The organism is Candidatus Dormiibacter sp. (assembly GCF_050999135.1).
GTDB lineage: Bacteria > Chloroflexota > Dormibacteria > Dormibacterales > Dormibacteraceae > Dormiibacter > Dormiibacter spiritus.
The window spans coordinates 1-54,660 of the sequence record NZ_JBPCPN010000011.1 but is presented as its reverse complement, the minus strand read 5'-3'; the positions used below and the strand labels follow the sequence as shown (position 1 = coordinate 54,660).

Genomic DNA, 54,660 nt, shown 5'->3' with positions numbered 1-54,660 from the left:
GGCGATCTTTCTGAGCCTGGCGGTCCTGCTGCTGGCCTTCACCGTGTGGTGGGTTCGCGCTCGAAGCGCCGGCTGAAGCGCCGCCCAGTCTCCTGGCCTTCGGCGGAACATCTCTACATGAGGTCCAATCTTTAGGCATCTTTTTGCCACAGCCAGCGCGTGCTTATTGGACTTCAGGTCCGTAGCCTGAAGTCCAATGAGTACAAGCAATGGTCGCCGGGTGGCCGTCACCGGCCTCGGCTTCATCACCCCCATCGGGAATGACCTGGAAACCGTCTGGTCGAACCTGGTGGAGGGCGTTTCAGGCGTTGGCCGCATCACACGCTTCGACACAGCCGCCTACTCCACCAAGATCGCTGCTGAGGTCAAGCACTTCGAGCCTGAGCAGTACATGGACAAGAAGACAGCCCACCACCTGGGCCGCTACTGCCAGTTCGGTCTGGCGGCTGCCAAGGACGCCCTTCAGGACGCCGGCCTCAACCCGCGAGAGATGGATCCTGACGATGTTGGAGTAATCCTCTCCAGCGCCATCGGCGGCATGCAGGAGATCGAGAAGAACCACACTGCGCTGCTGGAGCGCGGTGTGCGCCGAATCTCGCCGTTCACGACGCCGATGATGATCGCCGACATGGCGGCTGGGGTGGTCGCCATGCAAACCGGCGCGGGTGGCCCTAACTACGCCATCGTCAGCGCCTGCGCCTCCTCCGGTCACGCGCTAGGCGAAGCGGCTGAGATCATCAAGCGCGGCGACGCCAAGGCGATGCTCGCCGGCGGCGCGGAAGCGACCATCACCCCGCTCACGATGGGCGCCTTTTGCCAGATCAAGGCGGTAAGCGAGCGCAACGACGATCCTGAGCGGGCCTGCCGACCCTGGGATTTGGGTCGCGACGGCTTCGTCATGGGCGAGGGAGCTGTCGTATTCGTGCTGGAGGACCTTGAGTTTGCGCAAAAGCGTGGGGCTCACGTCCATGCCGAGATAACCGGGTACGGTGCCAGCGCCGACTGCTACCACTACACTGCGCCCCATCCCGAGGGCGCGGGCGCCAAGCGCGCGATGCGCAAGGCGCTCCAGAAGGCGGGCGTCGCGCCTGAGCAGGTCCAGTACGTCAACGCTCACGGGACCTCGACCAAGCTGGGCGACATCGCTGAGACGAAGGCGATCAAGGAAGTTTTCGGCGACCACGCCGAGAAACTGCTGGTGAGTTCGACCAAGTCGGTCCACGCGCACCTGCTGGGCGCGGCCGGCGCGATCGAGGCAGCTGCCTGCGTGCTGGCGATTGAGCGGGGCGTGGTGCCGCCCACGATCAACCTGGATCAGCAGGACCCGGAGTGTGACCTCGACTACGTGGCCAACGAAGCGCGCCGGGCCAAAGTCGATGTCGCCATCTCCAACTCCTTCGGATTCGGCGGTCACAACGCCACGCTGGTCCTGAGCCGGCCCGGCCTGAACTAGGAGACATCCCGCATGACCGAAGCAATGGACTTCAAGGAGTTGCAGGAACTGGCCGCCGAGATCCTCGGCGTTCAGCCCGAGCAGGTGCAGATGAACGTCAGCTTCCAGCGCGACCTGGCGGCGGACTCCCTGGATCTGGTCGAGCTGATCTCAGCCGTCGAGGACAAGTACGACGTGGAGCTGCCCGAGGAGCAGCTGGAGGCGATGAAGAACGTCGGCGATCTCTGGAAGTTCCTGGAAGCCCGCCACGCCGAGCGGGCTGGGGCCTGAGCGATGGCTCTCAGGACCGCTCCGCGGGTGCGCTCTGACGCCGTGCCGCTGCGCGCCTTTCGCTCCCAGGGCCGGCCCTCTGCGATCGCCGGCGTCGGCACTTATTCGCCGGACAGAGTGATGACCAATGCGGATCTGGCCAAGATCGTCGAAACCTCCGACGAGTGGATAGTCGAACGCACAGGCATCCGTCGCCGGCACATCGCCGAGCCGGGCACCACCACTTTCGAGCTGGCCACTCACGCCGCTCGCGAGGCCCTGCAGAACGCGGAGGTCTCAGCCGAAGAGCTGGACCTCATAGTGGTCGCCACGTCCTCGCCTGACGGGCCGTTCCCGAGCGTCGCCTGCCGGGTGCAGAACGAGTTGGGCGTCCCCGGCGCTTGCGCTTTCGACGTGCTGGCCGCCTGCACGGGCTTTGTCTACGGCCTCTCCTTGGCGGACGCCTACATCGCCAGCGGCAGGGCCGACACGGTGCTGGTGATCGGGGCTGAGGTGCTCTCGCGCATGCTCGACTGGCAGGACCGAGCCACCTCCATCATCTTCGGCGACGGCGCCGGCGCGGCAGTCGTGCGGGCAGCCCGGCGGGGCGCCGGGTTCCGCGCCTGGTGCCTCGGATCCGACGGGCGTGGCTATGACAAGGTGACCGCCGGCGACATCCCACGCGGGGCCTATGCCGCCCAGCAGAGCCAACCTCTGATTGCTCAGAAGGGACCTGATGTGTTCAAGTTTGCCACGGACATCTTCATCCGCCAGGCCTACGCGGTGGCGGACGCCGCCGGGGCGGCGATCGAGGACATCGACCTCTTCGTACCGCATCAAGCCAATCGGCGCATCATCGAGGCGGCGGCAAGGCGCGTGGGATTGCCCATGGAGAAGGTCCAGGTCAACCTTGACGAGTACGGCAACACCTCTACGGCCAGCATCCCGCTGGCGCTGGGTGACGCGCTGAAGACCAACCGGATCAAGAGTGGTGACCAGGTGCTTCTCGCCGGCTTCGGTTCGGGCCTCACCTGGGGCGCGTGCCTGCTCGAGTGGGAGTGAAGCTGGCGGGGCCGGTGGCCCTGCTCTTCCCCGGCCAGGGCGTGCAGCGTCCGGGCATGGGGCGAAAGCTGTACGACCGCTACCCTGCGGCACGCCGTGTCTTCGCGCAAGCCGAGCAGGTGCTCGACATGCCCATTCGCCGGCTCTGCTTCGAAGGGCCGGCCGACGAGTTGAACCGCACCGACGTGCTCCAGCCCTGCGTTATGACCGTGTGCTGGGCCGCCTACGAGATCTGGCGTGAGAGCTACGGCATGGAAGAGGTACAGGTGATGGCCGGCCACTCTCTGGGTGAGTTCACGGCGCTTGCCGCCGGCGGAGCCATCTCCTGGGAGACCGCCCTGGTGCTGGTGAAAGAGCGCGGCCGAATCATGGCCGACGCCACAGCTCACAGCACCGGGGGCATGCTCGCGATTGTCGGGCTGACGGAGGAGCGGGTGGAGGCGATCCGGCAGGAGGCCTCTCGACTGGGGTCTCTCTACATGGCCAACCGCAATGCCGATGTGCAGTTTGTGCTCTCCGGTGAGATGGCCGCGGTGGAGCGCGCCGAACAGCTGGCTCTCGCGGCCGGCGCCCGGCGGGCGCTCATCTTGACGATTCCGCTCCCCGCCCACTCGCCCCTGATGGAGCAGGCGGGAGCGGCCTTCAAAGCTGTGCTTGACCGGCTGCCTGTGCAGATGCCAACCTTCCCGATCCTCGCCAACGCGACAGGCCAGGCGATCGCATCGCTGCAGGAGCTCAAGTTCGAGCTGGCCAACCACCTCCTGCGGCCGGTGGACTGGGCGCGGACAATGGTGTCGATGCACCAGATGAGGGTGAAGACGGTGGTCGAGCTGGGGCCCGGTCGGGTGCTGGCGAGCCTGGCTGCCAAGCACATCGCCGGCGTCGAGACATGGAACGCCGATGAGCTGTTCGTCGACTTCGTTGACGGCGTTCCCGCCTAAGTGTTCCGCGAACCCCTCCCGTGAGCGAACCGGAGCGAGGCCGGAAGGCAGATCTGGAAGGAAGGACCGCGCTCGTCACGGGCGGGGGTAAGGGAATCGGAGCCGCAGTTTCGCGCGAGCTGGCGGCCATGGGCGCCCGCGTCGTCGTCAACTACCGCTCCGACAAGGCCGCCGCGGAAGAGACGGCACACGAGATCGGCGGCGTCGCAGTGCAGTGCGACGTGTCCGATCCAGCGGCCGTCCAAGCGATGGTGAACGGCCTGGGCCAGGTTGACGTCCTGGTCAACAACGCTGGCGCCGTGCGGGACAACCTGCTGCTGCGGATGAAGCAGGAGGACTGGGACCACATCCTTCAGACCGACCTGACCAGCGCGTTTCACACCACCAAAGCCGTGATGTCCAGGATGCTTCGGGCCCGGTGGGGCCGCATGGTCAATATGACCAGCATTGTGGGCATCACCGGGAACGCCGGCCAGGCCAACTATGCGGCGGCTAAAGCGGGCCTGATCGGCTTCACGAAGTCCATCGCCAAGGAGATCGGCTCTCGCGGGATCACAGTCAACGCGGTGGCGCCTGGTTTCGTGAGCACCGAGCTGACGCGGGCCTCAGTCACCGCCGAGATGCTGAAAGCCCTGGTCGAGCAGACGCCTCTGAAGCGGGAGGGAACGGCTGAGGACGTCGCAGCCGCCGTAGCCTTCCTCTGCTCGGCCAAAGCGGCGTTCATCACCGGCCACGTGCTGGTGGTGGACGGAGGGTTGTCGCTCTAGTGCCGGCACCGGCCCCAAGAGTCTTGCGCGAAGTGCCGGCGGCGGGCGGCAAGCTGCCCTCGATCGCCATCGGCACCAACTGCCCGAGCTGCGGCGTGGGGCTGATCGCAAGAGAGCTGCAAAAGCAGGTCTACGTCTGCCACTGCGGCCATCACTTCCGGCTCCATGCCGAGGCTTGGCTTGCGTTGCTGGCGGACGCCGGCACGTGGCAGGAGCGCTGGGCTGACATCCGAGGCCACGACCTGCTCGAGTGGCGGCTGCCGAAGTCCTATCAGCAGACCATCGACCAAGCCCTGCAGCAGGGCCTCAACGAATCTGTTAGGACGGGCACCGCCAAGCTGGCCGGGCACCCGCTCTGGCTCAGCGTCTTCGACTTCCGCTTCGTCGGGGGCACTCTCTCGATCGTGGCCGGGGAGCGCCTGGCCCGCGGGCTGGAGCAGGCCGCCCAGAGCGGGCTGCCGTACCTCCTCGTCACCGCCTCGGGCGGTGCCCGCATGCAGGAGGGTGTGCTGGCACTGATGCAGATGGCAAAGGTGAACGCGGCGGTGGGACGCCTGCACCAGGCAGGCGTGCCCTACTTCGTGCTGCTCACCGACCCCACGTTTGGCGGCGTGAGCGCTTCGCTCGCGCTGCTGGGCGATGTGAACCTGGCTGAACCTTCCGCTGCAATCGGGTTTACAGGGGCCCGGGTGATCAAGCAGGCGACGTACGCTGATCTTCCTGAGGGGTTTCAGAGCGCTGCCTTCCAGCTGCGCTCGGGCCAGGTCGACCAGGTCGTGCCGCGCACCGAGCTGCGAAGCCGCCTCGCCCGTTTGCTGGATTTGTACTCGCATGCAGGGAGAAGTTGAGCGTGGGGCAGCCGGACCGACACCAGGCAATTGAAGAGAAGAGCACTCGCTCGCTCCTCAGTGTCTGGGAGGTGGTGGAGCTGGCGCGCCACGCCAACCGCCCCTATTCTCTCGACTTCCTGCAGCGCTGGGCCCCTGACTTCGTCGAGCTGCACGGCGACCGGCTGACCGGCGACGATCCCGCCCTGGTGGCGGGGGTCGGCACCTGGCACGGCAGGACAGTGATGTTCATGGGCCATCAGAAGGGCCGGTCGCTGGCCGATCGGGTCAGCCGGAACTGGGGCATGATGCATCCAGAGGGCTACCGCAAGGCGCTGCGACTCGCCCGCCAAGCCGCGAAGTTCGGCTTTCCCATCGTGACTCTGATCGACACTCCGGGCGCCTACCCGGGCGCCAGCGCGGAGGAGCGCGGGATAGCATCGGCGATCGGAACGGCGATCCAGGAGTGGTTCCAGATCCCCGTCCCGGTCGTGTGCGCGGTCATCGGCGAGGGTGGCTCCGGTGGAGCCCTGGGCTTGGCGGTCGCCGACCGTGTGCTGATGCTGGAGAACGCCATCTACTCGGTCGCCTCGCCGGAATCAGCGGCCTCGATCGTCTGGCGGGATAACTCGCTCAAGGTGGAGGCGGCCGAGCAGCTCCAGATCACCTCCCGGGACCTGATCGCCATGGGTGTCGTGGAGGAGATAGTGCCCGAGCCGGGCGGCGCGGCGCACAGCAACCACGATGCCACGGCCCAGGTTTTGGGCGAAGCGATCTGGCGCAACTTGGAGCCGCTGCTGAAGCAGCGGCCGGGGGATCTTCTGCAGCACCGCTACGAGCGGTTCCGCTACATCGACTCGCTCGTCACCGCCCACCCCCAGTTCGGCCCCAAGGTCGAGCCACGGCTGGTTTCGTAGCAGCTGATGGCGCCGGCCGTCGCCGCTCGCGCCGCACTGGTCTTGTCGCCGCCGCTGGGCATCCTCGGCTGGATGGTGATCGGGCTCTTGGCCGGCGCCATCGCGGGCCGGCTGGTCAGGGGCCGCGGCTTTGGCTGCCTGCTTGACGTGATAGTCGGTGTCGCCGGCGCCGCCATCGGCGGCTTCCTGGTCAACCTCTTTTTGCCGGGGGACCAGACCTACGGCTTTGTGGCCAGTCTGGTGGTGGCGCTGCTCGGCGCAGTGGTGCTGCTGGCCCTCCTGCGGCTGGTGTTCGGCAGGAACCCTTCCCGCCGTACATAGCCTCCGAGTGAGGACCGGGGCTGTACCTACGCGGCGTTGAGCCGCTCGTCAGACACCACCACGCCGTCCTGCAGGCGCACCATGCGGTCGGTGCGGTGGGCGAGATCCAGGTCGTGGGTGACTATCACGAAAGTGACCCCCTCCTCGCGGTTCAGCCGCCGCATGAGCCCAAGCAGCTCGTCGGCAGTCTGGGTGTCGACGGCGCCGGTGGGCTCATCGGCCAGCACCAGAGCGGGCCGGTTCACCAGCGCCCGGGCGATGGCCACCCGCTGCTGCTGGCCTCCCGACAGCTGGTCAGGCCCGTGGCCCAAGCGCTCCTCCAGTCCGACCAACTCCAGCAGCTGCCGCGCCCGCTGCCGGCCCTCCCGGCGGTCGAGGCCGGCATACCTGCAGGCAAGCGTCACGTTCTCCAGCACATTCAGCGCCGGCAGCAGGTTGTACTCCTGGAAGATGAAACCGAGTCGCCGCCCGCGGAGGTCGGCACGCCGGCCATCGCTCAGCCGGGCGGTTTCGGTACCGTCCAGCAGGACGGTGCCGAAGCTCGGCCGCAGCAGCAGCCCAGTGAGGTCCAGCAGCGTGGTCTTGCCACTCCCCGAGCGGCCAATGATGGAGACGAAGTCACCGCTCTCGATCCGGAGATCGACGCCGTCCAGCGCGGAAATGATATGCGGTCCCTGCCGGTAGCGCTTAGTCAGGTTGACGAGCTCGATGGTGGCCATTTCAGTGCTCTCCTTTGGTCTGAATTTTCTGAATGCGGATGGTTAGAGGCTGCGCAGAGCGGTGACCGGATCGAGCCGGGCCGCCCGCAGCGCGGGCACGATGCCGGCCAGCGTCGCCATTCCGATTGCGAACCCGAGGGCGATAGCGGTGAGGCGAGGCGTGACCAGGAAGATGTCGAGGTTGCTGGACGCGCCCAGCACGTCGAGCAGTGTCGTCAGGCCCAGCCCGAGGGCGTAGCCGACCAGGCCGCCCAGGGCACCGATCACTGCCGCCTCCAGCATGTACTCGCGCATGATCTGGCCGGTGTGAGCGCCCACAGCCTTCTTGAGCCCGATCTCGCGGATCCGCTCGCTGACGGCCATGATCATCGTGTTCACCACCGAGAGTCCACCGATGATCAGCGCCAGGATGGCGGCGCCGGTGAAGACAGCTGTGAAAGTTGTGCTCGCGCTCTTGAAGCTCGCCACCAGCTCTGATGGCTTCTGCGCGTGGACGCCGGAAACCTGCGCGTTCACACGGTCAGCGATCGCATCCATCTGAGCCAGCGACGTGCCCTTGGCCGGGAAGACTGCGAAGCCCTGGGCCACTGTGTTCACGTCGATGGCCGAGCGGACCGTCGGCGAGAGAGTGTCGGCCAGCAGCAGCCGGGCGTCGGCGTCGCTGACGTAGCCGAAGGTGTCGGTCTGGCCGTTCTTGGTCAGGACGCCGACGACTTTGAAGGGATGGCTGACAAAGTCCTCCCGGGCCCCCGGGGGCTTGACCGGCAGCGCGACAGTATCGCCAGTCCGTGTGCCCAGGTCTCCGGCGATGGTTGGGCCCAGGACGATCTCCCCCTGCTGCCCGGGGGCGAGGTCTCGGCCGACGGCGAAGTTAGGTGCTGGCAGACCGTACTGCTCGGCGCCCGTCTGCTGGTTGGTGATCAGGTCGGGGGCGCCGAGCTGGATCGCCGAGCCGCCCGGCTTGGCAGGCACCTGATAAGTCGGGTGGACGGCGGCCACCCCCTGAACCCGGGCGATCTCCCCCTGCTTGGTGAGCGGCAGCAGGGCGCCCTGCTGCTCGGGGGGCGCCTGCACCGGGATGGTGGCGCCGGCGTAACGGACGCCGATGTCGAGCAGCGAGTTGAAGTGCTCGGCCAGAGAGCCCATGGTCGTCAGGGCGAAGATGCCGATGACTATCCCTGAGATCGTCAGCGTCGACCGCAGCTTGCGGCGGAGCAGGTTGCGAAAGATCTCTCTCACTGTGGTTCCTCCTGATGGTTTTGTCGGCATTTGGCGCCGCAACTCGAGCATCAGGGCTGACCGCTGTAACCGTCGTCCCCCCGCGGGATGGTTGTTCGTGTACTCCCTGGGTGGTAGTTGGATCAGACCCTGGGAGGACGACATCGATCGAGGGCGGCGGTACGATCGCGGCCGTGAACGCCTGGAGCACGGCGGCATCCCGCTGGCTGAGGCCGGCCGCCGCTGCGGCTGTCGCGCTGCTCGTCACGGTGCTGGGGACGGCGTTGGGCCCCACCCACCTCGGCCGGCCACTCGACGCCTTCGCGATCAGCCTGGCGGTGGTGGCCGCAGCCGTGGGCGCACTCGCCCGGCGCTGGCCGGTGGCGGCGCTGGCGACCTCGCTCTTGTGCACCCTGGCCTATTACTGGCTGGGCTACCCGACCGACAGCTCCTACTTCGTGGGCTTGTGGGTGACTGCCTACCTCTCAGGCACCGCCGGCGCCCGGCTGAGGTTTCTTGTCTTCGCCGTAGCCATCGTCATCCTGTTTCCGGCCGGCGCCTTGCTCCGCGGTCCTGTCGATCGCACCTCCGAGCTGTTCATCGCTCTCGGCGCTGTCGCCTGCCTGGCAGCGGGCCAGGCGGCGGCTGAGTGGCGGGCGCGAGCAGACAGCCGCGCTGATGAGACGCGCGAGGCGGAGGCGCTGCGCCGGATCGCCGAGGAGCGCCTGCGGATCGCCCGGGACCTCCACGACGTGGTCTCCCACAGCATCGCGATGATCAATGTCCAGGCGGGGGTGGCCGTGCACGTGATGGACCAGCGTCCGCAGGAGGCGCGCGCCGCTCTACTCGCGATCCGAGCCGCCAGCGGGGATGCGCTGCGCGACCTGAGGGGCATCCTGGGTTTGCTCCGGCAGACGGACGAGGCGGAACCGCTGGCGCCGGCGGTAGGTCTGGACCAGCTCTCCTCGCTTATCGAGTCGGTCCGGCGCGCCGGCGTGCAGGTCGAGCTGAGCCTCGACCAAGAGGCCGGCGCGCTGCCGGCTTCAGTGGATCTGACTGCCTACCGCATCATCCAGGAGGCGCTCACCAACGTGGTCCGCCACGCCCCCGGGGCCGGGGCCAGCGTAACAGTCAGGCGACACCCGGAGGCGGTCACCGTCGAGGTCAAGGACGACGGCGGCAGTGCACGAGACTCGGGCGCCGACGGCCGCCAGGGAGCCGGCCGGGGGCTGGCCGGCATGCGCGAGAGGGTGCGCGCAGCGGGCGGTTCACTGAAGACCGGCAGTTTGGCCGGCGGAGGCTTCGAGGTCAGCGCCTGGCTGCCGATCGGAGCCGCTGAGTGATACGCGTCCTGCTGGCGGACGACCAGGCTCTCGTTCGCGCCGGCTTTCGGGTCCTCCTCGAGAGCTCAGCTGGGATCGAGGTCGCGGCTGAGGCGGCCAACGGTGAGGAGGCGGTGGCTCTCGCCGCCCAGACAAGGCCTGACGTGGTCCTCATGGACATCCGCATGCCTTTGCTGGACGGGATCGAGGCGACTCGGCGGATTGTCGCCGACGCCGAGCTAGCGTCGGTCCGAGTGCTAATCCTGACTACGTTTGAAGCCGACGAGTACATCTTCGAGTCTCTCCGCGCAGGTGCCAGCGGCTTCGTGCTGAAGGACATCGAACCCCCCGATCTCTTGCAGGCCATCCATGTGGTCGCCTCGGGTGAGGCTCTCCTCTCTCCCACCGTCACCCGCCGTCTGATCTCCCAGTTCGCCGGCAGACCCGCCAGACCACGGGTGTCAGGCGGCGATTTGTCAAGCCTGACGGAGAGGGAGCGGGAGGTCCTGGCCCTGGTCGGCGGCGGCAAGAGCAACGACGAGATCGCCGCCCAGCTCTTCGTCAGCCCGGCCACCGTGAAGACGCACATCGGACGCGTGTTGTCGAAGCTATACGCGCGCGATCGGGCCCAGCTGGTGGTGGCCGCATACGAGAGCGGTCTGGTGGTGCCTGGCGATGGTCAATAGGTTTCAGCCATGACCTGCGCATTCGCGCGGGTCAGGCAGCCGGGGGCGGGCCGCGCTAATCTCGGGATCATGGCGGTCAGCCAACGAGCGGAATCCGGCCTTCAGGCGGGCGCAGCCAGGAGGGACGACCGCATCCAATCCCCTGCGGATTTGCGGGGGCAGATTCGCGCGGGCGATTTCCGGCGCACCACGGCCGGGCACTGCCCCGTGTACCACCAGGCCAACCTGGTCGTGCTGCCGGCGGCGGGCGCTGCCGAGTTTGCGGCGTTCTGCTCACGCAATCCGAAGCCGTGTCCGGTGCTGGAGATCCTGCCGCCGGGGGAATACGCTCCGGGCCGCTGCGCTACGGGTGCCGATTTGCGGACTGACGTTCCGGGCTACCGCGTCTACCGGGAGGGCCGGCTGGCCGAGAAGCGCCACGACTTGCGCCAAATCTGGCGGGACGACTTCGTCAGCTTCCTCCTCGGCTGCAGCTTCACGTTCGAGCACGCGCTGGCCGAGGCGGGTCTGCCGCTGCGTCATGTGGAACAAGGCACCACGGTCCCGATGTTCAGGTCCTCAATCCAGTGCCTTCCGGCAGGGTCTTATCAGGGCCCGATGGTGGTCACTTTCCGGCCGATGCCGGCCGAGCGGCTGAGCGACGTGCTGACGCTCTCGGCGCGCTATCCGCTCGCCCATGGCAGCCCGGTGCATGTCGGCGATCCGGCCGAGATCGGCATTCGCGACCTGGGGCGTCCGGACTATGGCGACCCGGTTCAGCTGCGGCCTGGCGAAGTGCCTGTCTTCTGGGCCTGCGGCGTGACCCCGCAGGCCGCGGCCCTGAAGAGTGCGCCCGAGCTGATGATCACGCACGAGCCGGGCTTCATGTTCGTCACCGACCTGCCTCGCGAGCTGAGCTGAGCCGGCGCAGGCGCCAGACATGAAGGTCAGCGGCGACCACAGCTTCAGCGCTGAGCGGAACAGGGTTTGGGCAGCTCTGCAGGATCCTCAAACCCTGGCCTCAACGCTGCCCGGCGTGAAGAGCCTGGAGGTCACGGCGCCCGACCGCTATGCCATCACAGCGGCGGTTGGCGTGGGTGCCGTGAAGGGCACGTACAGAGGCACTTTCGCAGCGGAGGACAAGGTGGAGCCGGAAGCCTGCGTGCTCCGCGGCTCGGGCCGAGGCTCCGGCGGGAATGTGGAAGTGGTTGCCTCGGTGCGGCTGGGCGAGCGCGATGGCGGCGGTACGTTCTTGAGGTACGACGCGGACGCGACGGTGACCGGTGCGCTGGCCGGGGTTGGCCAGCGGATGATCGTGGCCGCGTCGAGGCGCACCAGCGAGCAGTTCTTCGCGGCCCTCGATCGAGTGCTGACCGAGGGTCCGGCACAACAGCCGACGCACGTCCCCGCGGCGAGCACTTCTGGCGTTCCAGCCCCAGCCGGAGCGGTCTTCCGCCCCGCGGCGGCAGCAGCCGGCACCGACAACACGCGGTCTCTTCTGATCGGGCTGGGTGCCGGCTTCCTCCTAGCGCTCGTAGGCGTCGCGGTGGGGCGCCGCCTCGAACGCGGCTAGCTCGTGAACTACATCGATACGTTCATCGTTGTCGCGGAGGACTGCCCTGTTAGCCACAGCGTGGTACCCGAGTCCAAAGCAGACAGGAAAAAGTCGGTTGCCGTCATCCAGTACGAGCTGCTGGCTGAAAAGCCATACGAATTGACGCAGGAGGACGTGCTGTTCCAGACTCACGTCCTTCACAAGCAGGTGCCGGCCGACGAGCTGAAAGCTAGCGGGGCCCCGATGCGCGAGGAATTCTTCGCCCAGCCACAGCCCTGCCTTCGCACGTCGCCGCTCGCCCGGAAGTACGGCTGGGGTTTCCACTTCGACAGCGCGGGCAAGGTCGCGCTCTACCCGGTCGAATCATCCGAGTACCAGCAGTTCAGCTGCGAAGCGTCCCCCAGCCTCGGCCAACGTCTCAAGGCCTTCCGCTCCAGTCGCGGCTAGGCGATCGACCGTTATGGCTGGGCGTGGACCTGTGTCCCGCGCACTGGCTCACCGCAGAGACTCCTCGGCTGGACGCTGCAAGGGCGTGCCACCTCGGGGCGACCGGCCACGGCGGCAGCGACCAGCCCCCGAACTCGGACGGACGCCGGCTGGTCGCGGTGCCGGAGTCCGCTCGCGATTACAGCGGGAAGCCGGCTTCAAGCTGCGCCAGCGCCGCGTCCGTAGCCTCGACGAGATCCGCCTCTGGGTCGAGCAGCACTGCCATGATGACGCCGATCACCGCGCCGGCGAGAGCGCGAACCCCGATGTCTCGGGAGCTGCGGCCGGCTCGCTCGGCGACCAGCTCGCCGACCTGCAGGATCCCATCGAAGAGCTGCTCGAGAGCAGCGGACCGAAGCTCTGGTGCCGACTGGATCAAGAGCCAACGCTCCAGCTGTTCCGATTGCTCAGCCGCCGTGAGGCCGCCGAACACCGATCGGATGGCTGCGCGAAACGCTGCCACCGGCTGCGCGTCCGGGGGCTGCCCACGGAAGGCCTCCAACAGGAGCGGGTCGAGGTCGTCCCACAGGACCGCCGCCTCCTTGCTCGGAAAGTATCGAAAGAACGTGCTCTCGGAGATCTCAGCCGCCTCCGCGATCTGATTCACAGTGGTGGCCTCGTAGCCTTGGTCTCGAAAGAGGCGCAGCGCATGCCGCTGGATGGTGGCGCGCGTCTTCGCCTTCTTGCGCTCTCGCAGGCCCAGCGCCTGCGCGTCAGCCGGCGGCAAGCGGCTCCTCAGCAGGCGCTTCGGCTTGACTGGCGGTGGACGCGCGTTGCCCAGGCAGGAAGACGAGCGTGAGCGCCATACCGCTGGCTGCGATAGCTGCCGCGACCAGGAGAGCGGCGTCCATGCCGGCGACAAACGCACTGCGGACCGACTCGAGCAGGGCGCCGGAGCCGAGCCGGTCAGCCACCGCAATTCCACCGAAGACGCTTTCCCGGACCGCCGCCGCGGCGGCGGGGGGCAGGCCCTCGGCCGGGACTCGTGCTCGATAGGCAGAGCTGAGGACACTGCCCAGCACAGCCGAGCCGAAGGGACCGCCGGTCTTCTGGAGCGCCTGCATAACTGCGGAGCCGACCCCGCTTCGCTCCTGGGGAAGCTGGGACAGCGCTCCAGACGCGGCTGTGGCCAGGGCCAGACCTGTGCCGGCCCCCACCAGCGCCAGCCAGAGCCCTACGAATCCGGTGCCAGAGGACAGCCCGGTGGTCGCTCCCAACAGCAGCCCAGCCGCCAGGACGGCGAACCCGATTGCCACCGCCACCTTGGCGCCCACCAGCCGGGCCGCCCGGTCGGCCGGCACGGCGCCGATCAACATCCCGCCGATGAGCGGCAGCAGCCGCAGCCCTGAGCCCATGGCGTCGGCTCCCACCACACCCTGGAAATATTGGGGCATCGTGAAGAGCACGCCTATCAAGCCCAGAGCCCCGATGGCGTTGAGCACCACACCCCAAGTGAACGACGCGGACCGAAAGAGAGAGACGTCGATCAACGGCCTACCCACCGGATCGTTGGTCAGTCGATTCTCCCAGAGGAAAAAACCGACCAGGAGCAGCACGCCGCCGGCAATGGGGAGGATCGTGGCGGCCTGCGCCCAGCCGTCCCGCCCGCCCTGGATAAGGCCGTACGTCAGCGCGACAAGCCCGGCGCTCGAGGCCAGGATGCCTACCGGGTCCAGGCTGGGGCGCTCCGCGGCGCGAGACTCGGGCATCAGGGCGAAGGCGGCGATCAGTCCAATCACAGCCACCGGCACGTTCATCAGAAACACCCAACCCCACCAATAGTGCGTCAGGAGCCAGCCACCCAAGATTGGTCCCAGCGGCAGTGCGAGGAAATTGGCCGCCGCCCAGATCCCGACCGCGCGCGGCCGCTCCTCTTGGCTAAACAGGCCTGTCAGCGCAGAAAGCGCCATCACTACAAGGCCGGCGCCGGCGAGTCCGAGGACGGCCCGAGCGGCGATAAAGGCCGCCGGCGAGGGCGCGTAGGCACACGCCACCGAGCCGGCTCCAAACATGGCCAGGGATGCCAGGAGCACCCTCTTGCGACCCCAGCGGTCGCCCAACAGCCCAGCCGGAAGCATCGCCGCCGCCAGCACCAGCAGGTATCCGGAGGAGAACCATTGGAGGTCCGACTCGGAGGCCCTCAGGGCAGCGGCTAGTGTGGGCAACGCCACGCTCAAGACGGTGCCATCAAGACCGATCGCGAGAACGGCCAACACCAGTGCGCCGAGCGCGCACCAGCGGCGCGGGTCCTTGGTCAACATGGCAGTCACCTCCAATTGAATGGAACTATCATTATAGAGAGACTGTTAAAATTGCAAGAGGTGGACATTGGAGGTTCGGCTGACATCGCAGAGCGTCCGAAAGCAAAGACCCGCACCGATTCCGCCAAACCGGTCATCATCTCTCTCACCAGACATGACGACGAGCCCTGAGGAAATCGCTCCCGGCGTCTACCGGATTGACGCCTTCAGCATCTCAAACGCGATCAACGTCTTCGCCCTCAGCGGTGAGCACGGCTGGACGCTTGTCGACACTGGCATTCCAAGCAGCCCGAAGCGGATTCAGGCGGCGCTGACCAGCCTGGGTATCGCACCGGCCCACCTGACCCGCATCTATCTCACACACCATCACCAGGACCACATCGGAGGAATTCCAGGGATGCGCACCTGGGCGCCACAGGCAGAGATCGTGGCGCCTGAGCACGAGGCGGAGATCATTGGTGGGGAGCAGCCCCTGGACCCATCCAGCAACCGCATCCTCCGCAGCCTGCAGAGATGGAACAAGCTGCCCACCGCTCCCGTCGGCCGGCCGTTACGCGAAGGAGAGGTGGTGGCAGGGTTCAGGCTCATCGCGACACCTGGACACACACTGGGACACACTTCACTGCTCTCCGACGAACACGGGCTCTTGCTCACGGCCGATGCCTTCGGTGCGATGCCGCGGAAGCTTCGCGTCGGAGTCCGGAGGGAACTCTGCACCGATCCGGTGATGGCTAAGCGCTCAGCCGAGAAGCTTCTGGCGGAGCACTACGAGACTGTGGTTGTCAGCCACGGACCCGTTTTGAGAGCCAACGCGAAGCGGCGACTGACCGAGATCGTCGAGCAGTGTGACTACGCGTAGTCGGAAGGAAGTTCCCTTGAAGGCCTAGCAGCGCGTGGGAGCTCGACCCGTCAGGTGCCCTGGGACGTTCGACCGCGGTTACGATAGCCAGCGGTAGAGGTTCGCGCCTGAGAGGAGGTTCCGGAGATGGCGGTGAGAGAGCAGCTGTTGAGGCCCGAGGCTGACGTCGTCTATCCGGAGGAGAGGCTGCCCTGGCCGCAGACCATCCTGATGGGCCTACAGCACGTCATGGCGATGTTCGGCGCCACAGTACTGGTGCCGCTCATCTTGGGCTTCAACCCCAACACTGTGATCTTCTTCAGCGGCATCGCCACGCTGCTCTTCATAGTCATCACCAACCGGCAGGTGCCCAGCTACCTCGGCTCCTCCTTCGGCTTCCTCGGCTCGGTGCTCGCCATCCAGGGCGGCTCCCACGGCAACCACGATCTGGCCTTCGGCGGCATCATCATCGCGGGCGCCGTGTACCTCCTCATCGGCATCGTGGTTCAGCTGTTGGGCGCCAACTTCATCCGCTTCCTCATGCCCCCGGTGGTGACCGGCACCGTCGTCGCAGTGATCGGCATCGCCCTGGCCCAGGCGGCCTGGGCCAACTACAAGACCGAGCTCGTAACGGCCACCATCACTGTGCTGGCGGCAGCGCTGGCGTCGGTCTATCTGCGTGGTTTCCCGCGCATGCTGCCTGTGTTGATAGGTGTCGTCGTCGGCTATGTGGCCAGCGGCGTCGATCAGCTCGCCGGGGGCTACTGCGCCACCGCGACCGCCGGCTGCCACATCAACACCGGCGCCATCAGCAGCGCAGCCTGGTTGGGTCTGCCGACTTTCAGCTTCCCGCCCAAGTTCGATGCCCGCTCCTTCAGCCTCTTCTGGTGGATCCCGATCATCCTGGTGGCCGAGAACACAGGCCACGTGCTGGCCATCAGCGGCATCATGAAGCGCGATCTGAGCGGCATGCTCGGCCGGACCTTCATCGGCGACGCCGTCGGCACGATCGTGAGCGGCCTCTTCGGCGGTACGGGCGAGACCACTTACGCGGAGAACATCGGCGTCATGGGCGTGACGCGGGTGTTCTCGATCTGGATCTTCATAATCGCAGCGGTGACGGCGATCCTGCTCGGCTTCATCCCCAAGTTCGGCGGGGTGGTGCTGAGCATCCCCCTCAGCGTGCTGGGCGGCATCGAGCTCTACCTTTTCGGGCTGATCGCAGTCATCGGCGGCAAGATCTGGGTTGACGCACGAGTCGACTTCTCGAAACGAGCGAACCTCGTGGTGGTCGCCATTCCGCTCATCCTGGCCGCGGGCAACGCCGATCTCAAGATCGGCGACTTCGAGATCAACAACCTCGGCCTGGGAGCGCTCAGCGCGATCATCCTCTGGCAGCTGCTCAGGATCGGTCATCTCCGCGAAGGCGGCACTGAGGGCAGCCTGACCGGCTCCGCCACCCCGGTGGCCGTTGCTCCCCTGACGGCTCCGGCGAGAGCCGCCAATGACAGGCCCAATGCCCGGCGCAATCAGCCGAACCGCAACCGGCGCCGCTAGCCGTCACCGGGCTTGAAGCCGGCGCCCTTCGCCTATCACCGACCCGGCTCCCGCGAGGAGGTGGACCAGCTCCTGGCGCAGCTCGGTTCGGAAGCGAAGATCCTGGCCGGCGGCCAGAGCCTCATCCCCATCCTCAACATGCGGCTGGCGAGCTTTGGCCATCTCATTGACCTGAACCATCTCGCCGGCGAGCCGGCGGAGCCGGCGGTCGCCGGTGACGAGCTCGTTCTGGGACCGCTGGTCAGGCAAGCGGCCGCATTGGAATCGGCGCTGGTGGCCGAGGTGATTCCCCTCTTGAGTCAGGCGCTGCGCCACGTCGCCCATCCCGCGATCAGGAGCCGGGGCACAGTCGTGGGCAGCGTGGTCCACGGGGATCCGGCCGCCGAGCTGCCGGCAGCCGTCGCGCTCCTGGCGGGCAGCGTCCGAGCGCGAAGCCGGCGGGGCACCCGCCCAATCCTTGCCGCCGAGCTCTGGACGGGGGCGCTGGAGAACACGCTCGCTGAAGACGAGTGGGTGGACGAGCTGCGGCTGCCAGTGCGTAAAGCAGATGAAGGTTTTGCATTCGAGGAGTTCGCCCGGCGAAGCGGCGACTACGCCATCTGCGGGGTGGCCGCGCGGGTCCGCGCCGCTGACGGAGAGCTCAAGGCTGCCGTGGCCTACCTGGGCATGGGTGGGCTGGGCCACGTGCATGCCCTGCCACCCGTGGCTGCGGAGGAGATCGACGGCCCCGGCCTGCACTCAGCGCTGACCGAGGCGGTGGCCGAACTCGATCCGGGCGACGATCTCCACGCCAGCGCGCGCTATCGCCGCTGGCTGGCGCTGGAACTGGGCCTGAGCTGCGTCAGCAGAGCCGCTGAGCGGGCTTTGAAATGAGCGTGCCCGTGCGATCGGAGCTGCAGCGAGTCACGCTGACCGTGAACGGCGCAGCCCAAGAGCTCGAAGTTGAGCCGCGCTGGCTGCTCTCCGACGTGCTCCGCCACCAGCTCGGCCTGACGGGGACCCATGTGGGCTGCGAGCACGGCGTCTGTGGCTGCTGCACTATCTTGGCCGGCGGCCGGCCGGCGCGCTCCTGTCTCATGTTCGCGCTTCAGGCTGAAGGACTCGAGATCCAAACTGTTGAGGGCCTCGCGTCTGCCGATGGCACTCTGCATCCCCTGCAGGAGGCTTTCCGGCGGCACCACGGCCTCCAGTGCGGCTTCTGCACGCCTGGGTTTCTGATGGCTGCCCTTCCCTTCTATCGGACTGCCGAAGGCATGAGCGATCAGGAGCTGCGGGAGGCTCTGGCGGGCCAGCTCTGCCGCTGCACAGGCTATGCAGGCATCCTGCAGGCTGTCCGGACCGCGTCCAGCATTGCGCGCGAGCGCGGCCAAGCTTGACCACCAAACTCTTCGGCGAGAGGGTTGAGCGGCGCGAGGATGGTCGACTCCTGACCGGCGCCGGCCGCTTCACCGACGACTTGGCGCACGACGCAGCGCAGGCGGCGTTCGTGCGCAGCGACTTCGCCCACGCGCGCATTTGTGACATCGACGTGTCGGGCGCCCTGGACGTGGCAGGCGTCCTTGGCGTCTACACCTATGACGATCTTCAAGGCGGTTTTGCCGAACGGCTGCCGCTGCTCATTCCCCACCGGGATCTGAAGTCGCCGCGAACTCAGTACGCGCTGGCCCGAAATGAGGTCTGCTACGCCGGCGAGGTGGTTGCCATGGTGGTGGCCAGAGATCGCTACATCGCCGAGGACGCCGCGCAGGCGATCCGGATCGAGTACGAGCCGCTGCCAGTGGTGGTGGACCTGGAGCAGGCGGTGGCCGTCGGCAGCCCGCTGACCCACTCTGACGCTGCTGACAACGTAGCCGCGCACGTGAGCGAGATGAAGGGCGATGTTGATGGAGTGCTGGGCTCGGCGCCCCATGTGTTCAAATGGCGGTTCCGGCCCGAGCGGAGCGCCTCCATGCCAATGGAAGGCAGGGCTGTGTTCGCCCGCTACGACAGTGGTCAGGACACCATCGAGGTGTACGACTCGACTCAGGCGCCGACCGGGATCCGCGCCGGCTTAGCGGAGCTGTTCGAGCTGGATTGGGACCGCGTTCACGTGATCGCGCCGGACGTCGGTGGCGGCTTCGGCGTCAAGGTCATGCAGTTCTATCCAGAGGAAGTTTTGGTGCCGTGGGCCTCGCGCCAGCTCGGGATGCCCGTCAAGTGGACCGAGGACAGGCGCGAGCACTTCATCGGCTCCAACCAGGAGCGCGGGCAGATCCATGACGTTCGAGTGGGCGTGGACGCTGAGGGCCGGATCCTGACTCTGGACGTCCGCTTCCTGCACGACACAGGCGCCTACTGTCCCTACGGGCTGATAGTGCCGATCATCACCGCAGCCCAGCTGCCAGGTCCCTACCGGCTTGCCAACTATCGCTATTCGTTCTGGTCGGTCTTCACCAACACGGTGCCGGTTTCCCCCTATCGCGGCGCCGGCCGCCCCCAGGCGGTATTCGTCATGGAACGCGTGATCGAGCGGGTGGCCCATGAGCTGGGGCTGGACAGCCTGGAGGTCAGGCGGCGAAACTTCATCCAGCCCGACCAATTTCCCTACGACGTGGGCGTCAGCTGGCAGGACGGCGGCCCCACCGTCTACGACTCCGGCGACTATCCCGGCGGCTTCCAGCTGCTGCTGGATTCGCTCGGCCTGGACGGAGCCCGCCAGCAGCAGGCGGAAGCCCGGGCGGAAGGGCGGCTGGTCGGGTTGGGCGTGGGCTGTTACGTCGAGGGCACAGGCATCGGCCCTTACGAGGGCGCCACCATCGCGATCCTGCCAGACGGCACTGTCAGCGCGGCTACCGGTCTCTCCACGCAGGGCCAGGGCCACGAGACGATCTTTGCCCAGATAGTCGCCGACGAGCTCGGCGTACCCCTGGAGCGGATCAGCGTCACCACCGGTGACACGCGCCGGATCGGCTTTGGCGTCGGCACTTTCGCCAGCCGTAGCGCCGTCGTCGCCGGGCACGCGATGCTCAGGGCCGCTCGCTCCCTGCGAGAACAGACAGCCAAGCTCGCCTCCACCACGCTGGAGGTGGCGGTCGAAGACCTGGTCTTCGAGGCTGGGGCTGTTCACGTGCGCGGCGTGCCTGAGAAGAGCGTGCCGCTCGGGCGGCTGACGCTGGTCTCCAACCCGCTGCGCTATGCCTACGGCCGTGACGCCCGGTTCGCCGCCGAGCTGGCGCAGCGCGCCTATGCGAAGGCGGATCGTCCCCTACCCGAAGGATCGCGGCCAGGACTGTCGGCGCTTGAGTACTACAGCCCCGCCGCCGGAGTCTTCGGTTTTGGCATGCACGCGGCGCTGGTCGAGGTCGACCGCCGGACCTGCAATCTGAAAATCCTGCGCTACGTGATAGTTCACGACTGCGGCAGGATCATCAATCCGCTGATTGTTGACGGTCAGGTCCTGGGCGGGCTGGCCCAGGGCATCGGGGGCGCCTTCTACGAGCGCATCCACTACTCGCCTGAGGGCCAGATCCAGAACGCGAGCTTCATGGACTTCCTGATCCCCTACGCAACCGAGATTCCGCCTGTCGAGCTGCACCACCTGGAGACCCCCTCCCCACGCAACGAGCTGGGCGTCAAGGGAGTTGGCGAAGCCGGCACGATCCCGGTTCCGGCCGTGATCGCCAACGGGCTGAGCGACGCGTTGGGAGTGCCCATCGACCACGTCCCACTCTCGCCCGAAGAGCTTTTCCAGATCCTGCATCGGGAGCCGGCCTGATGGCCGACCTCGTCAGCGTTCGGCGCGACACCTACTTCGACTCGGTTGCGTTGATGCTGGTCTCGCGCGACGCCGCCGCGGTTGGAGGAGTCGATCAGGCCTCTGCGGTGGCGGCCACTCCCCTCAACCTGGAGCTGCTGCAGGGCCAGGCCTTCTCGCTCCCGGAAGACCTGGGACCGAACGATCTGGTGATCGCAATCAGGGCGGAGACAGAGGCAGCTGCCCAGGCGGCGCTGGCGGCCGTCGAAGGCAGCCTGGCCGAGCAGCGGCGGAGCGCCCCAGTCGGCCGCGCGTTGGCGCCGGCGCGATCGCTGCGCTCGGCGGCGCGCCGTCATCCGGATCTGTCGCTTGCGTTCATCTCGGTGCCCGGCCGGTTCGCCGCTTATGAGGCCGCTCAGGCCCTGCAGGCGGGCCTGCATGTCTTCTGTTTTTCCGACGGCGTGAGCATCCAGGACGAGGTGGCATTGAAGCAACGCGCCACCGAACTGGGTCTGCTGTTCATGGGGCCCGACTGCGGCACCGCCATCATCGATGGAGTCGGCCTCGGCTTCGCTAATGCGGTGCAGCGGGGACCGGTGGCGGTGGTCGGCGCCTCCGGCACGGGCATCCAGGAGCTGACCTGCCTGCTCGACGCAGCCGGCGTCGGCATCTCCCACGCCATCGGCGTGGGCGGCCGGGACCTGAAGCGCGAGGTGGGCGGTCTCATGACCCTGGCGGCGCTGAAGCTGCTGGCTGAGGACGTCGAGACGAAGGTGATAGTCGTGGTTTCGAAGCCGCCCGATCCGGCGGTGGCAGGCAGGGTGCAGACGGCCGCCGCGGAAACCGGCAAGCCTGTGGTGATGGCGCTGCCCGGTCTGACGAGTTCCCTGTCCGAGGCAGCCGGAGTTCGCCTGGCTGGGACGCTGGAGGCAGGGGCAAGACTTGCTGCCGAACTGGCTGGCGGCGAAGGCTGGGCCACAGAGGAGCCGCCAGTAGCTGCCACGCCAGGCCTGATCCGCGGTCTCTTCTCGGGCGGGACGCTCTGCACTGAGGCGATGACTGTTGTGGCCCAGGCCGGGCAGGTGGTGCATTCGAACATCCCGCTGCGCCCGGAATGGCGCCTGGCTGACAGCCGCACCAGCGAAGGCCACTGCTTCGTCGACTTTGGCGACGACGAGCTGACCCAGGGCCGGGCGCATCCGATGATCGACCCCAGCCTGCGGAATGAGCGGTTCCAGCGGGAGGCGGCCGATCCGGCTGTGGGCGTGTTGGTGCTCGACGTCGTGCTGGGCTACGGCGCGGATGCAGACCCCGCCGAGCTGACTCGGCTCATGCGGCGGGCGCTGGCGGATCGACCGGGCCGGCTCACCGTCTGCATTTCGCTCTGCGGCGCCACCGACGACCCGCAGAGCTTGGAGGCCCAGGCGACGCAGCTCCGGCAGGCCGGGGCGGTGGTGACTCGCAGCGCGGCAGCGGCGGCGCGGGCAGCGCTCCTCGCGGCCGGTTTGAAATGAACGCGGCAGAGGGAGGCGGCATCTTGGGCCGCCCGCTGCAGGTTGCCAACGCAGGCGTCGAGCTCTTCGCCGACACGCTCAGCCAGCAGGGTGTGCCGGTGGAGCGGATCGAGTGGCTGCCAGCTGCTGCGGGCAGCGAGGGAACCCTGGCCCGACTGGCGGCGCAGGAAGCTCGCATCGCCAAGGCCAACGACGAAGCCGTCCGCCGGATGCAGGAGGCGAAACCGATGCTCATCGGCGTCGGCCGGGCCGGTGAACTGGTGCCCGACCTTGACCGCCACACTCTGCTCCATGCGGGTCCGCCGATCGATTGGCCGGACATGTCGGGGCCGCTCCGGGGAGCGGTGCTGGGAGCGATCATCTACGAAGGCTTGGCCGACGACCCCGAGACGGCGGAGCGACTGGCCGGATCGGGCGCACTGCGGTTCGCCCCCTGCCATGAACGCGGCGCAGTCGGGCCCATGGCCGGAGTGGTGAGCGCCTCCATGCCCATGTGGATAGTCGAGAACGTGAGCCACGGCAACGTCGCCTACTGCACTTTCAACGAAGGTCTGGGCAAGGTGCTCCGCTACGGCGCTTTCGACACCGAGGTGCAGGAGCGGCTGCACTGGCTGGCCGACGGCCTGGCGCCAGTGATGTCCGCCGCGCTGGCCCGCCTGGGCCCGCTCGATCTACGCAGCCTCATCGCGCAGGCTCTGCAGATGGGCGACGAGGGCCACAACCGCAACCGCGCCTGCACCTCGCTCTTCCTGCGCCATCTGGCGCCGCTGCTGCCGGAACTTACGCTGCCCTCGGCCCAGCTGGCCCGGGCGGCTGCCTTCATAGCGGCGAACGATCACTTCACGCTCAACCTCACGATGCCTGCCGGGAAGGCGACTGCCGACGCCGCGGCAGGCGTCGAGGCCAGCTCCATAGTGGTAGCAATGGCGCGCAACGGCACCGAGTTCGGAATCCGCGTGACAGGAACTGGTGAGCGCTGGTTCACCGGGCCGGCTGGGGTGGTCGAGGGCCTCTACCTACCAGGCTTCGGCCCCGAAGACGCCAACCGCGACATCGGCGACAGCACGATCACCGAGACCATCGGCCTGGGTGGCTTCGCGATGGCGGCCGCGCCGGCCATTGTCAGCTTCGTGGGAGGCCGACCGGAGGATGCGGTCAGCGCCACCGAGAGCATGTACGAGATCTGCTGGGCCGAGAGCGCCCACTATCAGATTCCCGCACTCTCTTTCCGAGGTACTCCGCTGGGCATCGACTGCCGCGAAGTGGTGCATACAGGCGTCCTGCCCTTCGTCAACACGGGCATCGCCAGCCGCAAGCCGGGCGTGGGCCAGGTGGGCGCCGGGCTGGTGAAGCCGCCGCTTCAGGCGTTCGCGGCCGCCACCGCCGCCCTGGCCGGGGAACTCGACTGAGCGCGGCTGCGCCCGTCCGCTACCGCGCGGAGCGAGTGGCGCGACCCGTTCACGATCTCCTCGTTCGGCCAGGTACCGGCCGGATGCTGGGGGCAGGCAGGACCTCGGCGTACTTCGCCGTGGACGGGTTCGTCATCGCGCTGACCACCGCCGGCGTGCCGCTTCTGCCCAACGCGATCAGGTTGGCCGCCCGCGAGGCCGATCTGAGCGGGGTGCCGCACGGCAGCCGGGTGCGCTTCGAGCCCGGCCAGATCCGGGCCGAAGGCCTCAGCGTCGATTGGGACGCAGAGCAACCGCCATCCTGGGAGCCGCTGCTGTCCGGCTCGTCGCCGGAGGACCGGCTGAAGGTGCTGAACAGGGCCCAGGCGCTGGGCGAGCTGGCCGGTGCGATCGACCTGGAGCTGCTGGCTGGCAACGCGGCGGTGGCGGCGCTCTGGCGGGCGGTCGCCGCAGAGGATGGAACCGCGCTCGTTCGAGCGGCGGCAAAGCTGATTGGACGCGGCCCCGGTCTCACGCCGGAGGGCGATGACCTGCTCGTGGGCACGGTGGCCACGACACTGGCCTGGGCGCTGGCCCTCGGCCGGAGCCGGCAGCGCCTCTGGCTATCTCAGCTGCTACCAGATGATCTGCGCCAGCGCACGACGGCGATTTCCGCCACGCTCCTGGAGCTCGCCCTGGCTGGCTGCCTCCCGGAACCGCTGGCCACTGTGCTGGACGTCAACTCCCCTGACGATCACTGGCGGGGCGCCTGGGCGCAGCTGCTGCGGCTCGGCCACAGCACCGGCCGGGCTGTGGCGCTGGCAGCGGCCAGCACCGGCACTGCCCTGTGCGCAGCGTCGGCACCTAGGAACGGAACTTTGGGTGAGGTGACAATCGGCGGCTCCGAACCCCCTCGACGGGCAGCCTGAAGCATGCCCGACGACTGCCACCTACTTGCCGTCTTCGCAGCGTCCCTTGCCTTCCCGGGCAGCCCCCAGGGCCTCCCACGCCTCTCGGCCGATGAAGAAGAGCAGTACTAGGGCTCCCACGTACTGGGCCCACCACCAGCCCAGAACAGTGGTCAGTGCGACCCCAACGAGGGTTGCGCCCGCCGTGTAAGCGCAGGTGATGGACTCGGCGATGTCCGCCCGGAGGGCCGAGCTCTGGATCGTGCGATTGGCAGCCCGCTTTCTCCAGACCAACAGGGGCATGACGATGATCGCGGCGCCACTTATGCCCAAACCTGCCCAGGAACCGTCTGGTCTGAAGCGAAGCAGGAGTCCGATGATCGTGGTCGCGGCCAAGTAGGCGAAAAGCAGGATGAGTAGGATCGCCGAGATCCAGATTGCGCGCTTCTCAACGCGCTCGACGCGCTTAAAATCTGCGCCGCGGGCTTCGGCTGAGAGCCTCCAGAGCAGTGTGGCACCGCTGATCAGCTCGATGGTGCTGTCCAGCCCAAAGGCAGTGAGCAGCACGCTCCGAGCCAGGATGCCCGCGCCGATGGCGACTGCCGCCTCCAGCAGCATCCAGACGATGGTGAAGACCTCGAGCCCGACGGCTTGACCGACCGCGGCACGGCGCTGAACGGTCGCGCTCATCTCCTAAGCCAGCCGAATCAGCAGATCACCCTCGCGTCACGCCGCCAGCCAGCGGTTGACCAGATTCACCGAGGGCTTGCCGAAGTTCGGCGAGGGCACCTGGAACCATGCGGTAGTAGACCCAGTTGGCCCGTCGCTCCCTCGCCAGCACACCCGACTCGAAGAGCACTCGAAGGTGGTGGCTGACAGTCGGCTGAGAGAGGCCGAGCACCTCGGTCAGGTGGCAGACGCACGCCTCGCGGTCAGGCTGGGCCTGGATCAGGCTGACGATGCGGAGCCTGGCAGGTTCGGCCAGCACTCGCAGCGCGGCGGCCAGGCGGTCGGCTCCAGCCTCATCCAGTGGGGTTCCGGAGAGCAGAGGAGCGCAGTCGAGAACCGTGAGGCGGCGGGTCGGAAGCTCTTCGGGTGGCATTGAAGTTCCTCAATATTGACAGGGATGAATGCTGTCTGTCAGGATGGATGAATCGATGGCAGTCAATATTGCCTGCAGAGGAGGCCGTTCACGTGAGTGAGATCTTCGATCCGATCACTCAGCATCAGATGCGGCGAGAGGCCCAACGCCTACACGAAGAGTTCCGGGGCATCTTCTCCAAGGAGACCATCGAGCGCTACATCGCCGAGTCGACTGACGCCGTGAGCGACGCTCGCGTCCACAACTTCACGCCGATCTTTATGTGGAGATTCACGCGTGAGCGGCTGCGCGCTCTCGCACAAACCAGGGGTGAGATGAAGAAGGAAGTCCCCGAGGTTCTATTCGTGTGCGTCCACAACGCCGGCCGCAGCCAGATGGCGGCCGGATTGCTTTCTCACCATGCTCAGGGGCGCGTGCATGTTCGCTCCGCGGGGAGTACTCCGGCCAACGAGGTCAACCCGGCGGCGGTCGAGGCGATGAGGGAGATCGGCATAGACCTATCTCAAGAGTTTCCCAAGCCGCTCACTGACGAGTTCGTGACCGCCGCGGACGTGGTCATCACGATGGGCTGTGGCGATGCCTGCCCGATCTACCCCGGCAAGCGCTACGAAGACTGGGAACTCGAGGACCCGGCCGGCAAGAGTCTGACAGAGGTCCGCCGAATTCGAGACCACATCGACCAGCGAGTCACAGACCTCCTGGCCCAACTGGTAGAGGCGCCGCAGCTCAGCTGAGAGCAGCCGGAGTGCCGCCTCAAGGCTGAGCCAGCCAGCGGCTTGCGGCCTCTGATCGCCGCACTGCCGATAGCGCTTCGGCGCCGGCCGCCATCCATCGGTGCGGGAACTCGGCCGGTTGGCTCAGCTGCTGACGAACGGGGCCTGCCGCGGATGTCCGACTGAGGTCGCCTCGTCGACCGTCAGCGCTGCCACATCGCCCCGCGTGGCCCGCATTCCCATCTTGCTTCCGTCCAGGCTCACCTGGCGGCGCTCTGTCGCCGGCCCGTCGACGATCCGGGTCGGCCGCACAGCCGTCCAATCGACGGGGCTCGCGCTCAGCACCTCGTACTCGCGCCGCTTGGCCTCCACCAGGCCCCGCGCCAGCAGGCCGACAAAGCCTCCAGCGAGCACATGCACGAGAGGCTTGTGGTCGCCGGGCAGGGTGATTCCGGCGCCCGAGATGGCGACGATGCGGCGCACCCCGTGCTCCTCCATGGCGCGCAGGATGTTGCGCATCGCCTCAGCCAGGAAATCGGCTCCCTGCTTCTCCCCCCGCCGCGGACCCAGGGTGCTGATCACCGCCTCGCAGCCCTCGATCGTTGCGGCCACCGCCGCCGCGTCCCGCACGTCGCCGGGAACCACTGTGACTCGCTCGCGGTTGGCCTTCAGCCCGGACGGGCCACGAGCCAGCATCCTCACCTCGTGGCCGCGAGCGAGCGCCTCATCGACCACTGCCGAGCCGGCGAAGCCGGTACCTCCGAAGACCGCGAGCCTCATTGCCAGCGCCCATATTGACGGATCGTCGAATACATTTGGGTGCGGGTTAGACGATGTCCTGGCGGCGGAGCAGGAGAGCGCTGAGCAGAGTGGCGCCGGCCACGAAGGCCAGCAGCACAACCGCCGCCTGACCTCCGGAAACCAGCGGCTGCGGCTGGTTGGCGAAGCGGACTGCTTGGCCGAATGACTCGGTGAGCGCCGTCGCGTTGGGCCCGGGGAAGAACTTCTGCAGGGTGTCGACCACGCTTGAGTGCGTTTGGCGCAACAGCGAGAAGACCAGTGCCTCGATGACGAGGATGTAGGCAAGGCCCAAGCCAATCGCCAGCGCCGACTGCCGGAAGAGGAAGGCCAGCAGCACGCCAAACGCCGCACCCCAGCCCAACATCAGCCAGGAGGCGAGCAGCGCTTTGCCGATGTCGATCGGATCCGGCCACTGCAGCGCAGCTCCGTCCGCCAGGCCGAGCGCAGCGCTCGTTGCGGCGGCCCCGGCGGCACATGCTAGCACGTAGACGACCAGCAGGATCCCGATCACCGCCAGCTTGGCGGCTAGGGCGCTGAGCCGGCCCGGGCCCTGCGTCAGCATTGTCTTGAGCGTTCCCCAGCCATACTCGCTGCCCACCGCGAGCACGCCCAGAATGAGGGCCATGACTTCGCCCAGGGAGCTGGACAGCGAGAGGAACTGGCGGTGGAAGTTCTGCGGGTAGTAGGTTCGCAGGAGGTCCGCCTTGGTCACGCCCGGTCCAAGATTGACGCTCGCTGGAATTGAGCGCGTCGAGAACCAGCTCAGCACGTAGACCAGCAGTACCAACAAGAGGAAGAGGATGGCGAGCAGGATCCAGACAGCCGGCCGCTTCCAGAGCTTCAGCCACTCCGACCTCAGCGCCCCTGTCACGGCTGGGCACCCACGGGCCCGGTCAGCTGCAGGAAGACGTCCTCCAAGGAGCGCTCGGCCGAGCGCAGCTGCCAGACCCCAATGCCTGCCGAGACCAGCCAGTGATTTATCTCGGCCGCCCGCTGCGGCTCAACATCAACTATCAGCTCACCGTTCACGAGGCGGACCTTATCGCCGAGCCGTTGGGAGAGCAGCCCCAGTGCCTGCGCTGCCGGCTGAGCCACAATCAGAAGCGACGTCCCACCCCTGATCTCGTCGACCGTCCCTTCCTTGATGAGCTTGCCTCCGTGGATGACACCCACCCGATCGCAGATCTGTTGAACCTCGCCCAGTAGATGACTGGAGAGGAGGACGGTCCGCTGGCCCTGACGCAGCTGCCGGATGAGTTCGCGCATCTCCACCATTCCCTGTGGGTCGAGCCCGTTTGAGGGCTCGTCCAGGATGAGGAGATCGGGCTCCTTGAGGAGCGCGGCTCCGACGCCCAGCCGCTGCTTCATGCCCAGCGAGTAGGTCTTGAACTTGTCCTTCCCGCGCGGCAGGAGGCCCACCTCGTCCAGCGCCGCATCAACCCGCGATTCAGGTGCGCCAGTGGCACGAGCGGCGGCGCGCAGGTTGTCGCGACCCGACAGGTAGGGATAGAAGGCGGGGCTCTCCACCAGGCAGCCGATCCTGGCCAGCCCGATCGGATCGCCCGGCGTGTGGCCGGCGACAACGGCCTGACCGGCGGTAGGGCGAATCAACCCGACCAGCATCTTGAGGGTTGTGGTCTTGCCGGCCCCGTTAGGGCCCAGGAAACCGTAGACCTCACCCTTCCGTACCCGCAGCTCCAGCCGGTCGACTGCCAGCACGTGGGCGCTGAAGCGTTTGGTCAAGCCGCTGGTCGCAATCGGATATTCCAGCTCGGCCACTGCCGCCACGATAAACCAGTCAACGTGTGCGAAGTCGTGCCGGTCACAGAGGACAGAGTCACCTTTCGCTGGTCGATGAGGTGCCCGGCCGGATAGGATCAGCCTCGCTGTGCCCTACCTCGATCTGCCTGGCGCCCGGCTCTACTACGAGGTCCACGGCCGCGGTCCGGCGCTCGTCTTCGCTCACGGCCTGGGCGGCAACCACGTCTCCTGGTGGCAGCAGGTGCCTGCATTCTCGGAGCGTCGCACCTGCGTCGTTTTCGCCCACAGGGGCTTCGTCCCATCGTTCAGCAACGACGATCCGGCCCGCCTGCCCCACAGCTTCGCGGAAGACCTGATCGCCCTGCTGGATCATCTGGGCCTCGAGCGCGTCAGCGTCGTCGCTCAGTCGATGGGCGGCTGGACGGCCCTGGCTTTCGCCCTCCGCCAGCCCGAGCGCCTGGATGCGCTGGTGATGGCCTCCACCGCGGGGTCGCTCAGGCATGGCGTCGCCAGCCAGGAGGAGGCACCGGTGCTTGGCGTGCATCCCGCGGTCGGAATTCGGATGACGGCCGAGCGGCCGGCGCTGAGCCATCTCTACACCTCGATCGACGCCCTCTCATCTTCGGCAGGGCTGGACAAGGCCAGACTTCGGCGGACGCTGGCTGAGATGGCGACCACGTCGCCGGAGGCGGTGGCGCGGCTCCGCGTCCCACTGCTGGGCATCGCCGGCGCCGAGGATCGCGTGATCCCGCCGGCGGCGGTGCGACGGCTTTGCGAGCTGGTTCCTGGCGCCCGATTTGAGCTGCTGGCAAAGACCGGCCACTCCGTTTACTTTGAGCGCCCGGCGATTTTCAACCGGCTGGTGGCCGAGTTTCTTGGCTGAGTTCCGGGTCCTCACCCTCCAGTGCTCTGGCTGCAGGTGCCAGCGCGACCTCGTTGTCAGGCGCTGACGGACCTATGATCAGGTTTCCCAGAGGAGGGAAGCCATGTCCCCGAGCTCTGAATCGGCCTCACCCAGCCTGACCGACGTCCTCCGCAGCGTCCTGGCGGACATGAAACGCGCGTCCGGAGCCGACATCGTCTCTCTCGTCCTGTACGACCAGGACGCCCGCCGCTATTACGGGCCGCACGTGATCGGCCTGCCGCCGGACAGCCTGCGCGAGTCGCTGTCCGACATGCAGTCTCAGCTCAACCGATACCTTGACGACGAGGCAGGGGGCAAGGCGCCTGACGACCTCCGCGTGACTCACTACGGCTCGACTGCCTGGTTGACCGTGCGGCGGCAGACGCTGGTCGCCAAAGATGCGCCCTCCGAGATCGACAGCACCTTCATCCGCCGCCACCACGTCCTGTCCACTGTGGGGCTGCCGCTGCTCGCCGAGGAGCGGCTGGTGGGCCTGCTCTACCTGAACTTCTGCGCCGACCCGGCCGCGCCCGCCCCACCCGCAGGCTCCCGCGCTCCCGATCAAGCGGCCGTGGCGGAGCTCGAGCGCAAAGCCCGAGAGTCCGCCGTCCGCATCCGCTCGGTGCTCACCCGCACCCAGAGGGCCGCTGTCGACAGCGTCGGCCGCCTGACCCGACTGCTGACGGCTGCCGCCGACGACGCTGGGGCCGCCGGCGCCGGGCTGCGGCGCCAGCTCTCCATCGCGCTCGCCGACCTCCTGCTGGCCAGCGACCTGGACGCCGCGGCCATCTACGAGATTGGACCGCGCAGCGGCGGCTTGGACCTCGTTACAGCTCACGCTCCGGCGGCGGTCCCGGTTCGACTGGAGGTACCGGCCGAGATTGGCGACCGGGAGGCAGGGGTTACGACGGCGTTGGCCACCGCGATGGCCCCGGCCCGCCTGTACCCGGCGGGAACCTTCCCGCTCCGTGTCCGCGAGGAGGTTGCCGGCTACCTCGTGGTGATGGGCCGTGATCCACTGGCCTCGGTCCGGCGGGCGCCCACCACAGATGTCCTCCTCGGCGCGGCCGCCGACCTGGTGGGCGGCGCGCTGGCCAGCCGCCGCCTGATCTCGACACTGGCCGACAGCAACCGGCTGTTGGGCGCGCTGAGCCGCATGAGCTCCGCCATGCTGCGGCCGGGCTCCTCCCGGCAGGACGTGCTGAACGCCGTCGTGGTCCACCTGACCGACGGCTCGGTGCCCGAGTTCGACTTCCAGTTCGCCACCATGAACCTGATCGAGGATCAGGCCGAACGGGGGCTGCTGGTGCGCATGACGGCCGGGGCGGCGACCTCTGACACCATAGCTGCGGCCGCCTCGGAGGATGCCGGGGGCGAGCGGGGAAAGGCGCTCATCCCTCGCTGGGCGCTGCAGCAGGAGCGGAGGCTGGCCAGTACGGACGTTCTCGCCTATGTCGCCAGCAGCTGGCAGGTGGCCCTGGTCGGTCCCGTCACCAAAGAGCCGGCGGGCCCAGACCTCGTGGCAGGCGGCATCCCTGATCAGGTCCGCTGGACAGAGGTCCCGGTGGTGCGAGCTGACGGTGAGACCGTTACCACTGTCCCGGCCGGCTTGATCGGACATCCTGAGGCCGGCGAGCTGCCAGCGGAGGATGGAGTGGCACCCTTCACGCTGAGCGCGGAGGTCTTCGAGGCTGGCGGCCACGCTGACCTCGTTCGCATGTTCCTGCCAGTCGGGCTGGACTCAGGCGCCCGCGCCACTGGCGTGCTCGAGGTCGGCTACCACCGCTCGCATCGCCGCCGGCCGGACTGGAGCCAGATCGAGGCGCTGCGGGCTGCCACTTTCCAGATCGGGCTGGCGGTGGAGACCTCCCGCCTCTACGAGGACGCCCGCCGCCACGCCGAGCAGCTGGAGCTGAGCGCCGATGTCAGCGAGGCGATCGCCTCCACCATCGACCTGGAGCAGACGCTGCGGCTGGTTGCGCGCAACCTGGTCCGGCTCGTGGACGCGTCAGTCTGCCAGATCGCTCTCTCCGAGGAGGATGGCGAGGGCTGGTACGGGGCCGCGGCGTCCGACCGGGAGGAGGCCTGGCAGCGCTGGCGGGGCGAGAGGCAGGATCACTCCTTCCTCTTCGAGGTGATCGACCGTGGGCTGCCGGTCGCCATCGAGGATGTCTCCGCCAGCGAGCTGGTGCCTGCCGCGTACGTCGAGGCCTTCGATGTCCGCTCGCTGCTGGCGCTCCCCCTGGTCGCGGACGGCAAGACCATCGGCGCAGCGGTACTGGCGCAGCGCGAGCAGACGCGCAACTTCACAGCTGACGAGGTGCAGCGCGCCCAGGGCCTGGCCCACCAGGCGGCGGTGGCCATCAAGAACGCCCGGCTGCACGCGCTCGCCGAGGAGGAGCGCCACATCCAGAAGGACTTCATCCTCATCGGGTTCGGGCAGTGGGGACAGAAGGCCTACCACCACCTGCAGACGCTCAAGCAGTTTTTCAATTTCCGGCTGCACGTGGTCGAACGGGATGCCCCGGGCGCCCACGAGCGACTGCAGGAGAAAGAGGAGGAGGTCCGCGCCAACGGCGACGTCTTCTACTGGGACAGCGACGCCAACCCGGCGCGGGCTCAGCTGGAGCGCGAGCTGGAGGCGAGCTGCTACATCATTACGTACATCGCCACGCCGGCCGCAACGCATCTACCGACGCTGGCGCGCTACTACGACCTGAGTGATGTGATCCTGATCGAGAAGCCGCTGGGGGCTCCCCCTGAGGACTACCGGCGCTTCTTGGACCAGGCGCCCGGCGGCTGCGAGCTGGTGGCGGCCGACCACTACTACTTCAAGCTCGAGGTGCGCCTGCTGCAGCTGCTCCTCACCGAGGAGCGGACGCTGCGCGACTTCCTGGACAGCGTCGAGGAGATCCGCGTCGAGATCCTGGAGGCCCAGGCTCTGACCGGCGCTGCAGCTGACATCGGGGTGGTGGCGGATCTCATCCCCCACGCATTTGCGATCGTGTCCCTTTTCACGCCGATTGACCGCATCGAGCTTGATGCGGCGGCGCCGCTCCTGATCGGACGCCACGAGCCGCTCCAGGGTCAGCGCGAGACGTATGCGCGGATGAACGCGACCTTCCCCTACCTGGGTCGCTCGGTGCGGCTGGTCATCGACGTGGGCAAGGGGGTCGAGGACGCCAAGTGGATCAAGCTCAGCGGCGAGCACCGCTTGAGCGGTCGCAGCCCCTTCTACAAGTTCGATTTCGCCCGCGGTGAGGCGATCGACGGCACGCAGTCGACAGTGAGGGCGGCGGTGCGCAAGATTCGCGAGCCGGGAGTTCCGGACAACGCGCACCTGAACATGCTCCGCCACGTCGTGGAGAAGCGACATCCGGCGGTGGGCATCCTCTCCATCCGAGAGGCGATCCGCGCCAATGTGCGCATCCGCGAGCTGGAGGCGATGGCCGGCCAGCTGCTGGAGCGCGACGAGTGGTCGCCCTACGCGCTCAACACCCGGCCGGCGTTCGCGGGCGGCCCTGCCCTCACCGAGCCGGACGGGGCGGAGCCGGCCCGGGCCACGCCCCAGGAGCGCGCCCGAGCCCGAGCCTAGGCGGTTTGGTCCAGCCAGGGCTCAGTCCGGCCCAGGTCGCTCCCAGCGCGCCTCAGCTCCTATCGGGGGAGAGGTGAGTGAATGAGTGCAACGCTCCTGGTCCGTGATCAGGTTGAGTCGAGCGCCTGCGCCTCAGCAACGCGGCGCACCGCCCGCCGAATCCAGCGCAGTTCAGCGTCGACCAGCATCAATAGGTGATCAGCGGCTGATCCTGGCTCATTGGCCTGACCGCCGAGCTCCTTGACAAGGTGACGACGCCGGGATGCAACCTCTTCGAGTCGCTTCCCGAGCAAGCGCAGCGCCTCGGGCCGGGGCAGATGATCAAGCAGGATGATCGCAACGTCGACGCCGCTGTGCACCGGCTCGTAGTTCTGGAGCACCGCACGCAGCAGCGCGACCATCTCGACTCGGCCGATCGGCGTGAGCGCGTAGATCAGCCGCTCCCCTCGGGGTCCCCTGGCTCCAGACTGGGTTCTCATCTGCACGAATCCTTCTTGGGCCATCCGATCAAGGAGGTAATAGAGGTTGGCCTTTTTCAGGTCTCGGTACAACTCGCCGTGGGCCGCCACAATCCGGTGCAGGTCATATCCCGTCAACGGGCCAGTCAGAAGCAGTCCCAAGATCAGCAGGCGGTGGTGCACAGGTGTCTCATTGTCCGGCCGAAGCGGAAACTGTTTGCAAGCCATCGCCTGTTTGCAACCACAGGAAAGTCCTCCATAGTCAGTGTTGACTTATTCGGCGATCCATTCTATAGTCAGTACCGACTATGGATGGTAAGCAATGATCGCGCTTGTACTCGGGGAGGCCACTGGCTGGCTGGTGGCGGCTCTGGTGGCCGCCAATATCTCCCTTCCCTACCTTCTGCGCCGCCGCCGGCTGGCGCCGCATGGCTGGTCGCTCCCCTACTTGGAGCGCATGCGACCGCACTACTGGATTGGCGTCACAATCGCCGGCCTGAGCCTGGTCCATGCAGGGGTTGCCATGTCCGGACCGATGTCGAGAAGCCCCGGGTACGGTGCCGGGCTCTGGGTTGCTACCGGTGCGATGTTGGTCGCCGGCGGCCAGGTCATGATCGGCATGCGCCTGCGCTCACTACGAGGATCCGAACGCCTGCGCCTGCGCAAAACCCATTACCGAGTAATGGCAATGCTGGTCGTTCTCGGCCTTCTCCACGTGGCCTTGAACGGTGCTCTCCCCCAGTCGATTTCTCGCATCGGTGGTTTGGCATGAACAGCGCAGGTGAGCACGTCAGCATTCCGGAAGAGCCCGGACCCCAACTCGATTCATTCGCGGCTGCGAATCGCTGGTACAACCTCCTCGCCAGTTCGGTCCTCTGCCTGGGCGGACTCACCTTTGGCTTCGTCGCCTTTCAGGAGCAAGATCTGCCCGATAAGGCCGACGACGGCGCCTTCCTGGTGATCGCGCTCCTAGCACTCAGCTGGTACATCTGGCCCCGGCAACCGGTTCAAGCGCTCGCGGCTGCCAATCCTGCTCGGGGCGCTGGCCCTGGTGATCCAAGTCCTGGGCCTGATCGTGGAATGAGACGACCCGAAGGCATTTGGCGACAACATCGGCGGCGTGTTCTTCTTTGTCGTGACCATGGGCCTCATAGCGTTCCAGTACCGCCGGCCCAGCTTTAGGGCCTCTCGAGTGCTCGGCCGGCCTAGCTAACTCCAGGGGTTGCAGCGGCGCGTGTGCCGCCTTCCGCGCAGGTGATGGCGTGCGGACCTATGCAGCCGGACGGCCATTGGGAATGACTCTGCAGTAATTCGCACCGGATCAGGTGCCGCTTGCAAGGCTGACCACCCACTGAGTGGATGAGACCAAGTACTTCATCCGCCACCCCGGGCCCACACGGGAATTCGCTGAGTGGGTGCTGGAGCGGCGCGTGCGTTACCTGGCGGTCGACGCCGGCAGCGCCGATCATCCCATGAACACAGTCATCCAGCGCCTCCGAGCGGATGAGGCCGAGGATGCCGCCGCGAAGCTGGGCCGGCCTCTCTCCGAGATCTTTCCCAAGCGGGACTACCAGATCATGCACACGCTGCTTTTCCCGCACGACATCATCCACGTTGCTCCGACCGTCAGCCCAGTTCTCCGGATAGTGGTTGTGGTAGCCGGTGTGGATGACTAGGATGTCGCCCGCTTCGATCCGCTGCCCGGTCTCCTTTTCCCAGCGCTCGAAGTGCTCAGGCCCGTAGAGGTCGTAATCGCCCATGCCCATCCGCTCCAGGTCCACCACGCAGCGGGGCCGACCAGAAAGTCCAGCGGCAGGTCGCCAATGAACTTGCCCCCGGAATAGAAGTGGGCGGGCGCGTCCAGGTGGGTGCCGACATGGAGCGTGGAGGTGATCTCTTGGCCGCCCGCCTTGTCGAAGGCCAGCCGTTTCACCCACTTGATGCTGGGTCCCGAGTAGCTGGCGAAGGCGGGCGTATGAACTGAGAAGTCCTGGCTCAGGTCGAGCAGCTTCATTGGCACCCTGGTGGACAGCCGATCAGCCCTGCGGCTGCGAGGGAGCCTGCCCGCTCGGCGGTCGGCCGTCGTCCCAGAATGGGTTGGTGATCACCGCCGTGTGGTAGAAGGTCGTCTGGCCTGAGTTGGCGTAGTCGATCAGCGCCTGGCTGGCGACCACGCAGGAGACCTTGACACTCTCGCCGTGCACTATGACGGGGACGTCAGTGGTGCATTGGCCCAACGGTTGGTGGTTGTCAGCGCGGGAAACCATGATCGTGACCTTTGGCCTGTCGCCCGGCGCGAGATTCCCATAGTCGTTGGTGACCACCTCACCAAGCCGGCAGGCAGCCGGATCACAGGGAGGCAGGCTGTCGTGAGCGACGATTCGGTAATAGGCCGGCAGGGATGTGGGATCGGCCGGGTCGATGGCATCGGCGGGCGCCGCAACGGAGAACGAGCTTGGGTAGCTCAGGTCGAAGCTGATCGCACTCGGCCCCGTGGTGCGCAGTCGCATTACCTGAGTCGGCTGTTGGGTCGTAACCCAGAATTCGCCCGAACTGTCCGAAAGCCGGATGGCGGCTCGGCCGTTGATGGTCTTGGTCTCGTTCTTCTTCAGATCGGTCCGCGAGTGCGTGCCCTTGTCCCACTCGCCCGCGCTGATGAAGTCGGCGATGCTGAGTCCGAGCGTGCTGTCGTGAGAGACGACCCAACGCCTGGCGAGCGCCTTGGCCAGTTTCGCCTGGCCCAATGACTCCCACAGGGCACGATCCCCCCGCACGAACGGCTTGTAGCGCACCAGCATGACCTCTTCTTTTCCAGCTTTGAGGTTTCGGGTCATCACCGCGTCGCCCTTGCGATTCAACTCGATCTCACCGGTCAGAGTCGTCCCGTCCGGCTGCGCCATCCTGATGTTCGTCTCCTTCAAGATCGCCGCACGGTCAAAGTTGGTCTTGGCCTCGTTGTAGTACTGGTCGGCCGACTTGCTGAGGGGGCCCACTCCCAACAGGGACCCCGTCAGCAGAAGCAGCGCAATGATCCCCGCCACCGTTATCTCCTCCTGATCGTCAATCGCCCGACCGCCCAAGCCTAACGCCTAGCACGGTAGCAGGATCGTCCTGGACAAATCGCGGATAGGGAAGGCCCGCGCTTCATCGCGGCGGCGAGTCAGCAGACGGTGCCGCGGCCGGTCGCGACGGCAGCGGTAGGGGCGTGATCAACGTCCCTCAGCGCGCGGACCAGGCAGCCTGCACCCGCTTCTGGGCGGTGTTCAGTGAGCGACCCCTGACCACCTCACCGGTCTCGACGTAGCGCTCGTGGTTGAACTCGAGCCGCTCGGGCTCGTAGAGGTAGTTCACCATCACGCCACAGGAGCTGCGTCCTCCCTCGGACAGGTCAGCGTCGACATTGATCTGTTCCAGGCGCGCGCCGTTCGCGAGATGGAAGTGGGCCACCGGGTCAGCCGCGCTGCGGCCGTTGCGACGCTGACAGGTGAGATAGGCGAGGCACAGCCGTTCCAGCACCTTGCTCACCCGTTCCGGGTGGGGCGCGGGCGCGGTGAGCAGCTCCCGCAGTGGGCTTCCCTGGGCGGCCGCCAACCGGTTCAGCTCGTCGGCCTGATCACCGATGAGTGCTCGGAGCCGGGCGTCAGTGAAGCCTTCCGGATCTTCCTCGTCCAGCAAGCTCGCTGCCAATCCGGGGACGGGCGAGAGCGTAGCGAACGTCTTGAGCCCCGGCAGCGCAGCCGAGAGCTCGCTCACCACCTGCTTGATCAGGAAGTTGCCGAAGGAGATGCCGCGCAGGCCTTTCTGGCAGTTGCTGATCGAGTAGAAGATGGCCGTGTCAGCGTTCTTGGTCGAGCCGACATTGCGCCCCGGATCGATCACCGGACCGATGGCTGTGGCCAGGCCATGACTGAGGGCCACCTCGACGAAGATGAGCGGCTCGCCCGGCAGGGCCGGGTGGAAGAAGGCGTAGCAGCGGCGATCCTCGGCCAGCCGAAGGCGAAGGTCGGCCCAGCCCTGAATCGCGTGCACCGCCTCGTACTCGATGAGCCTTTCGAGAATGGCCGCGGGCGTCTCCCAACTGATCTCCTGCAACTGCAGGAAGCCGCGGTTGAACCATGAGCTCAGCAGATGGCGCAGATCGAAGTCGAGAGCTTCCAGGTCAGGGTCGGGATCGAGCGCGAGTAGGCTGGCGCGCAGATTCACCAGCGTACGAGTGCCGCCGGGCGCCATGTTGAGCCGCCGGAACAGCTCCTGGCGGGGCGGTTCGCTGGCCGCTTGCAGCTGCAGCGTAGCCGCCACATCGCGTTCGGCGCGCCAGCGCTCGATCGCTCTCTCCAGGCCGGCCGGGTCAGGCGCAAAGCGGGCGGCCAGCAGGCGAAGGAAGTCGGCTGTCTTTCGCCCGTCCATCGCGTTGATCTCATCCACGAGGTCGCTGGCGAGCGCAATGCCCGCCGCTTCCCCCCGCTGGGCCAAGAGCCGCTCGCAGAGCTGGCGGGCATCGCGGCTCTGCCGGCCCACGGGCAGGTTGAGGACCGCCCGGCCGCGGTCGGCGATGACGCCAACGTGCTCAAACCAGCTACGTGCCGCCATGGCCACTCCGAACGCTCAGCGGGCGGAACACCTTGAGCCGAATCTACAGCGAGGCTCCGAGGCCGCCCCGAACGCTGGCCATCCGGCGCCTCGTTGACCCGACGTTGCTGATGTCTTGAAGCAACCCGGCGTGGAACCACCCGATGGGGCCAAACTGTTCGCCGTGACGTCGACTGCAGCCCCAACGTCCCCAGCGAACCTGTTGCGGAAGAAGGGTGGCTCTCATCGGGTGACGAACATTGAGCTCTTCTTCGACCTGGTCTTCGTCTTCGCGGTCACCCAGCTCTCCCACAGCCTGCTTGGTCATCTTTCGGTCGAGGGCGGGCTGCAAACCGTACTGCTGCTCGCCATGGTCTGGTTGCTCTGGGTTTACACGACCTGGGTGACCAACTGGTTGGATCCCGAGCGGCTACCTGTCCGTTTGCTGCTGCTCGGGCTCATGCTGGTAAGCCTGGTGCTGTCGGCCGCTTTGCCGAACGCCTTCGCTCAGGCTGGTCTGGTCGTTGGCGCCGCTTACGCCGTCATGCAGGTCGGCCGGAGCGCCTTCGCCGTTGCCGGGCTACGCAGTGACCGCCTGCAACGCAACTATGAGCGCATCCTGGTCTGGTCCGTCGCCAGCGGCATTATCGCCATCCTCGGCGGCCTCGCGCAGGAGCGAGCCCGTGAACTGCTGTGGCTGTTGGCGGTGGCGGTGGACCTTCTGGGCGGCGCCGTCGGCTTCTACACCCCCGGCCTCGGCCGTTCGACCACCGCGGATTGGACTATCAACGGGAACCACTTCGCTGAACGCTGTCAGGCCTTTCTGCTGATCGCGCTCGGCGAGTCGGTAGTGGTCATCGGCGCCACGCTGTCGGGCCTCAGCCATATCGCTGCCGCGGAAGTCGGCGCCTGTCTGGTGGCGTTCCTGGGCGCGGCGGCCTTCTGGTGGATCTACTTCGACCGCAGCGCTGAAGCCGGCATGGAGTTGGTCGCGCATTCCGACGACCCCGGTCGGCTGGGAAGGTCCGCCTACCACTTCATCCACCCGATCATGGTGGCAGGCATCATCGTCACCGCCGCCGCGGACGAACTGGTCCTGTCACATCCATCGCACCTGGCGGACACAGCCACGACCGCGCTGACGCTCGGCGGCACTGCCCTGTTCCTGGCGGGGCATGCCGCCTTCAAGGCAATCGTCTGGCGCACGACACCGTGGAGCCGGCTGGGGGCGATCGGCGTCCTGGCCGTGATGCTGCCGGCAGCCGGACACGTGTCAGCTCTTGCTTTGGGCGGTGCGGTGGCCGCCCTCGTGCTGCTGGTCGCCGCCGGGGATCGGTTGGCCGGGAGGCAAGGGCGCACACGCTCAGACCGAAGACCTGGCGATGCTGGTGCGATTTAGCTCCGGAGGATCTCTTGAGGGTCAGCCCACGGACCGGGGCTTGGGGGCTATTGGTTCACGTCGCGCCGGAGCAGGAGGACTATGGAGCCGCCCAGAAAGAGCATGGCCCAGGCGGCGATGACCACCAGAGCGTGAGTTGCATCCACGTGGTCGACGGGGACCGCGAAGGCGGGGCGACTCGAATGATCAGGCTCCAGCGTTTGGAGCAGGACGTTGAAGTTGGCCCCCAGCAAGACGTCGCTCGGCTTGGTCCAGAAGCTCTGGTGGGTGGCGCTTCTGAGCAGGATCAGGACCAGCGCGCCAAAGTTGTCGGCGGGATAGAAGCTCATCGCCACGCCCACCGCAAAGGCCAGTGAGCGACCGACCACGGCGGCGGCCGTGCCCAGCAGGACTGCGCAGACGATGCTGACCACCTGGACTAGAGCGGCCAGGCCGAGGTTCTGCCAAGCCACCGGGGGCAGGCTCCGCAAGGGATCCAGGTTGCCGTGCAGGACGATCACGGTGCCGGCCGTGTAAGCGCCGACCAGGATCACGTAACCGGCGAGCAGGAGCAGGCCGAGCGAGATGAGGACCAGCAGCTTCGCCGCCAAGAGCTGGAGCCGGCCCTGACCGCGGGCGAGCAAAATCCTCAGCGTCCCGGCCGAGTACTCCATGCCCATGAGGCGGGCCGAGACCAGCAGGAGCACGATGCCCGAGCCGATCTGGAAGGTGGTGGTCCAGATGTCGAGAAAATTGTTGAAGAACGTGTGGGGCGACTTCGCCAGCAGCTGCCGCTGGTCTGAGGTGCCGAGGCCTAGAGCCATGACCCCAAAGAGCAGGACGGCGAGCGCGATCATCACCCAGTTGAGTCGCTGCTTGCGCAGCTTCAGCAGCTCAGACCCGACGGCGCCTGCGAAAGATGCCCTGGGCGACCGCGCCTGGGCGGGGCTGAGACCACGTTCGGAGATCGAAGTAGCTGTCATCTAGCCTCCCTTCCTGTGAGATCCAAGAAAATCTCCTCCAGGGACTGCTGGCGTTCCCTGATCACATCGGGCCAGTGGCCGTGACCGGCCAGGAACTGCACGAGGTCACGTCCCCGGCCGCTGGGCGAGGGCACGACCAGCTGCAGGTCTTCCAGCCGGGCCTTTTGGCCCCAGGGCTGCGTCCTGACGAGCGCCAGCGCCGCCTCCGGCCGTTCCACGATGACTATGAACTCCCCGCCGGATTCGGTCAGCTGGGCGACAGTGGACAAAGTCACAAGCCGGCCCTCCTGAATGATTGCCACCCGGTCACAGATCTGCTGGATCTCGCTCAGGACGTGGCTGGAAATGAACACAGTGCGGCCCTGCGCGGCCAGTTCCCGGAGAAGATCGCGGATCTCAGCGATGCCCGCCGGGTCGAGGCCGTTCGCCGGCTCATCGAGGATGTAGAGATCGGGGTCGTTGAGCATCGCCAGGCCCAGGCCCAACCGCTGCTTCATGCCGAGTGAGTAGGTGTTGACGCGGTCGCCGTCGCGCCCGCGCAGGTGGATGACCTCCAGCACCTCATCCATCCGGCTCTCCGAGATGCCGCCGAGCACCCTGCCGACGGCGCGCAGGTTGTCGCGACCGCTCATGTAGCCGTACAACGCCGGTGACTCGACCAGCGCCCCGACCCGGGGCAGCACCTGAGCGCCATGCGTACGCACATCGCTGCCGAAGAGTTCGACGCTGCCCGCGGTGGGCTCGACCAAGCCCAGCGCCATCCGAATGGTGGTGGTCTTGCCTGCCCCGTTCGGGCCGAGAAAGCCGAAAACCTCGCCGCGGTCAACCTGCAGCTCCAGCTGGTCGACAACAGTTCTCTGGCCGTAGCGCTTGGAAAGAGCGTGGGTGCTCAGAATGCTTTCCTTCATCGCCTGCATGGCACCACCAAGCGCACGATTGTGGCAGGACTCGGGCTGAGCGGCCGGAGCCACCTCGGGGCACTTACGAGTTCCCCCCGCGATTGAGATTAGGGTGTGAAGCGGAGGATGGTGTGGTGCCAGCCCGCCCGATCGCCGTCCTGGCAAGATGACCACATGGAACATGTGCTTGGAATCGGTGGATACTTCATGCGGGCCGCCGACCCGGTGGCCCTGGGCGCGTGGTATCGCGATTGCCTAGGCCTGGACGCCGATGAGAACGGTGAATGGCGTCAGGAAGCCGGGCCAACGGTGTTCGCGACGTTCGAGTCCGAGACCGACTACTTCGGGTCCCGTGGCCAGCAGGCTATGATCAACTTCCGGGTCCGCGACCTGGATGCGATGCTCGGACAACTGCGCGCCAAGGGAGCGGACGTGGCAAAAGATCCGCAGAACATGGAGGGTGTCGGTCGATTCGGCTGGGTCACCGATCCTGAGGGCAATCGGATCGAGCTGTGGCAGCCGGCCTGACCGTGTCTTCACGCAGGCGGTGACGTGCTGGTGGCCGCACTAGGTTGTCGAGGTGTGCCCCACGGCTAGGTCCGCGCGATCGTGTCCCATTCCGCCTTCTGCGGGCTGTCACGCGAACACCTCGGCGAGCTTGTCACCGAACTCGCGCGGCGGTGGGAGGCGCGATGCGAGTCCTGGCGCCGCCAGCGGCGCCGCTGGGTCAAAATACGAGTCGGTGTTCACCGGCCGACGGCTGGTCACCCTGGCCCACTTGGCGCACCGGTTGGACCCACGAGGCCCTCGGCGTGATCTACTAGGTCGGGTCCTCCACGATCGGCCGGGCGATCGGCGAGATCAGGCCGCTGCTGGCCGAACGCGGGTTCGCCGTCCCGCAGCGACCAGGCCTGCGCCTGCGCACCCTGGCGGACGGGTTCGCCTACGCCGAGGCCGAAAACGTCACGCTGTGCATCGACGGCGCCGAGACCCAGATCCGTGAGTCGAAAGCCGGACGCCCCGGACGGGCCGCCTTCGTCTCCGGCAAACGCAAGCAGAACACGATCAAGAGAAAATGCTGCAAGTTCGGCCGATTCGGAGGTACTGAGTCGCCTAGGCGTCGAGAAGCGTGAGGGCCTCGTGCGCAAGCGACTCCCAACCCTCGGGGGACTGGCGAACCAAGGCCCAATCCCTCATCGGTCGGCCGCGGCCCGACGGATCGAACGGTTCGGCGTGGGCCATCGCGACGAGCTCGTCGACGCGCGAGCGGCCGATTCGGACCACCAGGCACCCGTCGGCGAGCCCGCCGAACAGCCTGCCGCGGGCTTTCAGTGCTGGCATGCCCATCATTCTCGCCTCGCTGACTGCGGGGTTACTCAGCAGTGACTCGACAACCGCGCGGTAGGCCGGCGGTTCCTGGAGCGGCATGCCTGTCATACTAAACCAGATGGTTAAGTCTGAGCCGGTGGTTCTCAACCAGGTGTTCGGTGCAATCGCCAATCCCACCCGGCGGGCCATCGTCGCCAGGTTGGCCGAGGGCGAGATGTCGGTCAGTGAGCTGGCGAGGCCGTTTCCGCTCTCGCTTCCGGCAGTGGTCAAGCACCTCCATGTCCTTGAGCGCGCCCAGCTGCTCGAGCACTGGAAGGATGGTCGGCTGCGGCGGTGTCGTCTCGATCCGGAGCCGCTTGGGGTGGCCGACAGTTGGCTCGCGACCTATCGCGTGTTTTGGGGGCAGCGGCTGAGCGCGCTCGCTACGCACCTCGAGGAGAACGAGTGACGATGGCCTCGCACGAACTCCGCTTGCGGCGTGTTCTCGCTGCGCCACGGCACGAGGTCTTCCGCGCGTGGACAGACCCTGACGAGCTCAAGCGCTGGTGGGGTCCGGGCGCCTTCACCACGCCACATGCCGAGATCGACCTTCGGCCCGGGGGACGGTACCTGCTCATCATGCAGCCTCCATCCGGCGAGGCGCTGCGACTTGCGGGCACCTTTCGGGCGGTGGAGCCGCCGGCGCTACTCGTCTACACATGGCGCTGGGAGTCTGGCGTGCCGGATCCGACCGAGTCGCTCGTGACAGTCGAGTTCATCGACCTCGGCGGTCGGACCGAGCTGATCCTGACCCACGCAGGCTTCCCGCCGGGGGCCGATAGCACTCCCTATCTCGAGGGCTGGGAAAGCGGACTCGACAAGCTCGGAGCACTCTTTCCATCTCAAACGGAGGACTACCATGCCACGCGCCAGTAACACGATAGTCATCGACCGCCCGTGCGGTGAGGTCTTCGATTTCCTTGCCGACAGCGAGAACGATCCGCAATGGCGGCCCGGCGTGCTCGACATCAAGCGCATGTCGGGCGATGGCATTGGCGCTGTCTACAAGCAGGGGGTTAAAGGTCCCTTCGGTCGGCGCATTGACGCCGACTTCGAGCGCTCGGAACTCGAAGCGCCATCGCTGATCGGCTTTCGGGCGCTGAGTGGTCCCGTACGGCCCGCGGGACGCTACGAGCTCGCGGATGAGGGCGGCCGCACCCGCGTGACCTTCAGCTTGGAAGCCGAGCCGCGGGGCTTCAGCAAACTCATATCGCCACTGATTGCACGGACGATGGGGAGTGAGGTGCGGGCGCTCGATCGCCTTGGCGAGGTGCTCGCCCGACGTACACCCGGCCCCTGATGTAAAGGGCTGATCCGATCCCTGACCTAGCAAGCCGATGAAAAGGGGCTTCGGGCCTGCGGCCTCGTCGGCGCCTTGGCGCCCATGCGGCCCAATCACTCGACGACCCTTTTTCATCACCCTGCTTGAGGTGAGTGTGGTAGCTCGAAGCGGCGGCCAGTAAGGAGCGCCACCAGGCCAGTGCTCTCATCAGCGCGAAGTGCTCGCACGCAATTTAGGGAGCGTGGTCAAGAGACCGGACCAGACGTGGTCCAGGTTTAGGCCTGAGCGACCGCCTGCAGTCGACGAAGGTGGTCGTAGCCATGCCTGACCAACAGCTGGAGCGTCTTCCGAAGTGGTTGGCCCGGCAGCGGACCAGCAGTCGTCGGCGCCTCGAGATCGGCAGTACTCAGCAGCTCGGTGGCCCGCCGTGCACCTGCGCTGAGCTCCTCCATGAGCTCGTCAGGAGTGGTTTGGCGGCGGCGGCCGACCTGGCTGGCATTCCAGCGGTCGGCGTCGAACGGCGGGGCCTCTTCGGCCGCCTCTGACCACAGCTGAGCACCTGCAGTCAGAACAAGGTGGCTCAGGGAAGTCTGGGTGCTGGCCAGATGCGCCAGCAGGTCCTTGGCAGTCCAAGCCTCCTGCTCGCCAATGAGCGGCGTTTGCCAGTCCAGCTCGAGCCTCTCTACCTGATGGGCCAGATCTGAGTACGCCGCGGCGAAGGCCAGGCGCTCCAGGTCCGCGGCGAGCCGGCCCGGTTGGAAAAGCGTCACCTCGTGATGAGATTCATACCAGCGCACCCAGGAGTCGCTGCGCTGCTCTTGGACGTGCGCTGCGGCCGCTCGCTTCCAGCCCAAGAACACCTCAGCCTTTGTCTCCCGAGTCCAGGCCGCCAGCGACAGCAGCAGCGGTCCTTGGACCTGGCTGAAGAGCTCTGCCGGCCGGTACTCGTACATCGAGCTGAGGATCTCCAGCCGCGCCTCAAGCGTCAGCTTGGACGTCACGCCCCCCTCCGGGAGTTGGCGCAGGCTGCGCTCGACGAACGGAATCAGGTCCATTCCCCAGGCCTGGCCTAAGTACCGCTCCTGGGCAGCGAACGCCGCCTCCACGGCCGAATAGCCGCGAGCGCCGTCCAGCATCTGGGCGGCCGCCACCTCCAAGGTCATGGCGCCAGCGACGTCAGCCGCCGGCCCGTCCACGAAGGCCAGGGCGGAGACCAGCTCCGGATGCGCGGCCGCCAGCTCCAGCGCAATGGCGCCGCCCCAGGAGTGCCCAACCAGGACCGGCCGCTGGAGCCCGAGCTGCCTGATCGCGGCCACAGCATCTGCGACGACTGATTGGACCGAGTAGCCTGCCGCCGGGTGCTCAGAGCCGCCATGGCCGCGCTGGTCGAGCGCGACCAGCCGCCAGCCCGGCGGATGTGAGGCAAGCCTGCTCCAGACATACACGTTGGCGTCGAGCCCATGCAGCAGGAACAGAACAGGACGATCGACGCCGTCGGCCTCGTTCCACTCGGCGTAGCGAAGCCGGACGCCACCAACTTCGACCCAGCCCTCCCGCTGGGGAGCGCGCGCCGGAAAGATAGCGCTCAGCCGGCGGTCACCGGCTCAGCCGGCGAAAGTTCCTGGCTGGCTTCGCTTCGCCCTGCGGGCGCCGTGGCCGGCCGGACCCGCCGCTTGATCGCCAGACAGCTGATCGACGCCACTGCCAGCATCACGATGGGCACCACAAGGGTGGGCCGCATGGCGTCGATGAAACCGTAGGCGAAGACGTCGTGCGCCACCTTTGCGATCTGCTGGGCCACCTCGGGCGGCACTCCCGGGATGGGCGCTGTCGACTGGTGCCTGCCGACGTCGAGACCGCCGGAGGCGGCCTTGCTGAAGCCGTCGATGAAGGGCTGCCGGGCCGCCGGCGGGAGCTGTCCCGAGCGCTGCACAGCCTGGTCGTGGAAAGCTGTCGCCAGCCGGTTTTGAAGCACGGCACCCACCACCGCGCTGCCGACCGCACCCCCCAACTGGCGCACTGTATTGAGGACACCTGAGGCAGCCCCTGCCATCCGGGGCCGGATGTTGCGAAGCGCAACTGTGGAGAGCGGTGCGAAGGTCATGCCCAGCCCGAAGCCGGCGACCAGCACGCCGGGCAGGAAGTTGTACCAATCCGAGGTGGGACCGGCGAGAAAGTCGATGATCGTCATCCCGACGGCGAAGAGGGCAAGCCCTGCCATGACTATGTACTTGCCGCCGTATTTATCGGCGTAGCGGCCGGCGAAGGGTGCCACCGCCATTGAGATCAGCGACTGCGGGGCAAGTGTCAGGCCAGCCTTGATGGGCGAGAAGCCGAGCGCCGACTGAAGGTAGATGGTGAGCGGCAGGAAGAGGCCGATCATGCCGAAGGTCAGGACCGCACTGACCCAGTTCATCACTGAAAAGTTGCGGTCCTGAAAAAGCGAAAGGGGAACCAGCGGCGTCATCCGGAAGAAGTCCCAGACGAAGAAGGCTGCGAGCACCACGGCACCCAGGATCAACACCTCAGGGATGGTGATGTCGATGCCCGCCTGAGTTGTCAACGTCGACCAGTTGAACTTCTGGCCTTCGATGAGACCGAAGGTGATGAGGAAGAGTCCGAGCGAGGCCAGGATGATGCCCACCAGCTCGATGCCGCCGCGGCGGCCCTGCCGCACGTCGGGAATGATCAGGAGCGCCAGCACGATGGTCGCGATACCGATGGGCAGGTTGACGTAAAAGATCCAGCGCCAGTCGAGGTAGGTGGTGAGCAAGCCCCCCAGAGTGGGCCCCGCGAGTGTGGCGACGCCGGCGACGGCTCCCCACACGCCGAAGGCGGCACCCCGCCGCTGAGGCGGGAACTGGGTGGTCAGGATGGCCAGCGTCTGCGGGGTCAGAAGGGCGCCGCCGATGGCTTGGAGGATCCGGGCGAAGATCAGGTGGGAGGGATCCTGGGCCAGACCGCAATATGCCGACGCGGCAGTGAAGATCGCAAGGCCCGCGGCGAACATGTTGCGCTGGCCGAAGCGATCACCCAGCCGCCCGGCCGTGATGAGCAGCACAGCGTAGGTCAGGGTGTAGGCGTTGAGCACCCAGAGAATCTGATCGAGCCCTGCCTTCAGGCTGTCGATGATGCTCGGGATCGCGATGTTCACGATCGTCAGGTCCAACAGAACCATGAAGAAGCCCATGCACAGCACCAGCAGGATTGCCCACGGGTTACCCCGCCACGATTTCACCTTGTCTCCACCTCCAAGACATGCACCTGACCACCAACTGCGATGTCACCCCCTTCTGTTCCCTGCTCTTGGGAATCGTCGGCTGCGCCGGTTAGATTGGGGGCTCCTTTCCACCCGGCCAGCCATTCCAGCTCGCCGCTCTCGATTTCGGCCGCCAGCGCCCGGCACCAGCGGGCTTGCGACTGGCGCCGGTCCTGACCGAATTCCATCTCGACCACCGATAGACGCGAGAGTCCATTGTCAGCGAGCCACCCCAGCTGAGCACCTGTCTCCACCCACTCGGCATCGAGAGCATCAGCCCGTTGGCGCAAGGTGTCCACGACCTGCTCTTTAGGCAGCCGGTAGAGGAAGGCCAGCGCCGCCTCGAAGTCGCTGTAGACCGCGTCAGGCTGGCGCAGCATCCGAACCAGTCGCTCCGCGAATCGCTGACGGCCTTCAGCCGTCAGGCGATAAACGGTGCGCTCGGGCCGGTGCCCCTCTCGGTTCACCTCCCTCGCCTCCACCAATCCCTGCCGCTCAAGCTTGTCAAAGGTGTGGTAAAGGGAGCCGAAATTGAGCTTGATGTGCTGGTCAAGATGTCGCCGCCGCATGTGCCCCACCACCTCGTAGGGATGCATCGGCGCCTCATGCAGCAGGGCCATGACGGCCAGACCGAGAGAACCGAACTCCATAATGAATACTCCAGAAGGAGTATACCCTTCTACAACGGTCTACGGACCTCCGCCGGCCGCGCCTCACCGGCGGACCATGGCTGGTCAACGGTGATGCTAAATCGCACGCAGAGATGCACTGTCGCATGTTAGAGTCAACATGTGCCCAAGACCGTGCAGATCCGGGATCTTGACGACCACGTCTACGCGGGACTGGTTCGGCGCGCGTCTGAGATCGGCATCAGCGTCCCCCAACTGCTGCGCGCGGAGGCGGGGCGACTGGCTGCACGGCCCAGCATGGAGGAATGGCTGAAGCGCACCCGGCGGCGCTCCTCACCACTCGGGCGGGTCGAGATCTTAGCCGCGCTCGACGAGCAGCGCGGGGCGCCGGCCGATGCTGGTCGTTGACGCCTCCTGCCTCTGTGAGGTGTTGATCGGCGGTCCCGGCGCCCAACCGATCCGCGACAGGCTGGCCGCCGACACAGACCAGGCGGCTCCGCACATAGTCGACGTCGAGGTCTTCGGCGTCATCCGGCGCGAGCACCTTCGTGGACGACTGGATCGCACCGAGGCCACCCAGGCGATTGAAGACCTCGAGGCCTGGCCCGGCGAGCGTTTCGGCCATCGCGTTCTCCTCTCCCGTGCCTGGGAGCTGCGAGACACCGTGCGAGGCTGGGACGCCATGTACATTGCACTCGCTGAGGCGCTGGACGCCGTCCTCCTGACCACCGATCGACGGCTCGAAGCGGCAACCGGACCCACCTGCCGGGTCGAGGCTATCGACCACCGGTAGCCATCTGGAGTCGCCCCGCCGGCCGTGTGGTCCGATCTGCGCGATCCCACCGGATCTCGCGCCGCGTGCGTCGGCGGCCAGGTCCGTCTACAGTGCTGCGGGGTCGCGCTTGTACAACGCCCGCGCCCAGACGTATCCGACAACTGTGATCGCGGCGCACCAGGCGACAGCGAGTATGGCGCTGTTGCCGATCGGGGTGCCCATCAGCAGTCCCCGCAGCGTCTCGATCACGGGTGTGAAGGGCTGGTACTCGGCGAACCAGCGCAGCCCGGCCGGCATCGATGCCGTGGGGACGAAACCGCTGCCGAGGAACGGCAGCAGCATCAGGAACATGGGTAGGTTGCTGGCGGTCTCGACGCTCTTACTGACCAGGCCCAACGCGACCGACAGCCAGATGAGCGCAAAGCTGATCATCGCGAGGACACCGATCGCCGCGATCCACTTCAGGGGATCGGTGGTGGGCCGGAACCCGATGAGCAGCGCCACACCTATGACGACTGCGACGCTGAGCATTGACTGAACCATGCTGCCGAGGACGTGGCCCGTCAGCACCGAGGCGCGGGAGATGGCCATGGTCCGGAAGCGAGCGATGATGCCTGCGGTCATGTCCATGGCGACGGAGATGGCAGTTCCCTGTGCTGCGCCGGCCACCGTCATCAGGATGATTCCGGGGGCGACGTAATTGAGGTAGGCGGTACGGCCGTCTGACACGCCCGCGAGTCCGGCACCCAGCGTACCGCCGAAGACGTAGACGAACAGCAGCAGCAGGACCACCGGAATGCCGACGACGAACAGTGTCACGGACGGGTAGCGCTGCAGGTGCCGGAGGTTGCGGCGCAGCATCGTTGCCGAATCGGTGACTGTGTAGCGCAGGGTACTCATTGCTGGCTGTCCTTCTGTGTGTTGGTGTGGCCGGTGACGGCGAAGAAGACGTCGTCCAGGTCGGGGGTGTGGATCGACAGACTGTCGACCTCGATCGACTCCCTGTCGAGTTGGTCGAGCACGGCCTTGAGCGAGCGGACATTGCCGTCGCTGGGCACCTGGAGGCTCAGTGCGTCGTCGTCGCGCGACAGCGCGCCAAAGATGTGGGTCGCCGAGTCCAGCGCCCCTGCGTCGGCGAACTGCAGGCGGATGTGGCCGCCGGCGATGCGGCGCTTGAGCTCCTCGGGGGTGCCCTCGGCGACGACCCTCCCGTGGTCGAGGACTGCTATCCGGTCGGCGAGCTGATCGGCCTCCTCGAGTTGCTGGGTGGTGAGGAAGATGGTGACCCCCTCGGCGACGAGGTGGCGGATGATCTGCCACATGTTGCGGCGGCTGCGCGGATCGAGCCCGCTGGTCGGCTCGTCGAGGAAGATCAGGCGAGGATTGCCCACCAGAGTCATCGCGAGGTCAAGGCGACGCCGCATACCGCCCGAGTAGGTCGCCACCGGCTTTTTCGCAGCATCGACCAGGTCGAATTGGGCGAGCAGCGCGGCGGCGCGCCGCCGGCCTTCAGGTTGGCCCAGGTGGTGGAGATCTGCCATCAGGCGCAGGTTCTCTTCGCCGGTGAGCAGGTTGTCCACTGCCGAGAACTGGCCGGTGACACCGATCGCGGCTCGCACCGCGTTGGGATCTTTAGCCAGCGCGTGACCGGCGACATGCATCTCACCACCGTCCGCCGTGATCAGCGTGGACAGGATCTGCACCATGGTGGTCTTGCCGGCGCCGTTCGGGCCGAGCAGGGCGAACACCGTTCCTTCGGCGACCTCGAGATCGATGCCGTCCAACACCAGTTTGTCGCCATAGGACTTGGTCAGCCCGGCAACCCTGACTGCTGGTCCGGATGCGCTGCTGTTGCTCACTTCTCGTCACCCCTTTCGGTGTTGTCGGTGGTCGGGGTCGAACGCCGGATGACGATGTCGCCGTAACTGGTACGCGCCCGGACGTCGACCCGCCCATCAGAGGTTCCCGGGCTGTCGGTGGCCGCCAGTTCGTTGTGCACTCGGCCGAAGGAGGTGTGCACATCGAGCCGGGCCGCAGTGCCGGGCCGGATGCCGAGTTCCACCCGGCCCATGCTGGTCTTGGCAGATGCCACCCCGTTGGTCAATTCGCCGATCCGGATATCGCCGTTGGCGGTGGCAGCGGTGACCTCGGTGGCCGCCCGGTCGATGACGATGTCGCCGTTGGCGGAACTGGCCCGCAGCGTGCCGCCGACCTCACCAACCCAGGTGGTGCCGTTGGAGTTGTCCAGCTTTGCGGAACCGTCGACCTGCCGGGCGCGCAATCGACCGTTACTGGTGTTCAACTCGGCATCGCCGGCCACTCGGCCGACGGTGATCGACCCACAGGTGGTCACCTCCAGCGGGCCGGTGTCCTCCAGCCGGATGTCCCCGGTGGAGGTCTTGATGCGGCATTCGCCGAGCCGGCCGATACAGCGGACGGCAACCAGCGCTGCGGCGCAGTCGAGCTGGGAGCCGGTCGGCAGTTCGATCGTCAGATCGATCGAACCGATCTTGTTGAACAGCCCGATGCCGCGTTGCTGCGGGCCCTTCACCAACAGTCGGCCGGCGTCATAAAAGACCCTGGTCTGTTCGGCGGCCTGCACGTCGGGTCCGTGGCCGACGTCGCTGGGACGTACCTCGACAACGGTGTTGGTGCGATCGGTCGCGGTGATCAGCACATCGCCGACCGCGAGTTCAATGGTCGCCGCGATCGGTTCATGAGTGTCGAATGTGGGCATGGTGTTCCTCCGATGGTTCGCGGGCGTCGTCCGGGTAGCGGCGTACGCCATGGGTTGCGTAGGGGTGAAGGCGTTGCGGTGCAGCCGTTCTCAGTGATGCTGGGGTCAGCGGACCCAACCTGTGTAGCGATCTCCGCCGACAGGTGCTCGTGCGGTGGATCGGTGAGCGTCAGGATCCAGTGCGGCGTTGGCGGATCGGACGAGCCAGGCGTTGACCGACAGGCCGGCCCCCCTGGCGGCGTCGTCGACCCGATCCTTGAGGTCCTGGCTCAGCCGGAGGTTGATCCGGGTCATGGCGCTGTCGTCGTCGATGGCCGTTGGTGGTGCGGCGGCAGCCGGTGGCGGCGAGTCGGAGATCGGCTGATCGGCGGGAGGTGCCGCGACCACGAAGCTCGGCTCCAGGCCCCGCAACCGCAGGTCCACCGATCCGGGAGCGAGTTCGAGGGTGATCTCTGCGGCGGCCGCGCTCAGTGCTTCCAGCAGGGCCAGCCGCACCGCCGACTCCAGCGGCGCGGCCAGTCGTTCGGCCAATTTGCGGGCCTGCTCGCCGCCACTCTCGGCGGCCACCGCCAGTTGGTTGCGGAGGGAGTCGACATATGGCGTGAGTTCCATGGCACCACGATGGCACCAGAATGGCGCAAAGACAAGCCACTATCGCATCTTTTTGGCGCCAATTGGCTCAGCGTGCGCCGATCGGTCGCCGGAGCTTGCCGCATCCCGGGCATAACGACCCGGTGTCACGCCGAGAAATCGGCGGAAGTCTCGGACGAAGTGCGACTGGTCGTACCAGCCCAAACGCGACGCCAACTCGGCCAGGTCGGCGGTCGGATCGGTGTCCAGGGCGGCGGCAGCGTCCTGCAATCGGCAGCGCATCAGCACCCATTTCGGTGGTACCCCGATGTACTCCCGGAACAGTCGCTGCACCCCGCGCACCGTCAGCCCGGCGCGCTGCGCCACCTGTTCCACCCGAACCACGTCGCTGGTGCTCATCGACCAGGAAACCAGCTCGGAGGCCAGTAGATAGTCGATGCTCGGCTCCGGAGCGAGCCGGGCCAGCCAGCGCTGGACGATGTCGCGGCGACCGTCGTCGTCCGGCTCGGCCAGTACCCGCGGGAGTACGTCGGCGGCACCGGGCAGCAGGTCGTCGGCCCGCAGTGATTGGTCGGCAGCCAGCGGCGCGCCGATCAACGCGGCCAGCCCGCCCGGCCGGAACCGCACGCCGAAGGTGCGGCCCTCACCGGTCAACTGCACCCGGAACCGACTGGTCCACACGGTGGTGACGACCGCCGCCGGCATCCGGATTCCATGCCGGACCGACGGATCGCCGCCGGTGCGGTGGCCGTCCTCGAACGTCAAGTGGCATACCGGGTTGGTGATCACCTCGCTGGTTCGGAGCGGTTGGCCGTGCCGCACCCAGCGAACGGACCAGAACCAGTCCGCGTAACCGATGATCGCCGGCTCGGTGATCGGCAGCCGGCCCCGCTGCAACACCAGATCCGTGCTCTGCGGGTGTACCACTTCGCCGAGTCCATTGCCGTGCTTGTCGGCGCGTGCTCGACGCCGGGCATCGACGGACGACGGGGCCGCAACTGAGGGTGTCGCGTCCGTCGCGTTCGTCCTAGACCTCATCGGCTCAGCCTAGGCAGACTGACCGACATGACGAATACACCCGAATCCGGAACCGAAGCCTCCGCTGCCACTATGACCGGTGTCGACTTACGGCCGGCCGGTTACAGCACACGCACGCCGTTCCTGTGTGTCGACGGCGCCGCCGCGGCGATCGACTTCTACAGCTCGGTGTTCGGCGCCTCGCTGATCTCGAAGATGGACGGGCCGGACGGCACCATCGCGCACGCCGAGCTGCAATTGGAGCAGGGGCGACTGCAACTGTCGGACCCGATGGCGGACTACGGTCTGGCCGCCCATGACGGCAGCGTGCCGGCGACTCACTCGATCGCCATCTACGTTTCCGACTGCGATGCGGTGGTGGCCGCCGCCGAACAGGCCGGCGCCACCGTCCGGGAAGCGCCGTCGACCTTCGTCACCGGAGATCGATTCGGTTCGATCGTTGATCCGTTCGGCGTCCGCTGGTCGGTGATGACCAGGGTCGAACAGGTCTCCGACTCCGAGGCCGAGCAGCGGGTCAAGCAGTGGTTGGCTTCCCAGGGCTGAGACCGGTCGGCGGCCCGCTCAGCCGATCCACCGGGCGATGACGAACCCGATGCCGACCAGCGCCGCGACCGCCAGCACGGCGAGATAGCCGAGCACCAAACGGGTATCTCGGAGAAGACACTTGCTGCGGGTCAGACCTGCCCGGCGGGCGCGCAGGTAGCCGGCGAACCCGAGAGCCGCGAAGGCCAGCAACGCGAACGGTCCCAGCCACCAGGCCAACGCGGCGATCGTTGCGTACACGCACAGCCGCAGGGGGTCTAACGGTTGCGGCGCACCGGATTCGGTGCTGGTCGGTGTACTGCGCGGGCCGCTCATCGGGCGACCGTCAGCGGCAGCACGCGGCGGCTCGGCTCGGCGGCCACCGCGGACAGCCGGCCGGCACCGAGCGGGGCCCAGGCCTGCACGGCGCAGAACGGCGCGCACTGATCCTGCTCGGCGCTCCGCATTCCGACGTGCACGCAGCACTGGGTGAGCCGCTCCTCGATCATCGTGTTGATGTCCATGAACGGTTTGACGGTGATGCGTTTGACCCGTTCACCCACCAGTGTGCGCAGTCGTTTGCGGCGGCCCGGCA

General features: G+C 67.0%; 59 protein-coding genes and 2 pseudogenes (1 of these 61 only partly in view). 35 read left to right on the top strand and 26 right to left on the bottom strand.

The window, feature by feature from the left end; translation table 11 throughout:
- From ACR2MZ_RS02960 to ACR2MZ_RS02920, 9 genes are all read left to right on the top strand, one after another.
- Positions 1–76: the end of an ABC transporter permease subunit gene (locus ACR2MZ_RS02960; protein ID WP_434003575.1), read on the top strand. Its footprint begins 911 nt before the window's first position; the window shows 76 of its 987 coding nt (coding positions 912–987); its start codon lies off the left edge, out of view; its stop codon occupies positions 74–76.
- A 120-nt stretch (positions 77–196) separates the two neighbouring features.
- Positions 197–1,453 carry a beta-ketoacyl-ACP synthase II gene (gene fabF / locus ACR2MZ_RS02955; RefSeq protein ID WP_434003574.1) on the top strand — a complete coding sequence of 419 codons (1,257 nt, stop codon included), beginning with the start codon at positions 197–199 and terminating at the stop codon, positions 1,451–1,453.
- Positions 1,454–1,465: 12 nt separating this feature from the next.
- Positions 1,466–1,723: an acyl carrier protein gene (locus tag ACR2MZ_RS02950; protein ID WP_434003573.1), complete on the top strand. Its 258-nt coding sequence runs from the start codon at positions 1,466–1,468 to the stop codon at positions 1,721–1,723.
- Positions 1,724–1,843: 120 nt separating this feature from the next.
- Positions 1,844–2,764 carry a beta-ketoacyl-ACP synthase III gene (locus ACR2MZ_RS02945; RefSeq protein ID WP_434003582.1) on the top strand — a complete coding sequence of 307 codons (921 nt, stop codon included), beginning with the start codon at positions 1,844–1,846 and terminating at the stop codon, positions 2,762–2,764.
- Positions 2,755–3,705, top strand: a complete 951-nt coding sequence (fabD, locus tag ACR2MZ_RS02940) for an ACP S-malonyltransferase (RefSeq protein ID WP_434003572.1) — start codon at positions 2,755–2,757, stop codon at positions 3,703–3,705. The genes ACR2MZ_RS02945 and fabD overlap by 10 nt, the downstream gene beginning before the upstream one ends.
- Positions 3,706–3,725: 20 nt before the next feature.
- Complete coding sequence (gene fabG, locus ACR2MZ_RS02935) at positions 3,726–4,472, top strand: 3-oxoacyl-ACP reductase FabG (protein ID WP_434003571.1); 747 nt, start codon at positions 3,726–3,728, stop codon at positions 4,470–4,472.
- A gap of 32 nt (positions 4,473–4,504) precedes the next feature.
- Positions 4,505–5,320 carry an acetyl-CoA carboxylase carboxyltransferase subunit beta gene (locus tag ACR2MZ_RS02930; protein WP_434003581.1) on the top strand — a complete coding sequence of 272 codons (816 nt, stop codon included), beginning with the start codon at positions 4,505–4,507 and terminating at the stop codon, positions 5,318–5,320.
- 2 nt (positions 5,321–5,322) lie between these two features.
- A complete protein-coding gene (locus ACR2MZ_RS02925) occupies positions 5,323–6,216 on the top strand; it encodes an acetyl-CoA carboxylase carboxyltransferase subunit alpha (protein ID WP_434003570.1) in 894 nt (297 codons plus the stop codon).
- A 6-nt stretch (positions 6,217–6,222) separates the two neighbouring features.
- The gene (locus ACR2MZ_RS02920; RefSeq protein WP_434003569.1) at positions 6,223–6,537 is read left to right on the top strand and encodes a GlsB/YeaQ/YmgE family stress response membrane protein; all 315 of its coding nucleotides are present in this window, start codon (positions 6,223–6,225) and stop codon (positions 6,535–6,537) included.
- Between the two features lie 26 nt (positions 6,538–6,563).
- Here the strand turns inward: ACR2MZ_RS02920 and ACR2MZ_RS02915 are convergent, their stop codons facing one another.
- Positions 6,564–7,256, bottom strand: coding sequence for an ABC transporter ATP-binding protein (locus ACR2MZ_RS02915; RefSeq protein WP_434003568.1), 693 nt, complete (start codon positions 7,254–7,256; stop codon positions 6,564–6,566).
- Positions 7,257–7,298: 42 nt separating this feature from the next.
- On the bottom strand, positions 7,299–8,495 hold the full coding sequence (locus ACR2MZ_RS02910) for an ABC transporter permease (protein ID WP_434003567.1): 1,197 nt from the start codon (positions 8,493–8,495) through the stop codon (positions 7,299–7,301).
- 173 nt (positions 8,496–8,668) lie between these two features.
- Here ACR2MZ_RS02910 and ACR2MZ_RS02905 point away from each other — a divergent pair, with 173 nt between their 5' ends.
- From ACR2MZ_RS02905 to ACR2MZ_RS02885, 5 genes are all read left to right on the top strand, one after another.
- Positions 8,669–9,817: a sensor histidine kinase gene (locus ACR2MZ_RS02905; protein WP_434003566.1), complete on the top strand. Its 1,149-nt coding sequence runs from the start codon at positions 8,669–8,671 to the stop codon at positions 9,815–9,817.
- Positions 9,814–10,482 carry a response regulator gene (locus ACR2MZ_RS02900; RefSeq protein ID WP_434003565.1) on the top strand — a complete coding sequence of 223 codons (669 nt, stop codon included), beginning with the start codon at positions 9,814–9,816 and terminating at the stop codon, positions 10,480–10,482. Before ACR2MZ_RS02905 ends, ACR2MZ_RS02900 begins: the two co-directional genes overlap by 4 nt.
- Before the next feature lie 69 nt (positions 10,483–10,551).
- Positions 10,552–11,382 (top strand): putative hydro-lyase, encoded by an 831-nt coding sequence (locus ACR2MZ_RS02895; RefSeq protein WP_434003564.1) that lies wholly within the window; start codon positions 10,552–10,554, stop codon positions 11,380–11,382.
- Between the two features lie 19 nt (positions 11,383–11,401).
- On the top strand, positions 11,402–12,034 hold the full coding sequence (locus ACR2MZ_RS02890; protein WP_434003563.1) for an SRPBCC family protein: 633 nt from the start codon (positions 11,402–11,404) through the stop codon (positions 12,032–12,034).
- A 3-nt stretch (positions 12,035–12,037) separates the two neighbouring features.
- Complete coding sequence (locus ACR2MZ_RS02885) at positions 12,038–12,463, top strand: DUF6157 family protein (RefSeq protein WP_434003562.1); 426 nt, start codon at positions 12,038–12,040, stop codon at positions 12,461–12,463.
- A 178-nt stretch (positions 12,464–12,641) separates the two neighbouring features.
- Here the strand turns inward: ACR2MZ_RS02885 and ACR2MZ_RS02880 are convergent, their stop codons facing one another.
- Both ACR2MZ_RS02880 and ACR2MZ_RS02875 read right to left on the bottom strand, forming a co-directional pair.
- Entirely contained in the window at positions 12,642–13,229 is a 588-nt protein-coding gene (locus ACR2MZ_RS02880) for an acyl-CoA-like ligand-binding transcription factor (protein ID WP_434003561.1), read from the bottom strand.
- Positions 13,216–14,763 carry a DHA2 family efflux MFS transporter permease subunit gene (locus tag ACR2MZ_RS02875; RefSeq protein ID WP_434003560.1) on the bottom strand — a complete coding sequence of 516 codons (1,548 nt, stop codon included), beginning with the start codon at positions 14,761–14,763 and terminating at the stop codon, positions 13,216–13,218. Before ACR2MZ_RS02875 ends, ACR2MZ_RS02880 begins: the two co-directional genes overlap by 14 nt.
- A 154-nt stretch (positions 14,764–14,917) precedes the next feature.
- Here ACR2MZ_RS02875 and ACR2MZ_RS02870 point away from each other — a divergent pair, with 154 nt between their 5' ends.
- The 8 genes from ACR2MZ_RS02870 (at position 14,918) to ACR2MZ_RS02835 (ending at position 24,722) form a co-directional block, all read left to right on the top strand.
- Positions 14,918–15,622, top strand: a complete 705-nt coding sequence (locus ACR2MZ_RS02870; protein ID WP_434003559.1) for an MBL fold metallo-hydrolase — start codon at positions 14,918–14,920, stop codon at positions 15,620–15,622.
- 126 nt (positions 15,623–15,748) lie between these two features.
- Positions 15,749–17,158, top strand: a complete 1,410-nt coding sequence (locus tag ACR2MZ_RS02865; RefSeq protein WP_434003558.1) for a uracil-xanthine permease family protein — start codon at positions 15,749–15,751, stop codon at positions 17,156–17,158.
- Between the two features lie 12 nt (positions 17,159–17,170).
- Entirely contained in the window at positions 17,171–18,031 is an 861-nt protein-coding gene (locus tag ACR2MZ_RS02860) for an FAD binding domain-containing protein (protein WP_434003557.1), read from the top strand.
- The gene (locus tag ACR2MZ_RS02855) at positions 18,028–18,534 is read left to right on the top strand and encodes a (2Fe-2S)-binding protein (RefSeq protein WP_434003556.1); all 507 of its coding nucleotides are present in this window, start codon (positions 18,028–18,030) and stop codon (positions 18,532–18,534) included. The genes ACR2MZ_RS02860 and ACR2MZ_RS02855 overlap by 4 nt, the downstream gene beginning before the upstream one ends.
- Positions 18,531–20,912 (top strand): aerobic carbon-monoxide dehydrogenase large subunit, encoded by a 2,382-nt coding sequence (cutA, locus tag ACR2MZ_RS02850; RefSeq protein ID WP_434003555.1) that lies wholly within the window; start codon positions 18,531–18,533, stop codon positions 20,910–20,912. The genes ACR2MZ_RS02855 and cutA overlap by 4 nt, the downstream gene beginning before the upstream one ends.
- Positions 20,912–22,405: an acyl-CoA synthetase FdrA gene (fdrA, locus tag ACR2MZ_RS02845; RefSeq protein WP_434003554.1), complete on the top strand. Its 1,494-nt coding sequence runs from the start codon at positions 20,912–20,914 to the stop codon at positions 22,403–22,405. The genes cutA and fdrA overlap by 1 nt, the downstream gene beginning before the upstream one ends.
- Entirely contained in the window at positions 22,402–23,814 is a 1,413-nt protein-coding gene (locus ACR2MZ_RS02840) for a YlbE family protein (protein WP_434003553.1), read from the top strand. The genes fdrA and ACR2MZ_RS02840 overlap by 4 nt, the downstream gene beginning before the upstream one ends.
- A gap of 35 nt (positions 23,815–23,849) precedes the next feature.
- Complete coding sequence (locus ACR2MZ_RS02835) at positions 23,850–24,722, top strand: oxamate carbamoyltransferase subunit AllH family protein (RefSeq protein WP_434003552.1); 873 nt, start codon at positions 23,850–23,852, stop codon at positions 24,720–24,722.
- Positions 24,723–24,743: 21 nt separating this feature from the next.
- On the opposite strand, the gene ACR2MZ_RS02830 is transcribed toward ACR2MZ_RS02835, so the two are convergent.
- Together ACR2MZ_RS02830 and ACR2MZ_RS02825 are read right to left on the bottom strand one after the other, a co-directional pair.
- A complete protein-coding gene (locus tag ACR2MZ_RS02830) occupies positions 24,744–25,391 on the bottom strand; it encodes a cation efflux transmembrane domain-containing protein (RefSeq protein WP_434003551.1) in 648 nt (215 codons plus the stop codon).
- 25 nt (positions 25,392–25,416) lie between these two features.
- Positions 25,417–25,803 carry an ArsR/SmtB family transcription factor gene (locus ACR2MZ_RS02825; RefSeq protein ID WP_434003550.1) on the bottom strand — a complete coding sequence of 129 codons (387 nt, stop codon included), beginning with the start codon at positions 25,801–25,803 and terminating at the stop codon, positions 25,417–25,419.
- Between the two features lie 128 nt (positions 25,804–25,931).
- Between ACR2MZ_RS02825 and ACR2MZ_RS02820 the strand changes: the two genes are divergently transcribed.
- Complete coding sequence (locus ACR2MZ_RS02820; RefSeq protein ID WP_434003580.1) at positions 25,932–26,537, top strand: arsenate reductase ArsC; 606 nt, start codon at positions 25,932–25,934, stop codon at positions 26,535–26,537.
- A gap of 123 nt (positions 26,538–26,660) precedes the next feature.
- Here ACR2MZ_RS02820 and ACR2MZ_RS02815 read toward each other — a convergent pair whose 3' ends face one another.
- Genes ACR2MZ_RS02815 through ACR2MZ_RS02805 form a run of 3 tightly spaced genes read right to left on the bottom strand, consistent with a single transcriptional unit; the run spans position 26,661 to position 29,096 of the window.
- Positions 26,661–27,296 carry an NAD(P)-dependent oxidoreductase gene (locus ACR2MZ_RS02815; protein WP_434003549.1) on the bottom strand — a complete coding sequence of 212 codons (636 nt, stop codon included), beginning with the start codon at positions 27,294–27,296 and terminating at the stop codon, positions 26,661–26,663.
- Between the two features lie 46 nt (positions 27,297–27,342).
- Entirely contained in the window at positions 27,343–28,188 is an 846-nt protein-coding gene (locus ACR2MZ_RS02810) for an ABC transporter permease (protein WP_434003548.1), read from the bottom strand.
- The gene (locus ACR2MZ_RS02805; protein WP_434003547.1) at positions 28,185–29,096 is read right to left on the bottom strand and encodes an ATP-binding cassette domain-containing protein; all 912 of its coding nucleotides are present in this window, start codon (positions 29,094–29,096) and stop codon (positions 28,185–28,187) included. Before ACR2MZ_RS02805 ends, ACR2MZ_RS02810 begins: the two co-directional genes overlap by 4 nt.
- A 109-nt stretch (positions 29,097–29,205) precedes the next feature.
- Here ACR2MZ_RS02805 and ACR2MZ_RS02800 point away from each other — a divergent pair, with 109 nt between their 5' ends.
- Both ACR2MZ_RS02800 and ACR2MZ_RS02795 read left to right on the top strand, forming a co-directional pair.
- Positions 29,206–29,961, top strand: coding sequence for an alpha/beta fold hydrolase (locus ACR2MZ_RS02800; RefSeq protein ID WP_434003546.1), 756 nt, complete (start codon positions 29,206–29,208; stop codon positions 29,959–29,961).
- A gap of 103 nt (positions 29,962–30,064) precedes the next feature.
- Complete coding sequence (locus tag ACR2MZ_RS02795; protein ID WP_434003545.1) at positions 30,065–33,577, top strand: GAF domain-containing protein; 3,513 nt, start codon at positions 30,065–30,067, stop codon at positions 33,575–33,577.
- A gap of 107 nt (positions 33,578–33,684) precedes the next feature.
- Here ACR2MZ_RS02795 and ACR2MZ_RS02790 read toward each other — a convergent pair whose 3' ends face one another.
- The gene (locus tag ACR2MZ_RS02790; protein ID WP_434003544.1) at positions 33,685–34,263 is read right to left on the bottom strand and encodes a PadR family transcriptional regulator; all 579 of its coding nucleotides are present in this window, start codon (positions 34,261–34,263) and stop codon (positions 33,685–33,687) included.
- A gap of 94 nt (positions 34,264–34,357) precedes the next feature.
- Here ACR2MZ_RS02790 and ACR2MZ_RS02785 point away from each other — a divergent pair, with 94 nt between their 5' ends.
- Positions 34,358–34,807: a hypothetical protein gene (locus tag ACR2MZ_RS02785; protein WP_434003543.1), complete on the top strand. Its 450-nt coding sequence runs from the start codon at positions 34,358–34,360 to the stop codon at positions 34,805–34,807.
- A gap of 583 nt (positions 34,808–35,390) precedes the next feature.
- Positions 35,391–35,711, top strand: a complete 321-nt coding sequence (locus ACR2MZ_RS02780) for a cyclase family protein (RefSeq protein ID WP_434003579.1) — start codon at positions 35,391–35,393, stop codon at positions 35,709–35,711.
- 15 nt (positions 35,712–35,726) lie between these two features.
- Here ACR2MZ_RS02780 and ACR2MZ_RS02775 read toward each other — a convergent pair.
- The 3 genes and pseudogenes from ACR2MZ_RS02775 to ACR2MZ_RS02765 form a co-directional block, all read right to left on the bottom strand.
- Positions 35,727–36,049, bottom strand: a pseudogene (locus tag ACR2MZ_RS02775) (cyclase family protein); the annotation flags it as partial.
- Between the two features lie 22 nt (positions 36,050–36,071).
- A complete protein-coding gene (locus ACR2MZ_RS02770) occupies positions 36,072–37,076 on the bottom strand; it encodes a hypothetical protein (protein ID WP_434003542.1) in 1,005 nt (334 codons plus the stop codon).
- A gap of 178 nt (positions 37,077–37,254) precedes the next feature.
- Positions 37,255–38,625 (bottom strand): malonyl-CoA decarboxylase, encoded by a 1,371-nt coding sequence (locus tag ACR2MZ_RS02765; RefSeq protein ID WP_434003541.1) that lies wholly within the window; start codon positions 38,623–38,625, stop codon positions 37,255–37,257.
- Between the two features lie 229 nt (positions 38,626–38,854).
- On the opposite strand from ACR2MZ_RS02765, the gene ACR2MZ_RS02760 reads away from it, so the two are divergent.
- The gene (locus tag ACR2MZ_RS02760) at positions 38,855–40,003 is read left to right on the top strand and encodes a low temperature requirement protein A (protein ID WP_434003540.1); all 1,149 of its coding nucleotides are present in this window, start codon (positions 38,855–38,857) and stop codon (positions 40,001–40,003) included.
- A 47-nt stretch (positions 40,004–40,050) separates the two neighbouring features.
- Here ACR2MZ_RS02760 and ACR2MZ_RS02755 read toward each other — a convergent pair whose 3' ends face one another.
- On the bottom strand, positions 40,051–40,965 hold the full coding sequence (locus tag ACR2MZ_RS02755) for an ABC transporter permease (RefSeq protein WP_434003539.1): 915 nt from the start codon (positions 40,963–40,965) through the stop codon (positions 40,051–40,053).
- Positions 40,962–41,873: an ABC transporter ATP-binding protein gene (locus ACR2MZ_RS02750; RefSeq protein WP_434003538.1), complete on the bottom strand. Its 912-nt coding sequence runs from the start codon at positions 41,871–41,873 to the stop codon at positions 40,962–40,964. Before ACR2MZ_RS02750 ends, ACR2MZ_RS02755 begins: the two co-directional genes overlap by 4 nt.
- A 165-nt stretch (positions 41,874–42,038) precedes the next feature.
- Here ACR2MZ_RS02750 and ACR2MZ_RS02745 point away from each other — a divergent pair, with 165 nt between their 5' ends.
- Positions 42,039–42,392, top strand: a complete 354-nt coding sequence (locus ACR2MZ_RS02745; protein WP_434003537.1) for a VOC family protein — start codon at positions 42,039–42,041, stop codon at positions 42,390–42,392.
- Positions 42,393–42,977: 585 nt separating this feature from the next.
- Here the strand turns inward: ACR2MZ_RS02745 and ACR2MZ_RS02740 are convergent.
- The gene (locus tag ACR2MZ_RS02740) at positions 42,978–43,292 is read right to left on the bottom strand and encodes a TfoX/Sxy family protein (RefSeq protein ID WP_434003536.1); all 315 of its coding nucleotides are present in this window, start codon (positions 43,290–43,292) and stop codon (positions 42,978–42,980) included.
- A 19-nt stretch (positions 43,293–43,311) separates the two neighbouring features.
- Between ACR2MZ_RS02740 and ACR2MZ_RS02735 the strand changes: the two genes are divergently transcribed.
- From ACR2MZ_RS02735 to ACR2MZ_RS02725, 3 genes are read left to right on the top strand one after another with little or no spacing between them, the layout of a single operon-like run.
- The gene (locus tag ACR2MZ_RS02735; protein WP_434003535.1) at positions 43,312–43,641 is read left to right on the top strand and encodes an ArsR/SmtB family transcription factor; all 330 of its coding nucleotides are present in this window, start codon (positions 43,312–43,314) and stop codon (positions 43,639–43,641) included.
- 2 nt (positions 43,642–43,643) lie between these two features.
- Positions 43,644–44,108, top strand: coding sequence for an SRPBCC family protein (locus tag ACR2MZ_RS02730; RefSeq protein WP_434003534.1), 465 nt, complete (start codon positions 43,644–43,646; stop codon positions 44,106–44,108).
- On the top strand, positions 44,092–44,532 hold the full coding sequence (locus ACR2MZ_RS02725; RefSeq protein WP_434003533.1) for an SRPBCC family protein: 441 nt from the start codon (positions 44,092–44,094) through the stop codon (positions 44,530–44,532). Before ACR2MZ_RS02730 ends, ACR2MZ_RS02725 begins: the two co-directional genes overlap by 17 nt.
- A 257-nt stretch (positions 44,533–44,789) precedes the next feature.
- Here the strand turns inward: ACR2MZ_RS02725 and ACR2MZ_RS02720 are convergent, their stop codons facing one another.
- The 3 genes from ACR2MZ_RS02720 to ACR2MZ_RS02710 form a co-directional block, all read right to left on the bottom strand.
- The gene (locus ACR2MZ_RS02720; protein ID WP_434003578.1) at positions 44,790–45,983 is read right to left on the bottom strand and encodes an alpha/beta fold hydrolase; all 1,194 of its coding nucleotides are present in this window, start codon (positions 45,981–45,983) and stop codon (positions 44,790–44,792) included.
- 116 nt (positions 45,984–46,099) lie between these two features.
- Positions 46,100–47,752 (bottom strand): DHA2 family efflux MFS transporter permease subunit, encoded by a 1,653-nt coding sequence (locus ACR2MZ_RS02715; protein ID WP_434003532.1) that lies wholly within the window; start codon positions 47,750–47,752, stop codon positions 46,100–46,102.
- The gene (locus ACR2MZ_RS02710) at positions 47,749–48,423 is read right to left on the bottom strand and encodes a PadR family transcriptional regulator (RefSeq protein ID WP_434003531.1); all 675 of its coding nucleotides are present in this window, start codon (positions 48,421–48,423) and stop codon (positions 47,749–47,751) included. The genes ACR2MZ_RS02715 and ACR2MZ_RS02710 overlap by 4 nt, the downstream gene beginning before the upstream one ends.
- A gap of 141 nt (positions 48,424–48,564) precedes the next feature.
- Here ACR2MZ_RS02710 and ACR2MZ_RS02705 point away from each other — a divergent pair, with 141 nt between their 5' ends.
- Both ACR2MZ_RS02705 and ACR2MZ_RS02700 read left to right on the top strand, forming a co-directional pair.
- Positions 48,565–48,810, top strand: coding sequence for a hypothetical protein (locus ACR2MZ_RS02705; protein ID WP_434003530.1), 246 nt, complete (start codon positions 48,565–48,567; stop codon positions 48,808–48,810).
- Positions 48,797–49,195 (top strand): type II toxin-antitoxin system VapC family toxin, encoded by a 399-nt coding sequence (locus ACR2MZ_RS02700; protein ID WP_434003529.1) that lies wholly within the window; start codon positions 48,797–48,799, stop codon positions 49,193–49,195. Before ACR2MZ_RS02705 ends, ACR2MZ_RS02700 begins: the two co-directional genes overlap by 14 nt.
- Positions 49,196–49,282: 87 nt before the next feature.
- Here ACR2MZ_RS02700 and ACR2MZ_RS02695 read toward each other — a convergent pair whose 3' ends face one another.
- From ACR2MZ_RS02695 to ACR2MZ_RS02675, 5 genes are all read right to left on the bottom strand, one after another.
- Positions 49,283–50,077, bottom strand: a complete 795-nt coding sequence (locus ACR2MZ_RS02695; protein WP_434003528.1) for an ABC transporter permease — start codon at positions 50,075–50,077, stop codon at positions 49,283–49,285.
- A complete protein-coding gene (locus ACR2MZ_RS02690) occupies positions 50,074–51,036 on the bottom strand; it encodes an ATP-binding cassette domain-containing protein (protein ID WP_434003527.1) in 963 nt (320 codons plus the stop codon). The genes ACR2MZ_RS02695 and ACR2MZ_RS02690 overlap by 4 nt, the downstream gene beginning before the upstream one ends.
- Complete coding sequence (locus ACR2MZ_RS02685) at positions 51,033–51,914, bottom strand: DUF4097 family beta strand repeat-containing protein (RefSeq protein WP_434003526.1); 882 nt, start codon at positions 51,912–51,914, stop codon at positions 51,033–51,035. The genes ACR2MZ_RS02690 and ACR2MZ_RS02685 overlap by 4 nt, the downstream gene beginning before the upstream one ends.
- 105 nt (positions 51,915–52,019) lie before the next feature.
- A complete protein-coding gene (locus tag ACR2MZ_RS02680) occupies positions 52,020–52,526 on the bottom strand; it encodes a hypothetical protein (protein ID WP_434003525.1) in 507 nt (168 codons plus the stop codon).
- Between the two features lie 39 nt (positions 52,527–52,565).
- Positions 52,566–53,543 carry a helix-turn-helix domain-containing protein gene (locus tag ACR2MZ_RS02675; RefSeq protein WP_434003524.1) on the bottom strand — a complete coding sequence of 326 codons (978 nt, stop codon included), beginning with the start codon at positions 53,541–53,543 and terminating at the stop codon, positions 52,566–52,568.
- A 72-nt stretch (positions 53,544–53,615) separates the two neighbouring features.
- Here ACR2MZ_RS02675 and ACR2MZ_RS02670 point away from each other — a divergent pair, with 72 nt between their 5' ends.
- Positions 53,616–54,086, top strand: coding sequence for a VOC family protein (locus ACR2MZ_RS02670; protein ID WP_434003577.1), 471 nt, complete (start codon positions 53,616–53,618; stop codon positions 54,084–54,086).
- 18 nt (positions 54,087–54,104) lie between these two features.
- Here ACR2MZ_RS02670 and ACR2MZ_RS02665 read toward each other — a convergent pair whose 3' ends face one another.
- Complete coding sequence (locus ACR2MZ_RS02665) at positions 54,105–54,401, bottom strand: cytochrome c-type biogenesis protein (RefSeq protein ID WP_434003523.1); 297 nt, start codon at positions 54,399–54,401, stop codon at positions 54,105–54,107.
- A pseudogene (locus ACR2MZ_RS02660) lies at positions 54,398–54,660 on the bottom strand (radical SAM protein); the annotation flags it as partial. The pseudogene ACR2MZ_RS02660 and the gene ACR2MZ_RS02665, both read right to left, overlap by 4 nt.

Bases quoted from the DNA above. Each gene is read 5' to 3' on its own strand.
- ACR2MZ_RS02825 (WP_434003550.1), bottom strand. From the start codon at position 25,803: ATGCCACCCGAAGAGCTTCCGACCCGCCGCCTCACGGTTCTCGACTGC.
- ACR2MZ_RS02755 (WP_434003539.1), bottom strand. From the start codon at position 40,965: ATGACAGCTACTTCGATCTCCGAACGTGGTCTCAGCCCCGCCCAGGCG.
- ACR2MZ_RS02665 (WP_434003523.1), bottom strand. From the start codon at position 54,401: ATGAGCGGCCCGCGCAGTACACCGACCAGCACCGAATCCGGTGCGCCG.
- ACR2MZ_RS02950 (WP_434003573.1), top strand. From the start codon at position 1,466: ATGACCGAAGCAATGGACTTCAAGGAGTTGCAGGAACTGGCCGCCGAG.
- ACR2MZ_RS02735 (WP_434003535.1), top strand. From the start codon at position 43,312: ATGGTTAAGTCTGAGCCGGTGGTTCTCAACCAGGTGTTCGGTGCAATC.
- ACR2MZ_RS02920 (WP_434003569.1), top strand. From the start codon at position 6,223: ATGGCGCCGGCCGTCGCCGCTCGCGCCGCACTGGTCTTGTCGCCGCCG.
- ACR2MZ_RS02830 (WP_434003551.1), bottom strand. From the start codon at position 25,391: ATGAGCGCGACCGTTCAGCGCCGTGCCGCGGTCGGTCAAGCCGTCGGG.
- ACR2MZ_RS02890 (WP_434003563.1), top strand. From the start codon at position 11,402: ATGAAGGTCAGCGGCGACCACAGCTTCAGCGCTGAGCGGAACAGGGTT.
- fdrA (WP_434003554.1), top strand. From the start codon at position 20,912: ATGGCCGACCTCGTCAGCGTTCGGCGCGACACCTACTTCGACTCGGTT.
- ACR2MZ_RS02815 (WP_434003549.1), bottom strand. From the start codon at position 27,296: ATGAGGCTCGCGGTCTTCGGAGGTACCGGCTTCGCCGGCTCGGCAGTG.
- ACR2MZ_RS02820 (WP_434003580.1), top strand. From the start codon at position 25,932: ATGCGGCGAGAGGCCCAACGCCTACACGAAGAGTTCCGGGGCATCTTC.
- ACR2MZ_RS02785 (WP_434003543.1), top strand. From the start codon at position 34,358: ATGATCGCGCTTGTACTCGGGGAGGCCACTGGCTGGCTGGTGGCGGCT.
- ACR2MZ_RS02730 (WP_434003534.1), top strand. From the start codon at position 43,644: ATGGCCTCGCACGAACTCCGCTTGCGGCGTGTTCTCGCTGCGCCACGG.
- ACR2MZ_RS02675 (WP_434003524.1), bottom strand. From the start codon at position 53,543: ATGAGGTCTAGGACGAACGCGACGGACGCGACACCCTCAGTTGCGGCC.
- ACR2MZ_RS02875 (WP_434003560.1), bottom strand. From the start codon at position 14,763: ATGTTGACCAAGGACCCGCGCCGCTGGTGCGCGCTCGGCGCACTGGTG.
- ACR2MZ_RS02745 (WP_434003537.1), top strand. From the start codon at position 42,039: ATGGAACATGTGCTTGGAATCGGTGGATACTTCATGCGGGCCGCCGAC.
- ACR2MZ_RS02865 (WP_434003558.1), top strand. From the start codon at position 15,749: ATGGCGGTGAGAGAGCAGCTGTTGAGGCCCGAGGCTGACGTCGTCTAT.
- ACR2MZ_RS02740 (WP_434003536.1), bottom strand. From the start codon at position 43,292: ATGCCGCTCCAGGAACCGCCGGCCTACCGCGCGGTTGTCGAGTCACTG.
- ACR2MZ_RS02915 (WP_434003568.1), bottom strand. From the start codon at position 7,256: ATGGCCACCATCGAGCTCGTCAACCTGACTAAGCGCTACCGGCAGGGA.
- ACR2MZ_RS02670 (WP_434003577.1), top strand. From the start codon at position 53,616: ATGACCGGTGTCGACTTACGGCCGGCCGGTTACAGCACACGCACGCCG.
- ACR2MZ_RS02695 (WP_434003528.1), bottom strand. From the start codon at position 50,077: ATGAGTACCCTGCGCTACACAGTCACCGATTCGGCAACGATGCTGCGC.
- ACR2MZ_RS02765 (WP_434003541.1), bottom strand. From the start codon at position 38,625: ATGGCGGCACGTAGCTGGTTTGAGCACGTTGGCGTCATCGCCGACCGC.
- ACR2MZ_RS02685 (WP_434003526.1), bottom strand. From the start codon at position 51,914: ATGCCCACATTCGACACTCATGAACCGATCGCGGCGACCATTGAACTC.
- ACR2MZ_RS02725 (WP_434003533.1), top strand. From the start codon at position 44,092: ATGCCACGCGCCAGTAACACGATAGTCATCGACCGCCCGTGCGGTGAG.
- ACR2MZ_RS02795 (WP_434003545.1), top strand. From the start codon at position 30,065: ATGTCCCCGAGCTCTGAATCGGCCTCACCCAGCCTGACCGACGTCCTC.
- fabF (WP_434003574.1), top strand. From the start codon at position 197: ATGAGTACAAGCAATGGTCGCCGGGTGGCCGTCACCGGCCTCGGCTTC.
- ACR2MZ_RS02790 (WP_434003544.1), bottom strand. From the start codon at position 34,263: ATGGCTTGCAAACAGTTTCCGCTTCGGCCGGACAATGAGACACCTGTG.
- ACR2MZ_RS02945 (WP_434003582.1), top strand. From the start codon at position 1,844: ATGACCAATGCGGATCTGGCCAAGATCGTCGAAACCTCCGACGAGTGG.
- ACR2MZ_RS02680 (WP_434003525.1), bottom strand. From the start codon at position 52,526: ATGGAACTCACGCCATATGTCGACTCCCTCCGCAACCAACTGGCGGTG.
- ACR2MZ_RS02700 (WP_434003529.1), top strand. From the start codon at position 48,797: ATGCTGGTCGTTGACGCCTCCTGCCTCTGTGAGGTGTTGATCGGCGGT.
- ACR2MZ_RS02840 (WP_434003553.1), top strand. From the start codon at position 22,402: ATGAACGCGGCAGAGGGAGGCGGCATCTTGGGCCGCCCGCTGCAGGTT.
- ACR2MZ_RS02895 (WP_434003564.1), top strand. From the start codon at position 10,552: ATGGCGGTCAGCCAACGAGCGGAATCCGGCCTTCAGGCGGGCGCAGCC.
- ACR2MZ_RS02870 (WP_434003559.1), top strand. From the start codon at position 14,918: ATGACGACGAGCCCTGAGGAAATCGCTCCCGGCGTCTACCGGATTGAC.
- ACR2MZ_RS02710 (WP_434003531.1), bottom strand. From the start codon at position 48,423: ATGGAGTTCGGTTCTCTCGGTCTGGCCGTCATGGCCCTGCTGCATGAG.
- ACR2MZ_RS02750 (WP_434003538.1), bottom strand. From the start codon at position 41,873: ATGAAGGAAAGCATTCTGAGCACCCACGCTCTTTCCAAGCGCTACGGC.
- ACR2MZ_RS02855 (WP_434003556.1), top strand. From the start codon at position 18,028: ATGAGCGTGCCCGTGCGATCGGAGCTGCAGCGAGTCACGCTGACCGTG.